Here is a 57,671-nt window from a genome sequence, read left to right on the forward strand (position 1 = left end):
TCCCTGGGCCAGCTGAATCAGCTGATCTTTAGATAGCGAGGGCATAATCTTATGTGTATTTTCTGCCCACTCTGGCAGCAATTGCGACCACGGAGGAACGGCCCCGGACGCCTCCATATAGGATTTCGCGCCATGAGCGGGATCACATAACCACTGGATAAACGTCCAGGCCTCCTTTGGATGCCTGGAATCCTTCGACATCATCCAGGGATCGGTAAACAAGACATCTTTGGTGTCATTGCTAAAGTGTGGCAAAGGAGCAACCGCCCAATGGAAGGTGGCTGGTTTGTTCGCCCAAAATCCCCACACACCAGTCATAGACATACCCACTTTACCGCTCAGAAATCCATTGAGCAGGCTGGCATCGGCAGGTAGCGGCGCGATTTGATATTTATACATCAGGTCGCGTTTCCACTGCACCGATTTCTCAACAATTGGATCAGTCGCAGTGGTGGCTGAAACAACGCCATCCTTATAAGTGGACGCCTGAAAATAGTCACCACCAAAGAGCATTGCATTAGCGTTTTCTGGCCATAGGTCATCACTCATGCCATATTGACGATCATTCAAAGATCTACCATGCACCGTCATAGCCTGGGCATCTTTCAGCATGGTATCCCACGTCCAGTTGGGATCATCCCAGTTGGTTGGCGGCATAGGTAAATTGGCCTTCTTGAACATATCTACATTGTAGTAGGTGTAGCTACCGCCCGTCGCGAATGGAATAGCATAGACATGGCCGTTGACACTATATTGATCCAGTAATTGCTGATTCATACCATTGAAGGAAAAATTGCTGGCCTTAATATAAGGGGTCAGGTCAGCGGCAAAGTTACGATAAACCTCATCGGCCCAGCTATTATTGCCCCAGGTGGAAAAAACATCGGCAGGTTCCCATCCAACCTGCATCGTCACCAGTTTCTGGTCGAAGTTAGCACCCGAAGGAACCAGAACCAGCTTGATATGAATATTGGGATGCGTAGCCTCAAACTCATCGACAGCCTTGTATTCCCAGGGGTTAATATTGACATCAGTTCGTACCAGCCACGTCACTGTGGTCCCGCCAGAGAAGGCTTTAGCATTAATACCCAGCACGCTACAGCCGGTGTTGACCAGGATAACCAGACAGAGAAATACACCCAGTATGAGCGTTCTGCTTAACCATTTAAGCATTGATCACCTCACTTAATCGGAACTTGACACGTCCGTACTTGCTTACCTTGCAAATTTGCTCATCTCCATTGCTGCTTATCCGAACCGGGTCGGGCCACGACAATCCCTTGGATGATGTAGCGCTGCGAGAAGAAAAAGACAACAATGCAGGGAATTACCGCGACCAGTGAGGCGGCCATCAATATATTCCATGCGGTGGTACCGTAAGCAGCCGTATACTGGGATAATCCCAGGCTGATTGGGTACAACTCGTTTGTATTCAGGTATATCAATGGACCCATCAAGTCGTTCCAATGGAACATAAAGGAGAAAATGGCGACAGCCGCCAGGGCAGGCTTGGACAATGGGAGGATGATCTGCCACCAGATTACCAGGTGATTGGCTCCGTCCAGTTTGGCGGCCTCCACGACGTCGCGCGAAATACCACGGAAAGCCTGGCGCAACAAAAAGATCAGGTAGGGACTACCAAAGAAGGTGGGCACAATCAATGGGAGATAGGTGTCGATCCAGCCCAGTGAGCGGAACAACAGGAATTGAGGGATGATCAATACTTCGTACGGAATCATCATGGTCGCGAGCACGCAAATAAAGACGATTTCGCGATATTTGAAACGTACGTGGGCAAAGGCGTAGGCCACCAGCGAAGAGGAGAGTATATCTCCAATAATGGTGAGCAAACAATAGGCCGCTGAGTTTCCCATGTACTGAAAAACGGGTACAGCCGTTAGTGCTGTCACAAAGTTTGACCACAGCGGTGGATTAGGAATGATAATGGGCGGAAATGCGCTGACATCCGCCAGCGATTTCAGCGCCGTTGACAACATCCAGGCAACCGGTATCAAGAAGAGAATGGCAAAGAAAATAAGCAAGGCGTAGATGATAACCTTGTTGATACGCTTGCGTAACAGTGCACTTTTCCTGGCAGATTCTACCTGTGTTACTTGCGATGACATATAGTTACTCTCTCTTTCACTAGGCTTCGTAGTACACCAGGCGCCGACTGGCCTGCAGCAGCGCAATCGTTAATGCCAGGATAATTACAAACAGAATCCATGCCTGGCTGGCAGCATAGCCAAATTTAAAGTACTGGAAGGCGTTGTTAAATAGATAGAGTACGTAAAACTCGGAGGCAAAGTTGGGTCCGCCCTGTGTGATCACATATCCCTGTACGAAAACCTGGAAGGCTCCGATGACACCTGTAACCAGGTTCAGAAGGATAGCAGGACTGATCATGGGAATGGTGATGTACCTGAACTTATACCAGCCATTGGAGCCATCGAGGGCTGCTGCCTCATATAGTTCGGGAGGAATACCCTGTAAGGACGCTAGAAATACGATCATGGGACCGCCTAATCCCCATAGGCTCATGATTACAAAAGAAGGAATAACTGTAGCCTCATCCTGGAACCAGAGCAATGATGGCAGGTGAAGGATATTCAATATGTAGTTGGCGATACCGAGATCGGGATTGAAAATCCACTGCCATAAGAGGGAGATGGCGACGCCAGCAATGACGGTTGGCATGTAATAGATGGTGCGAAATAAGCCCAGGAAACGGACGCGCTGATTAAGCAGCAGAGCCAGCAGCAGTGAGCCCACCAGCGCCAGCGGCACCGATAGCACCACATAATATACCGTCACAGCCAGCGATTTCAAGAAAATAGAATCCGCAAATAGGGATGTATAATTCTGCAGGCCAATAAAATTTGGGGCGGTAGACGTTCCTGTGTAATCGGTAAAGCTTAAAATAAACGATGCCACCACCGGGCCGCCGGTAAAAAAAAAGAAAACCAATCACCCATGGTGAGATCAACAGCCAGAAATCCCGAGCTTCCCGAGCCTCTAGCTTACTCTTGTGACTCTGCTGCCTCACCTGCTTCTGGGCGCTTGTGGCCTGCTTAGAGTTGGTGCCGACAGCCTGTACACCAGATGTACTCATGCTCAGTCAACCTCCTTTTACGCTGCAAAACAAACTTCAGCCATAAAAGCTTGAGCCATCAAGAAAGTTAATTTTCTGATGACATGCTAAAAGAGTGGATTGTATGGGCGGATGGGCAAAAAGAAGTGAGAGGTATCAATCTGATGGGCAAATGGAGATACTTTTTATGCATTATACACCTACCTTCGTTAATTAGCGCATCTTCAATGACTGGCTAGAAAGGCCACATAAGTTTGTATGAGTAGGAGAAGCTACCATAAACTTATTTCGCGTGTCCAAACCATGAACACAGCGAAGATATAGTAAAGCATATAAGTAATCATAATGATTTTTCTGTAAAAGTCAATGCTATTTTTCTGCAAAAAATCTTATAATTATGTTATAACAAGAATTTTTCAGGACAGAGAAAAATATTTTGAGTAATATAATATGTGTAGAACGTATTCTGCACCTTAAACAAGCATTCATTGACTTTTTATTTTAGCCATGGTATCAATCTCAATAAGCCAGGTTTTCTGTAATTTTCAGCAGGGAGAAAATACGTGACGCGTTCGGTAACAGTCAAAGACATCGCCCAGATTGCGGAGGTATCGGTCGCAACTGTTTCTAGAGCACTCAACAATCACCAGAGTATAAATGCAGAGGTCAGGCAGCGTGTATTACAGGTGGCGGCAGAGTTGGGATATTTTAAAACCGCTACCCGTCAATCTTCATCTAAACAAAAAGATCTACAGCTTAAGAAAATCTGTTTCCTTTTATGCTATAGCGAATTCAATCAACGCCAGGCCCTTAGCGATCCATTCTGGGCTGGAGTGCTACATGGTGCAGAGACAGAAGCACGCAAATCCAATCTCCAGCTTATTTATCAGGCCATCGATTATCAGGCCTCCTCATACAGCTTGCAGGCGCAAATTCATGAACTGGAAGTGGATGGCATTCTATTGGTTGGTCCTTCTGAGGCAAAGACAATCCAGACCATTCAAGCGGTGAATGTGCCTCTTGTGCTGGTAGATAACCATGTATCAGGATTAACACAAAAAGTTGATACAGTGTTATCTGATAACTATGAAGGTGCCAAACAGGCGACACGCTATCTCATTCAGCAGGGTCATCGACACATTGCCTATGTTAATGGGCACAGCACCACAGACTTCCCGAGCAATATTATTCACTCTTTTATCTGGCGTCAAAAAGGCTATCAGGATGCATTACTGGAAGCGGGACTACCAATCGATAATCAGATTATCTATCAATCATATCAAGATATAACAGCAGTGTGTAAAAATTTCCTTGAGCTGGTGAACCCCCCACGGGCACTGTTCTGTGCCAACGATCCAGTTGCCAGCCGGGTAATTAAAACTTTGCGTAGCCTGGACTTGCACGCGCCTGCAGATTTCTCTATAGTGGGCTTCGATGATATTGATCTGGCAGAGCATTTAGCACCATCACTGACCACCATGCGTGTACATAAAGAGGCTATGGGAGCAGTAGCTGTGCAAACATTGATTGCTCGTGTCAGCAATCCCGAAGCTATTCATATGAATCACATCTTGGATGTCCATCTGGTAATCCGAGACTCAGTACAAACGCTGAGATACTAATAGGTTGTTTCCTTCTATTATAAAGTTTACCAGCAAACTGTAGATTCACCAACTAACGAGCATTGCTCAATTTTTTAGCCAGACTCAACAAAGAATAGAGCAAAATTTGTTGAGGTTAAATATTCTGTGCAAAAAAGGCCGGAAAGTTGTAACCTCAAGCAGATTTTCTGTGTTTTCTTTTGTTAGAGGTAAAAAAATAGAGCCCATTTTTAATCAGGTTTTATTCTATCCAAGGGAGGATTTCTTATTATGATCCACGAGCAACGCGAAGCTCTTGACGAAATGATCATTAAAATGCGATCTGGCCGTCTGACACGCCGTAGCTTTATGCAGCGAGCGGCTGTGATTGGCCTGAGTAGCTCAGCCGCAATGTCGCTATTGGAGGCCTGTGGAGGTAGCTCAAATAGCCAGGGTGGCAATGGGGCGGCAACCAACGTCGTCTGGCAAAGCGATAACGATACCACGAATACCTATCAAGATATCGTCAATACATTTAACAGCACCACCGGTAAACAGAAAGGTATTCACGTTACCTGGCTGAATGGCCCCACCAATACCCAGGACATGCTGACCAAATACAATAATATGTTCCGTGCACGCAGCAGTACCAACGATGTTATCTCCCTCGATATCGTTTATCCTGCCCAGTTTGCCCAACAGCAATGGACTGTGCCGATCGATGAAAGCAAATGGCCATCCAGCGAGCGGGCGAAATATCTACAGGGCCCGATCAAAGGCTGTACCTATAATGGCAAATTGTGGGCCGCTCCTTTCCGTACAGACCTGGGTCTGCTCTATTATCGTAAAGACCTGGTACCAACCCCACCTGCAACCTGGGATGATCTGACCAATACAGCCAAAAGCGTCGCGCCTTCAAAAGTGAAAGATGGCTACGTCTGGCAGGGTTCACAGTACGAAGGATTGGTTTGTGACTTCGTTGAGGTACTCTATGGTTTCGGCGGCTCCGTGCTGGACGCCAATGATGCTACCAAAGTAACCATCAATAGCCCACAGGCCCTGCAGGCTCTGACCTTAATGGTTAGCTGGATTGGCACCATTTCACCTGCCGCTACCACCACGTATACAGAGGATCTGTCACTGGCCGCCTGGGAGCAGGGAAATGCCGCCTTCATGCGTAACTGGCCATATGCCTATGTTAAGAGTAATAATCCTCAGGAGTCGAAGATTCCGGGTAAGTTTGATATCTCTTCTCTGCCACATGGTGGTAGCGAATCCGTTGGTCACTCCGCCATCGGTGGTTGGAACATGGCTATCAACGCTTATTCACAACATCAAGATGAATCATGGCAATTCATCCATTATGCACTGAGCCCCGAGTCTCAGAAGAAGGGTGCTATTGGTGCAAGCTACACTGTCACCCTGCAGAGCATCTATGATGACAAGGATGTGCTGGCCAAGCAGCCTTTGTTTGGCAAGTTAAAACCCATCCTGCAAAATGCGTTGCCTCGCCCTGTCTCACCAAAATACGTGGATGTTTCGGACGCAATTCAGCGCAATGTTTACAAGGCACTGAAGAAGAATGTTTCTCCTGCCGATGCCTTGAAGCAGCTTGAGTCTGACCTGAAGACTGTGGTGTCATCCAAGTAGCTTTTTTGACACTGGCAATGAAGCTTGAGCCTGCTCAGGCTTCATTGTCGGTTCATAAACTGAACTGGCCTCTAATCACTGAATCAAAGATATCGGGCATATGCAACTAATGATGTTTTACGGCCTCTATTATCTTTTTTGAAGTAAAGCGAAAGAGAACATGACAACACAAACAGCTGAAGTAAGCACCAAGAAACCAGCAAAACGAGGACGTAACAAAGACGGCAGTGGAATTATGCCATATATACTGGTATTTCCAACTATTCTGCTTATCCTCGTAATTGCTGTTTATCCGATGCTAGATTCATTGCGCATCAGCATTCTGGATAATCCTTTTATTCCCTCACCCAATGTGGTTGGACTGGGAAACTATACGAGAGTTTTGTCTGATCCAGAGTTCCGGACTTCGATTCTTAATACGGTTGTCTTTACCGTCATCAGTGTGGCACTCGAAACTGTTTTTGGATTGGGTATTGCTCTGCTAATCAATAAAACCTTTCCAGGTCGTGGCCTGGTGCGTGCCGCTATTCTGGTCCCCTGGGCTTTTCCAACCGTCGTTTCCGCTCAGATGTGGTTCCTGATGTACAATGACCAGACAGGTATCATTACCTTTATCCTGCAAGGAATGCACCTACTTAAACCAGGTGATACTTTGATTGGCAGTCCTGCAGGGGTCATTATCGCGGCTCTGATTACCGACATATGGAAAACTACGCCATTTATGGCGCTGCTCATTCTGGCTGGCTTGCAGGTAATTCCAACGGAACTCTATGAGGCCTCGAGTGTGGATGGTAGTACGCGCTGGCAATCCTTCTGGCGTATCACATTGCCACTGCTGCGCGGTCCCTTGATCATCGCGTTGATGTTCCGTACCCTGGATGCTTTCCGTGTCTTCGATCTGTTCTATGTGTTTGGCAAGCGCTCGGTGCAATCAATGTCGACCTATGCCAACTACTTTATGTTTGGCGGAACAGCCAGCGATTTCACGCCTGGCGTTGCGGCCGCGTTCATTGTCTTTCTCTGCGGTATTGTGATCAGCATCATTTATGTTTCGCTGATGGGCGGTACCTTAAAACAAGTGGATTAGGAAACTCTGCTTGAGAGCAGCAAGAAATATACGAGAAGGAGAAAGATTATGGCAGTAGCCGAACAGGTAGGCTCAAAAGAACATGTACAACAGGCGCATGCCCGCATAGCTGCCAAGAAACGTATGGAGACAGTGGGCAAAGTGGTGCGCTATGTTGCGGTGGTAATTATTGTTTTTATCTCGCTGGCCCCACTTTATTGGACCTTTGCGACGTCAGTGAAAAATGGTATCGAGATTAACCAGTCCCCGCCAACCATTTTTCCGCATCAGTTTGATTTCAATAACTATGTCCAGGTGTTGACCAATTCGACCTTTTTCTTGCCAACGCTGCGGAATAGCACTATTATCGCTACAATTACGACATTGCTGGCGCTAGTGTTTGGTATTCTCTGCGCGTATGCACTGGGCCGTATGAAGTTTCGTGGCAAGCCATTCGTGCTGGCAACAGTGCTGTCTGTGCAGATGTTTCCATTCATCGCATTGATTGGACCACTGTTTGTCTTGTTTACGGGTCCACTCTACCTGTATAACACCTACTGGGCTTTGATTATCGCGGACCTGGTGCTGAATATTCCTCTGGTAGTCTGGTTCCTGACATCGTTTTTCCGTGATCTGCCACCAGACCTGGAAGAGGCGGCGCGTATCGATGGAGCTTCACGCTTAAAGGCTCTCTGGTACGTTATTATGCCTCTTACCGCGCCGGGCATTTTTTCATCGGCGATTCTCTCGTTTATTGCGGTCTGGAATGACTTTCTGTTTGGTCTAAACCTGACCAGCGATGAGAGTGCACAGCCGGTTACAGTGGGTATTACACGCTTCAATTCGGAGCACGTAGTGGCATATGGACAGTTGGCTGCCGCAGCCATTATTGTAACCATCCCTCTGGTTATTATTGTTCTCTTCCTGCAACGCCGCATCGTCTCTGGCCTCACAGCTGGTGCCGTCAAAGGTTAAAGGTTTGTTGTCAGGCGCTTGCGAGCGCCTGACAACAATTTTTTTTGCCGCCCCTGCACCCTCGTCATGTCCCCGACATGCTCGCCCGGTCCCCCAATAGGTGCGGGGCTTGCCCCCGCTTTCGCCTTCCCGCTCGACAAAGCCTCTGAATTAGTGGTCTAGACATCTTGACATTTATAAGGGAAGACTTTATAGTATCTGCATGAGCTATACGTGACTTGCCTATGGTAGGCTCGTACGTTAGTGAAACCTTTCAATTTGTTGTTTTCTCGTTATACTCCATCTCATACTATGCATGATGCTGTCATGTTATGTCAACCATAGGTTCTGACGAAATTTCGTAGTTGCATTCATGTTGCTTGTTTCGGAAAAACAAAGAGCGAAAGGTGTTTCCTCCAAAAATCTCTCCTCTTTGACTTCCGATACACTTGTTCTCGCAGCGTACAGTTAGAGTAGATTGCATTGACGCTTACCGAAATAACTGCGCACATTTTCAGAGGGCGGCTTTTAGTAGTCCTTTAGTAGAGGAGAACTTGCGATGAGTTCAGTTACCAGATCATCGACTAGCACCGGTGATCGCATCCTTGGAGCACTTCAGAGCGTCGGTCGTTCACTCATGCTTCCAATTGCGGTCCTACCAGCAGCGGCGCTGCTGCTACGCCTGGGGCAGGCTGATCTGCTAGGCAGTATCCACTGGGGCGTTATTCACCTGGATTGGATAGCGAAAGCTGGGGATGCCATTTTCTCTAACCTGCCTCTTATTTTTGCTATTGGTATCGCGATTGGCCTTTCTGGTGGAGAAGGATCAGCGGCGCTGGCGGCGGTGGTTGGCTTTCTGGTGTTTACGGCGGTGTTCAATAATATTATTCCTCAAGTTAAAGCTGCCGATGGCACCTTATCACCAGATCCCAATATCTCAATGGGGGTGCTTTCTGGTATTTTGATCGGTATAGTTTCTGCGAGCTTATACAAAAAATTCCATGATCTTCGCTTGCCCGATTACCTGGGCTTTTTCGGTGGCCGCCGCTTCGTCCCCATTGTGACTGCGTTCGTGGCCCTTCTCCTTGGCTTGATTTTCGGCATTATCTGGCCTCCCATCAATAGCGGTATTAATGCATTTGGTACTGGTATCGTTTCGCTGGGTGCGGTTGGTGCCGGCATCTACGGCTTCTTGAACCGCTTGCTGATCCCTACTGGTCTGCATCACGTATTGAACTCTTACTTCTGGTTCCAACTCGGCAGCTTTAAGGGTCCAGATGGCACCATTGTACATGGTGACCTCAACCGTTACTTCGCCGGTGATACCTCGGCAGGATACTATATGGCAGGCTTCTTCCCGATGATGATGTTTGGTCTACCTGCCGCGTGTATAGCCATGATCCGCCACGCCAAATACCCCAAAGTAGCCGCTGGTATCCTTGTCTCAGCTGCGGTTGCGTCGCTTGTGACCGGCATTACCGAGCCTATCGAGTTTGCCTTTTTGTTTGTTGCTCCCCTACTCTTCGTTGTGCATGCTATCCTGACCGGTACCGCGCTGGCCGTCTGCTACCTGCTGCAAATTAAGATTGGCTTTGGTTTCTCAGCTGGCTTGATCGACTTCTTGATAAACTTCAATAAGTCGAACACCACTAACCCATGGCTACTATTGCTGGTCGGGGTGGTTTACGGTGTCATCTACTACTTTGTCTTTAGCTTCTTTATCGTTCGCTTCAATCTGGGTACACCGGGACGTGGTGAGGAGTCGACTGGCCTGGCTCCCGACTGGATCTTGCCCGAGTCACAACGTAAACCTGTGGCCAGGAAGGATGCAACTTCTGTAGCGACCGAGGAACCTGAGGATAAAGAGACGACGCTGGCTCGTGAAGTTTTGAGCGCGCTGGGCGGTAAAGAAAACATCGAGAGCCTGGAAGGTTGTATCACACGTCTGCGCATCTTCGTGAACCAATCAGATAAGATCGATGAGCCACGCCTGAAAAGTCTGGGAGCTTCTGGTGTGATCAAAAAAGGTAAAATCGTGCAGGTAGTGATGGGCACGCAGTCTGATCGCATTGCCAGCCGCATCAATCGCTTGCGCAAAGAGGACAACATCGGCGTATAGTGCTAGTTAGGAAGTATAGATTGACTATGACAAAGATTAACGTGCTCGCGCCCATCGATGGGAACGTGGTCGAACTTGAGAAAGTCCCTGACGAGGTGTTCGCGCAGAAAATGGCAGGCGACGGCGTGGCTATTGATCCATCGGGAGCGATAGCTGTTGCTCCGATCAGTGGAGAACTGGTCAAGTTGTTTCCTGGCGGCCATGCCTTTGGCATTGCTGCTGGCGATGTCGAGCTGATTGTGCACATCGGCCTTGATACTATCGAGCTGAATGGCACCGGCTTTGAAAATATCGCTACCGAGGGACAACAGGTGGAGGCCGGCGCTCCCATTGTGCGCTTTGATCGCCCCACCATTGAGGGTAAAGGCAAAGTTGTGCTGAGTCCTGTGGTTTCCAGCGGCGAAGGCACCATTGTGAGCCGTGCCAGCGGGCCTGTGAAAGCAGGGAGCGACGTACTCTTTGTCCTGGAAGTGTAAAGTATAAACTTATACCTTTGTTGCCAGCCCAATCCAGTCAATGCAGCGATTGGGCTGGCTTTTCTTTGCTTGCTGCATTGATTAAGTTGACCTATAACCTTAAAGACTTGTATAGTAAGCAGAAAAACATATTCTTGACTAGAGGGAAGCCAGCTAGCATGCCACCAACCGCATCGCAGTCATCCGAGCCATCGTTAACAGCGCATATACTGAAAGATCCACTTAATCCTTTTCCCTGGTACAGGATGATGCGGGAACAATATCCAGTCTACTATTCGCGCGAATTTCATAGCTGGTTCATCACACGCTATAGCGATGTTCAGCGCGTTATCAATGATCCATTGCTCTTCTCTTCAGAGCAATCCATTCGTAGTCGGCCAGCTGGTAGGGTACAACAGACGACCAGAACACTTCTATGGACCGATCCACCGCGTCATCGCCAGTTGCGTTCGTTAATCAATCAAGCATTTACGCCGCGCACCATCGCCAATCTGGCCCCGCGCGTCGCAGAAATTGTACATTCTCACCTGGACCAGGTAGCGTCCCTGGGTCAGATGGACGTTGTCAAAGACCTGGCTAATCCCTTGCCGATCATTGTTATTGCTGAGCTATTAGGTATCCCGATCCAGGATCAGCAGCAGTTTAAGCATTGGTCAGATATTATTGTGAGTCCCGCGCGCCTGCAGAAAAAACAGGCTGTCATCGAGATGAATAACTATTTTCAGATGGTTGTGGATCGGCGTCGCCAGCATGCGCAGGATGATTTGATCAGCGCGTTGTTGACCGCTCACATCGAAGGTACGTATTTGACTGATGCCGAAATTTTAAGCTTCTGCCGTTTGCTGCTCGTCGCCGGTCACGAGACCTCCACCAATTTGATTGGTAACGCCTTGCTGACATTTGATGAGCATCCCTCGGTCTTCGAGGAGTTGCAGGCTCAGCCTGAGTTGTTGCCGGGCGCGATCGAGGAGGTAATTCGCTATCGCACACCGATTCAGCGTTTGCGGCGGGCAATAACTGTGGATACCTGGATCGGCGAGCACCACATCAAGGCCGGAGAGATCGTGTCGCCCGTGCTGGGTGCGGCCAATCGGGATGAGACACTATTTACAAAGCCCGAGGTCTTCGATATTCATCGCACCCCCAATCGGCATCTTGGATTTGGCCATGGCATTCATTTTTGTATTGGTTCGTCGCTGGCGCGCCTGGAGACGAAGGTTGCGCTGGAAATACTCCTGACACGCTTTGCTTCCCTTAAGCGCATCTCAGAGGTACCACTTCAGCACGTGGCCAGCTCTTTTGTCTATGGCGTAAAAAGCTTGCCCATGACCCTCCAGGAGCGCAAATAAAAAGGTGCTGGCATACCGATCTGGTTCTTGCCGCTTAGTCTTAAAAGGCACATTGCTGTGGATGAGATACCGGGCCATCTCCCGTGACATGTACGTGGATAGCCACATGGCGATAAACGCGCTCCGGCTGGTTCGTTTGATATAAAAACGCCTCCAACAGGATAGTGTTTTCTTTCATCTGCGGCAATGGAATGATATGCTGCCACGTTTGCTGCGGAGCCAGGCGTATCAATGACCAGCCGGCAACCAGGTTATTATTGGCGTTGACAACGATCCGATAGCTGGCCGGTGTGCGCTCAAAGTTCTGTATTCCCAGGGTCACGGCGCAATTTCTATTCGCCTGCCGCGCCGGTAATAGCCAGAATTGAGTAAACGCGGGCCGGGCCGGCGTGGCCATCCCATGGATGTCGTAGCGCATAATCATCACCATCATCACCAGCACCAGAACGCCACAGAAGAGGTGCGCGCAGAGTGCGCTCATGTGCAATCGAGGATAATCGGCGCTGGCTTGATCATGGCGCGCATACACGAGCGCTCCTGAACCAAGCACAGTAATCAGGCACAGCAATAGCATCCAGGACTGCGAGTTGAGGCCGCCAGGTAATATATTGAGCAGCATGCCTCCCAGTATATCCAACGCCAGGCTGCCTCCTATGCTCAGCAGCAAACGCTGAAAGATATCCAGTAGTCTTTTCTTGAATACCAGTTCAGCCAGCACGTAGCCAGGACACACAAAGACTAGAGGCAGCGCGAGCACACCACCAATAACGGCTACAGGCCGACCCAACCAGACATGAAAAACATTGGCTACCACCACCAATAGGAGCAATAATACATCCAGATTTTTAAGACGCATGGCTCACTGCTCCTATGTCATAGATGATCATATCTCCACTGTCAAAAATTGTGTTGACATATGTGCTAGCTTGAAACAATTCCTTTGATGATCGTGCTCGCTCCAGGCGCAGATCGACCACCAGATAACGCAGGCGGCCCTGGCGCATGATCCTTAATTCATCTGATGAGCGCGTCCTGCCTGAAAGCGCGTGCGGCGCGATATGCGAATGAGCAGCAATCATAGTTACGCTATGCTGCTCTCCATATGTGGCCTGCAGCACCTGGTTGACGCGATCGGTCGCGGCAAGTTGGTTGCCCGATGGCAAATATGTTCGCGTCCACAAGGCGGCCTGCATCCTTTCAAACTCAATCGAGCGCCCGGCGGCACTTGAAAAATAAGCATCCGGCCATAACTTCATGCCAGGTCCCGCTCCGATCACCACGCTACCCACCAGGATGATCGTTATTAAGCCAGCCACAATAGTCACCTGGAGCTTGCACATCGTACGCACCGGGAATAGCTGTACACATGCCAGTGCCAGCAAGGGAGCCAGCGGAATAAACAGAAAGGCAGCAGCCTGATCGGCCAGGGCCGCACCGAAACCACCCAGGCGTAAAATCAGGCTTAATGGATAGCACAGAGCAAGCAGGGCAAACGTGCGCGCCAGGGACTGCAGACGATGTAGTCTGAGCAAACAGAGCAGGCCGAATGGGAAACAGATCAGTATCAAAGATACCGAGGCAATTGCGCATAAACGCAGCCAGACTGGTGTCCCCAGACCTGTATAACTGGCAAACAGAGAGCGCAGCTTCCCTGGTCCTTGCACTACAGAGATAAGATTGTGCCCAATCCTATTGCTCAACGTAGATAGGTGGTCTGGTAGCGGATTAATCGGACGCAATGTGTTGATCAGTGCCAGCAGCACGGCTAACAGCAACATATGTAGCACTAGCGAGCGCCAGAGGGCCGCCGGCTGTTGCCGGCTATACACCAGCGTCCATACCAACAGAAACACCAGCAGGTAAAAATCACTGCCATAATGGGTAACAGTCAGGCCGGCAAGCACGAGCGTGGTCAACAGAGCTATACCCACTAAGCGCTGGCGCAGATTCTTACGATAGGTATCCAATAGCGCTACATTATAGCGGTTGATTTTGATCGACCCTATGCCCGCACTCAGAATCTGGCAGGGCTCCAGCAGCCAGAGGACCAGGATAAGCAGCGGCAATGCCAGCGACTCATAGCGATACTGTGCATCAAAGAAAAAGAAATGGGGATTGGCCATATAGAATAGCGTTGCCAGACTGGCGATGCGGCTGGACTTAAACAGTTGTTCATTGAGCAAAAAAAACGACAGGATCAGCAGCAGTCTGGCACAACCAGTTACGATCAGACCAGAGGTAAAAGGACTTAAACCGCTGATCGAGCAGAACGCATCAGTAACGATTTCGAGTCCGGGATAATAGGAACTGACCAGCAAGAGGCTGTTGCGCGTAAACAGAAGATGATCGGTCTTGAGCAACGTATTCACAGTATTCCAATGTAACAACTCAACAACTGCGGAAAAATGCAGAGGGCTGGCCATAACTTTTAAGGCATAACAGCTGCTGCCGAGCAGGCAAAGCAGAAAGAGACGCTCATAACGACTGGTAGCGGGCCAGATCAGGCGCCAGGCTGAACAGCCAAACATGATGCTCACGGCAGGAATAAAGTATCTCTCCAGGCCCGGCCCTCCATGCGCGGAGAGCACAAAACCATACGCGCTTATCCCCAACAGGCTAGCATATAACAAAAAGAAAGCGCACTCATTGCGCAGGAGAGTCGGCCAGGCAACCACAGTATCCAGGTGACGCCTGAAATATTTTTCCGCGTCGGGATCACAGGTCCGCCGATCAAGATTGTACATCAGTCGCTGAAACGCTTGCGGACAAATAGTCAGGCAGCGAGCATAAACCAGTGCCAGATAGGTAATCAACCCCTTCATTGCCCCTCCAACACATGTCCTATCTAGATCAAAAATGATTCAATATAACTAGAGAGTGTCTGATTCCCAACATACTGGAATCAGAGCGCCCCTGGGCCAGGGGAACGCAGGCGTCCCCACTCCCTTTTTATGTTTTGCACCAACATAAAAACCTCTTTATCAGCACTATAAAACAAGCAAATCGACCTGTAAATTATGCTTTTTGCGTACGCTTTTTTAGCGCAAACAATATAATGGTACACAAAGATATAATATGATGCAAATCTTATGAAATCGGAGAAAAAAACGCCTTCAAGACAGAAGCAAATATGAAAATCTGGGCTCTGATTAGCTGCCAGATCGAAACATTTGAGCTCTTCAGGTAACTAGATACAGCTAGCCAGAGCCGGCCTTAAAAAAGGGAAGAGCTTTTATGCAGTGGTACAAAAATGCGCATTATGCACTTTTTATACCACTGCATAAAAAGGGTGTGGGCACGCATGCACCTGTTCGCAGAGGGCGACGCACCTCCCAGTGCACTAAGAAACACATCCTCTCTTATTGGCGATAAGTAGAAGAGGGGCACACCGCTGCCAGCGTACATTGGACACAATGCGGTGAGCGCGCTACACATACGGCTCGCCCATGATAAATAATGCGATGAGCCAGGCTGAGCCATTCTTGCCGGGGAATAAGACGCATCAGCTCAAGCTCAGCTTTAACGGGATCATCTTGCTGCGTCCAGCCGAAGCGCTTGACCAGGCGCCCCACGTGCGTATCGACAATGAAACCTTCTGTGATGCCAAAAGCGTTGCTCAGAACAATATTGGCTGTTTTCCGTCCAACACCAGGAATTTTGACCAGCTCGGCGATCGTTCGCGGTACTTCACCATTATAATTCGTCACGAGATACTGGCAGGCAGCACGGATCTGTCTGGCTTTCTGGCGATAAAAGCCAGTCTTCCGGACATCCTGTTCTAGTTCTTCCTGGCTGGCAGCGACATAGTCTTCGGCGCTCCGATACTTCTGGAACAGATCTTTAGTAACAGCATTGACGCGCTCATCTGTACATTGAGCCGCCAGCAATGTAGCCACTAACAAATCCAGGGGAGTCGAAAAATTCAGATCATATCGAGCCTGTGGATAAAGTGACTGCAGCTCATCTATCGCGGTCTGGACAGGCAGGGCTCCTTCGGGCAGCGCCGAAGCAGCGATCTCCTGAGATGTATCTTCCATCATAGCCCCTTACTCTAAGTCATTTAGCAAAGCTTATTCTAACTTATTCTCTTCTTTCCAGGAAATTATGGCAAAGTAGTAGGACCAACGGCCGGCATACACGGGACACAAAAAAGAGAAGGATAGAAAATCGCAAAAGCGAGCGATAGGATGGCACATCCATCAATCAGCCGATGTGCCATTCTTCTGACTATCTATTCGATGCCAGCATCGTCAGAGATCCCACGGGTCAACTCTGACCAGTCGCGCTCACCACGGCCACGCGCGATACCAGCGAGTAGCCGATTCGATAGCTGGCTGGCAAACGGCATGGGAGACTGTGCGGCTTTAGCTGAATCAAGTACCAGGTTGATATCTTTTAGCCCTAGCTGCATGTTAAATCCAACTGGCTCAAAGTTCTTTTCTGCGATCCTCTTACCATAGGTCTGGTAAGCCGGGCATGCAAAAAGTGTCTGGGTAAACATCTCATACATCTTAGTGCGATCAATGCCATTCTTTTCACCCAGGGTAAATGCTTCGCCCATCGTTTCCATCGCCGAGGCCAGCATGAAATTGGCGCTGATCTTGACCACATTGGCATTGGCCGCCTCTTCCCCGAAATCAAACACGCCCTGTCCCAGTACATTCAGAATACGATGCACCCTTTGTTTGGCCTCAGCCTTGCCTGCTACCGCGATCCAGAGTTGGCGGGCAGCCGCGGCTTCAGGGCGACCAAAGACGGGAGCCGCCACATAAAAACAATCTTGCTGCTCATGCAACTGCTGCATCTTGCGGGCCGTAGCTGGCGATACAGTACTCATAGAGAGATGCACACCACCAGGACCCAAGTGAGCCAGCAGACCGTCATTTCCGGATGTCACCGCCTCTAATGCCTCGTCGTTCGCAACCACCGTAATCACAATACCACCATGCTCCACCGCATCGCGTGGACGCACACCGCGTTTGGCGCCAGCCACTACCAGATCCTGCGTCTTACTTATATCACGATTATACACACGTAAGTTATAGCCAGCCTTCAGCAGGTTAATGGCCATGGGATGGCCCATATTGCCCAGACCAATAAAACCAATTGTCTCGCTCATATTTTTGTACTCTCCTTCCTACTCTTTATCTTTATCACGTTGTACCAGCGACCATAGAGATACGAAAGTTACAGTGCTGGCAAAAATAAATAACATGCTGTCAAAACCATCGATATAAACTTTTCTAATTACCTGATCGACTCTTGAAGAGATATACGGAGTAATCATAAGATAAATATGAGGCTCAAAGAATTTCATCTTTTGAGCAAATTATGTTAGGAGCACTTATGCGTATACTCGTCACTGGAGGCGCCGGATTTATTGGTAGTAACTTTGTCAGACATATGTTGGCGACTTACCCGACAGATGAAATTGTCGTATTAGATAAATTAACGTATGCAGGCAACATAACCAATCTTCCACCACTTTCTACAACTCCCCGTCTATCATTTGTACAGGGCGATATCTGTGATGAAAGAACTGTGGTGCAGGTATTGGAGGACTGTGACGCTATAGTGCACTTTGCCGCTGAAACCCATGTCGATCGTTCGCTTTTGCAGGCCCAGGACTTTATGCGCACAAATGTTCAGGGCACTTACGTGCTCCTGGAGGCTGCACGCCAGCAACACATACAGCGTTTCCTGCATATCTCAACCGACGAGGTCTATGGTAATGCCTGCTCACCAGAAGGCGTCAGCCGACCATCGCTGGAGACCGATACGTTGCTACCATTGTCGCCGTACGCCGCCAGCAAAGTAGGGGCAGACACGCTAGCCTTTTCATATTGGGCCAGTTACAGGCTCCCCGTCACCATTACTCGCTGTAGCAACAACTATGGACCCTATCAGTATCCCGAAAAACAATTGCCACTCTTTATCCTGAACGCGCTTGAGGATCGGCCTCTCCCTATTTATGGTGATGGGCAACATTCGCGTGATTGGATTCATGTGGATGATCATGTGGAGGTGCTGGCTTTGATCCTGCATCAACCTGCCGCACATGTGGTTGGTGAGATTTTCAATATTGGTGCTCATGAAGAACGCACGACGCTACAAAATGCCCGCACAATATTGAAGATACTGGAAAAGCCGGGCGAGTTACTAAGCTTTGTCCAGGATCGTCCGGGAAACGTGCAGCGTCATGCGGTCGATACCAGTAAGATCAGACAGCAGTTGGGCTGGCAGGCCCGTATCTCTTTCGCTGCAGGCATGCGCCAAACCATCGATTGGTATCGAGATAATCCAGCCTGGATCGAAACCATCAAAGAGAAGCACAACGAATTTCTGATGGCAGCTCTGCAGCGCGGCATGCCGCGCTAGCCAGCACCAGGCTCAGATTATTGCTCGTGCGCATAAGCAGGGATCTGGAACTTCCAACCATCGGCGATATTGAGAAGGACCGTTGCTCCCTGACAGTCAAAGTGAAAATTCATCCTCTTCAGACCACGCTCTTCTAAAATGCGGGTTACGGCGTTTTGCGCCGCTTCGCGGCAGTAGAGCAAGAGAAAGCCACCACCGCCGGCACCGGTAATTTTGCCACCCTGGGCACCATACTGACGCGCCAGCGAATAGCATTCATCGATAAAAGCCGAAGACAGATTGGGAGCCAGGCGCCGCTTCTCTTGCCAGGAATAATCAAGGATCTGCGCGAAACCATCCAGGTCTCCGTCCCTCAAACAGCGCTCTACCTCGCCCACGCTCTGCTTGATATTATGCAAGGCCTGCAACACCTTTTCATCCTGCTCTTGGGTAGATTTACGCTGGTGCTTCAGAATAGAGGTAGACTCACGCGAACTGCCCGTAAAAAAAAGCATTAGATGCTGCTCCAGGAGGCTTTGTGTCTGTGGCGCTATGTGCATAGGCTCAACAGTTACACCCGCACTGGTAAAAGTAATTTTATTCAATCCACCAAAGGCCGAGGCATATTGATCTTGCTTACCAATGGGCATGCCCATTTTATCGATTTCAATCGCAGATGCCGTCTCAGCTATCTGTTGCTTGGTCATTGGTTGGTCGATCAACGTGGACAATGCCCGCACCAGCGCCACCGCCGCTGCACTTGATGAACCCAATCCTGTACCCGGTGGCACCTCGCTGGCAATAAACAGATTGAGGCCGCTACGAATACCAAAGTGATGCAACACCGCCCTGGGTAAGGCCAGATCTCCGTCCCATACCAGATCAGTATAGAGCGTATGCCGAAAGAGCGAACGGTAATCGGCTGAAATCAATTGGAGCTCTTCCTGCTCCTCAGGCGTCAAGATAGCATAAAAGTATTTATTGATGGCAGTATTGATAACCACACCACCATATTTTGCATAATAAGCCTCAAGATCAGTTCCACCACCCCCCAGGCTGATACGCATCGGTGCTCTGACAATTAACATACATCCCCTTTCGCTTTCCCATTCCCGATGACACTCACAGCCATAGGGAGATCTTTGACTACCAGAAAAGGCTCGTTGATAATGCTGGCAGCCTGGCGCAACTGTTCTTTTCCACGTCCGGTCAGCACCAGCATAGGTGTGACGCCCGCTGCCAGGGCGGCCTGAATATCGGTCAGGCCGTCTCCCACAAAGACTGCCCCGGTTAAATCTAATTGCAATTCTTGAGCAGCCCGCAATAGTAATCCAGGACGCGGCTTACGACAATCACATCCCGCCTGTTTACCATGGGGACAATAGTAGATGCCGGCCACATGTCCACCGGCCTGCTCGATAACGTAGAGCATACGTCGATGAATGGATTCTATCAACTCGCCTGTCAAACAACCGGTCGCGATACCAGCTTGATTTGTGCAGATCACTACTTGATGACCCGCTGATGAGAGCCGGGCAATCGCTTCACAGGCTCCTGGCAAAAACTGAAACTCCTGCCAGCTTTTGACATAATCCATTCTATTCTCATTGATTACACCATCTCGATCTAGAAAAATCACAGTCATATGATTTCGTTCTCCAGCGCCCTGCTGATAGGCTTAGCGAGAATAGAAGTGTGTACTGGAAGTTACCGGCAAGGATGTCGCTCTGCTTGAAGCGCCGGTCAGAATGAAAGAGCGCATATGGCGCGTCATCATATGCGTCAGGATCATGTGCGCATCTTCTTCTTGCTCAATATTCTGACCTGGGGCCAGGACATAAGCGTCCACTATTTCCTTCAACTTGCCACCATTGGCTCCTAATAGCGCTACTGTTGTGGCACCAGCGTGACGGGCATAGCGGATGGCATTAATGACGTTCTTAGAATTGCCGCTGGCACTGATGCCTAGTACCACATCACCATCCTCCAACAGACTAACCAGCTGCTCGGTAAAGATATGTTCATAGGCAGTGTCGTTGCTCCAGGCCGTAATCAGCGGTACATGGTCAGTTAAAGAGATAGCTTTGAGCCTGGGAAGGCCCGGAAAAATGGTGTTTTTGGTGAGGTCAAGCGCGAAATGCGAGGCCGTGGCCGCGCTCCCGCCATTTCCCATAATAAAGATGCGCTTGTTGTGGTGATAAGCTTGCTCTAGAATGATGAGTATGTGTTCTAGCTGTTCATGCGAGATGGCACGTAGCATACTGGAAACTTCTGTGAAGTAATTATGTATAATTGTCACGTTTATGTGTCTTTCTATTCTTTACTGCTGTAAAACCTTTTTTACAGGCATACACATCTAGTAGCGACCAGGCAATCTTCTCCAATATCTATAGGAAGATCCACTTGATCTACCAACGCCCATGTTTGCGCCGTTATACAATGGAACGCCAGTAGTCGAGCGTGCGCTTGAGTGCCTGGTTAAGATCAAGATCTGGTTGCCAGCTGGTATGACGTTGAAGCTGTGAAGTATCGGCAATAGTAACTGGTTGGTCGATGGGTCGCAGGAGATTGGAGTCCTCCTGGACGCGAATAGAGCGATCAGTATACTGCAGCAGCATGTTCAGGATATCCCCAATTGAGTAAGCCACACCCGAGCCAATGTTATAAGCTTCTCCTACCTGGCCATATTCGGCCACGGCCAGGTAGGCTTTTACAACCGCTTCGACAGGCAGAAAATCCCGCCTGACCTGCAGGTTGCCCACAGCCAGCACTGGTTCGGCCTTGCCTGCTTCAATCAAGGCGATCTGACGCGCCAGGCTGGCAACGACAAAGGTGGGCAACTGGCGTGGTCCAAAGTGATTAAAAGGGCGGACGCGTAGAGTTGGTAAACGATACGCGGCAAAATACTGGTACGCGTAGAGATCCTGAGTCGCCTTAGCTACAGCATAAGGATTCGTTGGGCGAAATGGCTGACTTTCTTTGATTGGATTCGCCTCCGGCGGCACGGCACCATACTGTTCACTCGAACCAACGACCACAATGCGCGCCATCAGTCCTGCCAGGCGTAAAGCTTCAAAGATATGGACGGCCCCTTCGGCATTCACTTGTAGCGTTCTGATGGGATCAGACCAGGAAGAGGCCACCGAAGATTGCGCGGCAAGGTGAAAAATCAGGTCTGGCCGTGTATGATCGATTACATATTGCATGCTTTTTAATGATAAGATGTCTCCGATTACAGGTTGAATCTCGGCCAGTGCGGGCGCCTGCGCCAGGCTGTAGCGATACAGACCAAAAGTTGTGGCCGTTGGATAACTACTCAAGCATGCCTGAGCGAGATAGCTTCCCACAAAACCAGAAATACCGGTAATCAGGATGCGGGCAGGCATTGTCATCGTTCAAATACTCTCTTTCTGTGGTTGAAAGAATGTCCGGGGTATCTTGAACAGATTTAGCAGGGTTGCGTGGTGAACGCATAACTCACTTTTTTGATAGATTCCTCTGCCTGGGCCACCTGGCGAATATCGTGCTCTATCATGCTATGCACGATATCTTCAAAGGTTGCCGTCGGTACCCAACTAAACTTTTGCCGGGCTTTGCTGGCATCCCCCAGTAATTGATCCACTTCGGCAGGCCGCAATAATTGCGGTACAGTCTCAACATAGGGCGACCAGTCATCGATACCGATATAATCAAAAGCAGCATCGACAAAGTCCCGCACGCTATGCGCTACACCAGTCGAAATCACATAATCATCGGGCTTTTCTTGTTGCAGCATCAGCCACATCGCCTGCACGTAATCTCCGGCAAATCCCCAATCGCGCCTGGCATCCAGGTTTCCCAGCGTCAATTTGTCCTGCAAACCCAGGTGAATCCGTGCCACAGCATGCGAGATCTTGCGCGTCACAAATTCTAAGCCACGGCGCGGCGACTCGTGGTTAAACAAAATACCTGAACAGGCAAACAGGTCATAGCTCTCGCGAAAATTGACCGTCATCCAATGGCCATAGAGCTTGGCCACACCATAAGGACTACGTGGATGAAACGGTGTTTGCTCATTCTGAGGGGTGGTCTGAACCTTGCCGAACATTTCAGAGGTTGAAGCTTGATAGAAGCGTATTGGCCAATCCACAAAACGTATGGCCTCTAACATACGGGTAACGCTGAGGGCAGTATATTCTCCCGTTGCTACCGGTTGTGCAAAAGAGGTGCCCACAAAAGACATGGCCGCCAGATTGTAGACCTCATCGGCGCGAGAAAGGCGTAAAGCACGCAGTAACGATAGCTGGTCCAGCAAATCGGCATCGATAAACTCAATCTCATCTAGCAAATGGTGGATACGCTCGCTATTAAAAGTACTGGCCCGGCGAACAACGCCGTAGACTCGGTAGCCTTTTTGTAATAAAAACTCAGCCAGATAGCTGCCATCCTGGCCAGTAATGCCGGTGATTAATGCGTTGGGCATAAAAATTCCTTTCAGTGCTGACCCTGATTCATATGCATTATTGCTTATTGCAACTATTTTCTTCAGGACCCGGTATAAACTATCAAGACCTTACATGTTTTGAGCAGGATGCATAAATCAAGCCACAGCGAGCGCTGATCGATGTATTGCATGTCCAGGACGATCCTCTCATCGTAAGAGGCATGCTGTCGACCACACACCTGCCATAAGCCTGTAATGCCGGGCTTGACAGAGAGGCGCTTGTGCGCGTACACCCCGTAACGCGACAATTCGCTCGGATGAATAATGCGTGGCCCAACCAGCGACATTTGCCCAAGCAGAACATTGACTAACTGGGGTAATTCATCCAGGCTAGACTTACGTAGAAAATGCCCGACAGCAGTCACCCTGGGATCATGGGCTAATTTCATGTTTTTCTGATAGAGTTCCAGCAAGTCCGGGTGCCGCTGCAAATAGTCATCGGCATCACAAATCATGGTACGAAACTTAAGGGCAAAAAAATGCTTGCCGTCGCGGCCAACAATTTCACGATAATGAAGAACAGGTCCACCATCATGCAGTTTGATGCGTAGCGCTATCACCAAAAAGAGCGGCGCCAGCAACAAAAGGCCCAGCAATGCACAGATACAGTCCATGCATTGTTTCGTTATAGCAAAAAACGGAGAAGGAACGAATATGATGTCAGCGCTGGCCCCTTCCAGATATATAGTTGATGGCGGAGCCTTCGCCTCAATGATACTTTGTTTGCCTGTCTGGTTCATCGTTTCCTCGATTTCCGATAGCTTCCAGGAGCACACCATACATGAGTGTAATAACTCCTGTCAGGTCAGGAACTTTTATGTGAAAGCGTTCGAGGCTCAAGTGATTGAGCCTCTTCTTTGAGCTGTAGCATCTGTAACAGCGCATCCCTGGTGGCCAGCCCCCAGCAATTCCAGTTCAAGCGCTCTTCAAATGCGGCACGGCTCTGCCGTATCATATGCAGGTACAGTTCTTCATCTTGATAAATACGTGCAATTGTCTTTGCATAGTCTTTGCCTCTAGCCGTGTAGGGCAGAGTAAAACCGTTTTCACCATTGCGCACTACTTCTGGTACCCCGCCAGTATGAGTCGTTACTACAGGTAAACCAAAGGCGTTTGCCTCGCATAGAGCGACTCCAAAACATTCATTTCTGGTCGGCAGCAGTAAAAATGTTGAGCTCAAATATAGCGCCTCCAGACGTTTATACTGCTCAGGATCATTCTTGTCTAAAAATGGGATAACTGTCAGCCGTGGATGTCGAATGCGACGAGGAGGAGTGCAACCGCAAACAGTCAATGAAGCCTCGATACCTGAGGCTTCCAGCGCACATAACGTCTCAAATGCAATATCTCCACCCTTGCGCTCCCAGTTGACTCCCACAAATAGTAGGTCGCAGCGGGCTCCTCTTTGGCGAGCTAATACGGCTTCCCTGGCCGGAGCATGCTCTAGATTGGCACCAAAGGGTATGACCCGCACCTTGCGCGGATCGGCTTCGTAATATTCAATCGCGGCTTTAGCCGCCCAGGATGTCGCGTAGAGCAATAAATTCGCGTTATGAATACCACGCGCCTGAATATCATTGACCTGGCGAGCAGAGCATTCGAGCAAGGCTGAAAAGTGTTGATGATAGCCTCGAAGCAGTGGAAAATTTGCATCTTCCACCAGGACAATCGGAAGAGTTGTCTTTAAAAATGCAATTTCCGTAGCTCCACTTAAGGCCACTACTACATCAAATGGTTGCGCGGCCAGGCGCTCGGCGGCCACGCGCGCGTAGCGCATAGAAACCGCATGTGAGTGACGAAACAAAAATCTTTTACCAAGTAGAAAATGAGAGGCGACATGAGCTATCCGTCCAAAAAACATCTCATGGGCTGCATCCAACGGACCAATATAAGTCACATCGCCACAGTATTTTTGTAGAGCTTGCGCAATCGAATAAAATGTGCCGGACCAGGAACGGCGATCCTGGGCATCTAGCGCAGTTAATAGCGCAATCTTAAGTCGCTGCGTGTCATTGTCCAATGTTCAAAGCTCCTTGGTTACGTGTGGCATGTGGAGAGTAGATCTGCTCAATTTATTATCCTTCAGGGGCTTTACAAGATAGTACGTGTGGCAGCCGTCGTTTTCTGTGTCTCGCCGGTGATAGCGTTTCGATAGCTATCCAGCAGACGTTGCGTCATATCAAACCAGCGGTGCTGCTGCTCAACATACCGACGCCCGTGCTGGCTGATATTCTCACGCAGGGCCGCATCGCCCATCAGGCGCAACGCCATAGTGGCAAACTCTTGCGCGGAGGTCGCCACCAGCATATCCTGCCCCTCACAAGCCTTCAAAGCCTGTGCAGATTGTGTTGAAATGACGGCCGGTGTTCCCAGCGCCATAGTCTCCAGCACTTTATTCTGAATACCAACGCTATAAACCATCGGGCTTAACATGATATGCGCACGCCTGATATAGGGGCGAATATCCTCCACATAACCGGTTACCTCTATGCGTTGATCCAGGCGCAAACGCTGAATAGATTGCGGAGGGCGGCTTCCGACAATCGTTAGCGTGGCAGCCGGCTCGACACGCCAGATCAACGGCATGATTTCCTGGTAGAGATAGTGAGCCGCCACTACGTTGGCGTGGTAACTCATTTTCCCCGAAAAAACGATATTATAGGGTCGATAGCGCTGCTCGGTGGGCACAAAATAATCCAGATCCACACCACATGGGACAACGGCAATGTGCTCCAGATTAGCTCTCTCGGGCCCGTTCTTCCTCTGCGACAGTGCCAGCAGTCCCTGGCGATCGTTCTCTGAGGTCGTTATGATATGTGCGATCTTCTGCTGAATTTGACTCTCGTAACGCTTTGTGCGCTTATACTCCAAAAGCGCCACTGTGCGTAAGGCCAGACTGGGACCAGAGCGCGCCGTCTGCCGCCATAATTCACTAATACAATCCACCGCATCCCATACCAACGGATAATCCTGGGCCAGCGCATCAACCGAGGCGATTCCGCGCAGATGCTCCACATGGATGACATCAAAATGTTTGCGTGCACATAAGCGTTGCGCCTGGTGAAAAAAACACGCCGAGCGCGCATATGCCACCTGCAAAGGAAGCTGGCTGAAAACCGCCCGCCCGCTACGCAGTAACGCATAACTACGCGGCTCGGATACCACTACAACCTCATAACCTTGCTGCTGCAAAGCCAGGCTATCACTCCATTCCTGGGGATTAGAGATCTGGGTTAAGATCGTTACTTCATGCTCACGGCAGAGTTGCTGTATAAAACCGTAGGCACGAACACGAATTCGGGATGGGGGATAAGGAGTAATAAAAAGGATTTTCATGTGGTCGCACTCTTTCCCCTTCCAACAACATCAATCTAACGTTTACAGCATCACATTATAGTAAGGGGGTTGTAACTAATAAGTTGTTGATTTGTTGTATTACAGTTAATTATTGCATTTTGTGGTTGAATTTTGCAGAAGTCATTAATACATATAATATTATCGAAATAAAAAACGGCTATGGCAACGATTAGGATTGATGGGTGACGAGTTACTATATTTTTGCGGAAACGTTGTATGCTTTGTTCGTGGATACTTTTTGTGAGTCTCTAAAAGCAATGCATGCTTACAAGGGAAAAATGGAGGTGGAAAGGTGGAAGTAGCATGTCTATTGGGACAAGTATAGGACATTATGGAGCATTGCTACGTCGATGGCTCTGGTTGTTGCTGGTAGCTGTTGTACTGTGCACATTGGTGACATATGCTATTAATAGCATAATGCAGCCGGTTTATGAAGCCTCGGCTTTACTACAGGTTCATGATATAAGTACCAACAATGGCAGTATTTTTGTTGACCAGGCTCTCGCGCAAAGCGATGCTCTTTTGATTAACCGCCCCGATGTGTTGCAAGGTGTGGCCCGCAAAATCCATAACGTGAGCACCCGCCAGCTGGCAACACAGATAAGCGATTCCCCTCTGGATAATACGCCAATTATCCAGGTACGTGTCAAAGATAATAATCCTGTTCGCGCGGCCACAATTGCCAATACGGTGGTCGCTGTCTTTATCCAGTTACAAAATGATTCACTACAACAGCAATTAAAAAATATTTCCGCTCGCCTGGCGAAGAATGTGAAAAATGCTAAAAATGCTGTTGAAAGTGACCAGGAACAACTCGCGCTCCTGCAAGCAGCACATGCAGCTCCAGAAATTATTGTCCATCAAAACGATACCATTAACAGTGATCAGATCACCTATAATTCATCGTTGACCAGCTATAACCAGATTCAACAGCAATTATTGCAGGTGCCCAACAGCTTAAAAATCGTCCAGCCTGCCATCGCTTCTACCGCTCCAGTTAGTCCAAACATATTGCTCAATACGGTGGCCGCCAGCTCTCTGAGCTTTGTGCTCACCCTGGTGTTTATCCTGTTACTGGATTGGACCAATACCACAATTAAAACGGTTGAGGATGTGGAACGACTGGCCAGACTGCTGGCTCTAGGCAGTGTACCTGAGGTAAAAATAGCGAAACAGAGGATGCGTGATGAGTTGCCGCTGGTAAACAATGAAGCGATCGAACAAGCATTTAGCACAATCAGCACTAATTTGATTATGAAGTGTACCGAGAAACGCACCATCCTGGTGACGGGCGTACACGCGAAAACAGGCACTTCAACCACAGCGGTCAATCTAGCCATTACCCTGGCTCGCACAGGATTACGCGTCATGCTGGTCGATGGTAATCTGCAACAGGGCGCCTTGCATCGAGTCTTTAAGCATCCTAATATTTACGGGCTCACTACGGTAATGGCAGAGAGTGCTCTTTTCCAGGAAGGACCAGGCAGTAAAATATACACCTGGTTACATCCACATAAAACATCTATTCCCAACCTCTGGTTCTTACCGACCGGTCCACTACCAAACTCCCGAGGAAATATCTTGCGCGCACCTATGCTATCTCTGTTCATCAAATGTCTTCTCCAACCGGCACACGAACCAGAAGAGCAGGGACATAGTTTAATGGATATTATCATTATTGATTCAGCTCCCCTGATAGAGAGCGCTCATACGACGATCCTGGCAGCATGCGCGGATGCCTCTTTGCTGGTTGTTGAGGCGGGCCAGGAGCAGGCTGCACAGATACAGAATCTGGCTCGCAGGCTGCAGCGACTGCAGGCTCCATTGCAAGGTATTATTGTTAATCGCAAAAAAACACATCACCAGCCTTACTTTTATGTTTCAGCACCAAAGTATGAGAAAGACTGGCTTGATGATGATGAATATCAGGGCAAAAAACAGTGGCGCGCTACCGCTCCCTGGGCCAGGATGGCTATAAGCAATCAGAAGCAGTCTTCCCTGGCGCGGCCAGTGACATCTATCCACTACAATCCTCCGTTGCCTCAGCCTTCAACTACGCTGGATGAGGCGCCGGGAACGGGTCAGCTATTACCCGCCATCTACAATAAGCAGCCAGCGAACCAGCATAAAGGGGCTGTGGATGAAAAAAAGTAGCGATCAGGTTTCTGTAGTGAGAGCACAGTCAATCTATGCTGTGAAAACTTACAAACTCGCGGCGCCAGCGTCTATGCCCATACAACAGATACTGCTAAGTATGTCCTTCGCGGGACTGCTGATCTTTATCGTGATAAGTTGCTCTCTGCTTGCCGCGCCATGGCTGGCGGGTGTAGGGCTGGCGATCGTTGCCGTCGCCACGCTGGCGGTTAAGCGGCCAGCGGTGGCCATTGTCCTGGTTTTCCTCTGCACAGATCTGCCGTCGCTGCTGTTGCACACACCCGGTCATACCATTCGACTGACCGAACTCATGCTCTTGCTCTGCCTGAGCGTGATCTTGCTACTGAGGCCAGCCATCAGACTCCAATTTCCACATGTGCTGGCCCTGTTGTTTTTTGCCATCGCTTTTATCTCATTTGTACATGTACCCGAATTTATTACCAACATAGCCGTCTTTGGCGCTAATAAAAGACTCTACAATCTGGCTATTATTCTGTTAGCCTTCTTTTGCGGTACATTTCTGTTCCCTTTTATACGCGACCTATCGTCGTTCTTTACGCTGGTCCTGCTGAGCAATCTGCCGATCTATCTCATCTGTATAGCGCAGGCGATGGGTGTGCCGTTACCGGCAGTTATCGTGCCCAACCAGAATCCAGCAGCAACCGGAGATAAAGGACGCCTGGTTGGTCCTTTTGATGGTGCAGCAACGCTGGGACTCTATATGACAGGACTCTTTGCGCTCTCGCTGACCTGCTGGCTCCATGGCAAACGTCTTCACGAACGCCTGCTGGGTGCGCTGATGACTTTTCTTTCTCTGGGCGTTGTTGTTGGCTCAGGAACCCGCAGTGCGCTGGCGGCTCTGGGTGCGATGCTCTGCATCGCTTTGATTCTGACGCGCCGCTATCGGCTCTGCTGGATCTTTGCGCTTGCGTCGATTGGTGGCCTGCTGGCATTTCCCGGGATCATCATTGCGCATTTTACGCATGCTTCCACCTCGACCACCAACCGGATTTTTCTATGGCATGAGGCCAGCAAACTTATTCTATCTCATCCTATTCTGGGCATTGGTCTGGAGCAATTCCACTACTATTATCAACGCCTGACCATCAGCCAGGCTACGCAGCTCAATGCTCATGGTATAAGTGTGCACAATCAATATCTGGAATGGGCCCTGGAAGGAGGTATTCCCTGGTTGATCGTAGGCCTGCTCTTCATATTGAGTCTACTGGTATTGTGTGGTCGAGCCTACCGGAAAGCGTCACCAGCCTACCGTATTCCGCTCCTGGCAACAATATTGTTGATCTGCGCTACTCTCATTACCGGCTGTCTGGATGTGCCATTTGACATCGTTGAAAACGCCACCTTTTTCTGCCTGGTCTCTGGCATAGCTATGGGCAGTGTAGGCCAGATGAGTCACCAGCATTCCGCGTTACGGAATACTGGTGAGAAGGAGAATAGTAAATTATGCGTATAGCAATTGATTTGATTACAGCCGAATATGTGCCTGGAGGGATGCTGCTGGCGACCCGGGCGTTACTGCATGGCCTGGCCCGGGTCGATCGAAACAACGAGTATGTCGTTGTGACGGTGCGACCGGAAGCCTATCAGGAACTGGCAAAGTTCCCTAATATCCAGGTACATGCTGCCTCTCTCCCTTTAAACCGTGGTATCTTGATCCAGCATCAGCTATTAGGTGCCCGCATCATTCGTAGCGTAAAACCGGATCTCCTGCATACGCCAGCCTTCGCGACACCTCGCGGCTGGTATGGCCCGCTGGTCACAACCGTTAATGACCTGGCCTTCTTAAAAGTGCCCGAACAATCCTCCTGGTATCCCCGCTTTTATCATGAACACCTGTTACGTGCTAGCGTGGATAAATCCCAGCGTGTTATAGCCATCTCAGAACAAACACGCGAAGAACTGACGACCTACTGGTCCGTTCCGACCAAAAAAATTCACCTGATTCACCATGCGCTCCGTCCGGAAATCAGTGAATGCCATATCAGCGAGGAAGATATTGTCCGCATGCGGCAACGCTATGGACCACGCTATCTGCTACATGTGGGTCGTATCATGCCGCGCAAAAATGTTGAGCGTTTGCTAGAAGCATTCGACTTGCTGGCCGGTGACTCTGAAGATCTGCACCTCGTCTTGACTGGAGGACTTGGCTATGGCAGTGAAGAGGCTGTACAGTTGATGGAAAAATCGCCATACCGGGAACGCATTCACCAGGTCGGCTGGGTCCCTGAAGCAGAGATGGGGGCGATCTATGCCGGAGCCAGTGCACTGGTTTTTCCCTCCAAACATGAGGGCCAGGGGCTTCCAACGCTGGAGGCAATGGTTTGCGGGACGCCGGTGGTAGCCAGTTATGAAGCGGCTAGTGCCGAAATTGCAGGCGATGCTGTGCTGAGGGCGAATTGTACCAGCGCCCGACCTCTGGCCGATGCCATCCGACATGTACTCACCAATGAAGAGCTACGCCGTCGCTTAATTCAAAATGGACATCAGCAAGTTAAGGCGTTCCATTATGAAAACTGCGCTCGCCAGACTATGGAAGTGTATCAAGAAGCCAAAGATAGCTACCAACAATCAGGCGCAGAGGCCAATACATGAATACAACGTTGCGATCTGTTCACCAACAGCAGATAAGGCTTTTGAAAGGCCCGCTTTTTGTGGCATTAATTATCTTACTGGCTAGTATTGCCTTGTTTTACTACTATACCTTCCAGCCACATACGATACTTGTCTCTAACTACAATCAGCCCTATGGGATGACGGTCTATAATAATTTGCACCAGCAGACTATCAAAGACTTGCAACAGCTCGATATCCATTGGGTACGCTATCAACAAAATTGGAGTGAGATTGAGCCACAGCCTGGACATTATAATTGGCAACAGTTAGATGCCGCGGTGGCGCTAGCGAATGCCAATCATATCCATATAAGCTTTCCACTCCAGACGGCGCCTGCCTGGGCGTTACGCCAAACCTGTGCCAATCGGCTTGTCTTTCCCGGGCCAGATGAAATGGCAGCCTATGGAAGCGCGGTCGCCCAACGCTATAATGGAAAAGATGGCCATGGCTATATTGAGAGCTATGAAATCGGGAACGAGGAATTCGACAGTCTATGGACTGGTAAATGGGATGAATCGATCAGTTGCCGCCAACCTCACTTCTATGGCCCGATCCTGCAGCCAACCTATAAGGCCATCAAGGCTGCTTCCCCACAGGCACTGGTAGGTATGGCCTCTATCTGGTGGGTTAATGCACTACATATCCAGCAGTATATGCAATGGCTCTATCAACATCACCTGGAATCATTCTTTGACTTTGCCAATTTTCACTATTACGTCTGTAATCATGATCCTGCCAGTGCGGTGGGCGAACAGCCATCTTTTGAGCAAGAATGGCAGATCATCCATAATGTTATGAAGCAGTATGGGGATGGGCAGAAACCCATCTGGGTCACCGAAGTCGGCTGGAACATCAATGGAGTAGACCAGGATGCGCATTGTATCGTCTCGCCACAAACCCAGGCCAATTACCTGGTGAAAACAGCGCAGGTAGCGATGGATTCCCATGTGGTCCGTCGTATCTTCTGGTACACGATCGACCGTGGCAACGACGGCATGAGCATAACGCAGACAAACGGTCCATTACCCGCCTTTAATGCGCTTCAGAGCTTCATCCACAATTATCCCACCTGGTCTCCATAGCCGAAAGCACACCGCGCCAACTTGCGCGGTGAACAGAGGAGGGGATCGACCCTCGTTTGAGAGGTTCTCTCACAAATTCCTACGTCTGATGTGCACAAACTTACGGCGAAAAGCATCTAATACAATAGCATCTTCAGGGCCAAGCTTGAATAGATAGAGGCAACCTGCATAGCAGAGCAGAAAAAGTGGCATCAATAGCAGGCGAATAAGCAAGGCGGCATCGGAAAAGAGGAAGAGCAATCCACCCACCCATAGGGTACTAAACAGGCCAGCACCCAAAGGCCTCAAGATATGCCAGTTATAGGGATAAAACTTGAGCAATGTACGAATCTGCACATAGCGGAGAATATTGACGATCGCCAGCGTCACAGTGGTCCCGATAGCAGCTCCCATGGCTCCAAAATGGGGAATCAGTAGCACTCCCAGCAAGATATTCAAACCCACAGAGAGCAATGAATTGAGGAACGAAATCTTCTGGTGTCCTGTCATCAGCAACATATAACCAACACTGCCCGTGGCGGCATTAATCATGCTGCCGAAAGCGGACACGACCAGCAAAGGCCAGGCGGCCTGAAAGCTTCTGCCTGACAGTTGTAATAAAGATGGAGAGAAGAGGGATGCGATACAAAAGATGGGCAGGCTAAGCATCACAATCCATTTGTTGACTACCTGATACATAGTTTCTAATTTTTGCGCTTCCCCTCGGCTATGTAGTTCAGCAATCGTGGGGGCAAACATAGTATTCAAAGAGAACAATGGCATGGCGATAAAATCGCTGATCTTTACAGCTGCATTATATTGCCCGATCTGTGTAGCATTTACCAGCAAAATTACTAACAAAAGTGTATCTATTGATTCAAGCACAACTTCAGTGATTGACGTCAAGAAATTAAAAACAGCAAAGCTTAGCCATTCTTGAATTTCATATCGCCGTTCGCGTTTCGGCCGCATTGCCGTTCGATAGAGAAAATAGGCGCTGGCCAGCGTACCAGATACTATGCTCAAAATAGTGGCCAGAGCGATCGTGTACAGACTAGGAGCCAGCCAGAAGAAAAGCAACACCAGCAATAATAGGACGCTGGGAACCAGCAGGCGTTCGGCAATGACGCGCCACTTAAATAGCTTCAGACCCTGCAAAGATCCCAGCCAGACCGCCTGAAGGCATAGCAGGGGGACCAGCGGTGCCATTAAACGCATCAGTGGGGCGAGCGCTGGTTCGTGGTTGGAAATCGCGAACACAGTTGAAAAAAGCAATACGCTGCATGCGCCAACGATTCCCATGATGCCAGCAATCATAGTACAAAAGCTGATCAGTCCCTGTAATGAGCATGCTTGCTGCTTACTCTGATAGATCGCGGTATAGCGGATCATGGTATCGCTCAAACCCAGGTTGCATAGAGAAGCGACCAGTTGTACCATCGCGAGGCAGATCGAATAGAGGCCATACAGTGTGGCGCCAAATCCCACCTGTAATAAATAGTTACTCCCAAACTTAAGGATGCTACCGACAATGTTACCAATCCCGACAATAGCGGCCCCACTGGCCGCCCCCGAAATCTCTGAATGCATTACCGGTATCTCTTCGCCCTGCTGGCTGGCGATGCTCTTCAGAACGATCATGGGAACGGTTGGGCGCTCTTCCAGCGGTACGGCAGTGTTTTGCGCATCTCCATTGGAGATACCACAGGAGGAGGGCCGTGACGCCGGTATGGCAGGAATCTTAAGTGTCCGCATATTTGACAGGGCCAGCGCATAATCTGGTGCCTCGTCATCTGGAACCACTGGAAGGATTAGTGTATCCATATCAAAGATGGAAAAAGATTTATGGTGAATTTCCTCGCTGGCTGCGGCCTTTTTTTCCAGGGGAATGGAAACATCTTCAGAAAAGATCTGCTCTCTTATATCGATATCTTCTTGCCCTTGCTGCCCTGAATGAGATGGCGCCGAAAATATCTCTTTCATGCAGCACATTCCTCCCACCACAACAACTAACACTACCACGACAAGCCCAGCCATACATTCCACGCAGCAATACAACATCTGCATAGCATTGAATAAAAGTATACCATTACGGCCGAAACAATATTATACATATAGAACTTTATTACTAGTTTCAACAACATTACTATCTTAATTTCCTTTCATATTTTTAAAACACCATATCAATGAATGGCATGAGATTCGGTCAGATTTATACAATATATGAGAAATGAAAGGGGAAAATTCTGATGGATACGGCTTCTGTGAGTGTTATTATCCCTTATAGTCGGGCGGATCTCATTGAAACGGTGCTAGAAAAACTCAAACGACAGACATATCCGGCTGAGCTAACTGAAATTATCATTGTTGGACAACCAGGTGGAACCATCGAACAGCAATGGTCTACACATACAGTCAATGCAGCGGCCAATATGTATCCGGGTCAAAAACGTAATCAAGGCGCGCGCATCGCACGTGGAGACTATCTGCTCTTTCTGGATGATGATTGTGAACCAGGACCCGATTGGATTGCGCAGAATGTGCGCGAGTTGCAAGATCTACAGATTGGTGCGGTTGGAGGACAGATCAGGGGTAAGTCCAATGCTTTTTTTGCTCGCTGCCTCGATTTTAGTAGCTTTGCATTTTGTCAGAATAATAAAAGAAGCGAGATGCAGCTTTGCTCAGCCAGTCTCGGGGTCAGGCGCCAGGTCTATATAGAGGTTGGCGGCTTCAATGAAACATTGCGTGTCTGCGAGGACATAGATTTTTGCTATCGCCTGGTGAAGCTTGGCTATCACACCGTATATCAGCCTGCTATCAAGGTGAAGCACAATCATCGCCGCAACAGCTTCAAGGTATTGATGGGGTATAGCTATTTTTTTGGGCGTGAGTCCGGCTTATACGTCAAGCTATTATACCCTGACATGAACAGGCGCAACCGGCTGCTCACGCTGGTGCGCCACCCTTTCGTCTACGCCCTGCTACTCCTGCCTATTTCCCTGAGCATTACCCTCCTGATTATCCGAGTCAATATTGCAGAGCATCCACGTGTCCTGCTCTATGCTCCTTTTATTTTTCTGGCCAAGCTGGCATTCCACGTTGGCATCCTGCAATGGCTGCTGGCTAGGAATAACACTTCTGAAGATAGGCCAGGAGCGGATCGATGAAAGGAGAAATCCCTTTATAGGCAAGCATCTCTGCGGGTGTAGTGGCCAGAACCCTGCTCATCTTTTGAGCTGCTACTGGATCAGCAGCGATTTTGGCGACAGGCGTTTGATAGGTATGCACGGTAAAGAGGATTGCACCCGTCTTTGGCAGGCGCGTCAGGGTCTGACGCTCGACACGCAGCAGGCATTGCTCACCAATCGTGTCTGCTGATAGGGTCGCATACGACTGCCGCACCTCATCGGCGGCCCGAGGCGTGATATCAAGCCGGGCGGTGCTGCGAAAGGCCCAGTTCAGCCGCCAGACGGGACGGTCAGCCTTCAGGCGCTGCAATAATAGCTGCGAAGAGCGCCCCATCTGCTCGGCAAATAAAGGTACAGGACCATGGATAGCCATGAATGATTGTCCAAGCTTCTCTTCCAGGCACCAGGAGTTGGGGAAGCATAATAGCCCGGCCACCAAAGGGAAGTCCGCTTCCATGCTTCCAGCCAGCAGCAATAGATCTTCTTGAATCTGGCGTCCTAACCAATGTAGCGGCAACAGAGGCAAGCTCGCGAGAGAACCTGGCTGAAATTCATAGTATTCGTTCAACAAATAATTATGCCAGTGCCAGCAGCCCTGCTCCATTTTTAACGTAAACCAATCAGGATAGCGCGCAGCCAGTTGTGGCAACAGTAATTCCAGCACCTCCCATTGCAACGCTTCAGTTTGCGGCAATGCTTGAAAATAATAGGAAGTATCTTCAGCTAAAAGCCGGTGCTTTAGCGCTATCTCTGCATCGTAATGATCGCTATCGACCTCAATCAAACTGCCAGAACCGAGCGCCTGCACACCCATGGACATCGTAAACCGCTCATACTCAAAAGGAAAGTACGGAAACAATCTGTAAACTCCTCGCATTCGTTCTGCAAACATCATTATAACCCCATAAGTATACCCACAATCAACACACATTTGGAGGCTTCAATACAATATACATAAAGAGCTTGGAAAGGCAATAAATTTAAAATATGCGACATATTTGCCACATGCAATATATTCCTACAACAAATTTTGGAGGCCTCGTACGTGTTTGATGTAATTATTATTGGTGCTGGTCCTGCTGGCATGAGCGCTGCATTGATGCTGGGACGTTGTTGTCGATCTGTACTTATCTGTGATAATGGGCAGCCACGTAATGTTGTCTCCCATGCGATGCATGGCTTTCTAACCCGTGATGGCATTGCGCCGGCAGAATTTCGACGCATTGGCAAAGAACAACTACAGCAGTATACAAACGTAGAAGTACGCTCTACCACGGTGATCGATGCAAAGCGCGAAAGCAACTTTTTTACGGTCACCCTCTCAGATGAGTCGATACATACGGCCCGCATACTGCTGCTGGCCACTGGTCTGAAAGACGTCGTCCCACCCATTGAGGGATTTCGGCGCTACTATGGCGCCGGCGTCTTCTCCTGTCCTTACTGCGATGCCTGGGAAGTACGCGACCAGCCGCTGGCCGTCTTTGGTCAGGGACCAGCCGGCGAAGCACTGGCCCTGCAATTACTGCAATGGAGCCGGGACATTATACTGTGTACCAATGGTCCCAGCCAGTTGGACGCCAGGAAGCAGGCGTTCCTACACCAGCACAACATCCGAATTCATGAGGAGCCTATCGCCAGGCTGGAAGGCACTGAACAGCGTTTTGAAAGCATTGTCTTTGTCGATGGCACTGTTCTACCGCGACGGGCGATCTTCATACAAACCCAGCATGTACGGCGCCTGGAATTGCTTGACGCACTCGGTTGCACTCTACCAGAAAAATATCAAGAACCAATCGCTCCAGGTATCTATCTAGCTGGCGATGTCTACCAGACACGCTGGGTGAGTGGCGCGGTCGCTGACGGTGTCGAGCTTGCTGTAATGATCAACATGGAACTACAAAAAGAAGAGCTGACACGCAGCTATCAGGCTCTGAAAGAAGCATAGCTTCTTTCGTTTTTATTTGCTGGCGCAAATCTAGCGCTTTGCGCCCCTTTTGCGCCAGCAAATAAAAATGTGTCTGAAGTCCATCACCATGGGAAGCCAGGCCCCCTTACAGGTGTAGGTTTTTCAGGGGCGTAGCCCCTGAGACCCCTGATGCCGCCCTGCGGGCGGCACGGAGAGGGAGGAGGAGTTGGGGGCACAGCCCCCAATCCCCCAGTCAAGGGGCTCGCCGCCCCTTGCATCCCCGCTTTTCCAGCGCGAATCCAAAAAACCTATGCCTGTAAGAGCCAGGCCCCCGTACGGACAGGTGAATGCGCACCCGAGCCTGTTTTACATGTTGGTGCAACCTGTATGCAAAGCGCACAGGTTGCACCAACACATAAAAGATCTATTGAGCGCCGCAGGCGCGTGCCGTCATAGGTGCTGACGAGCATGCCGGGGGCATGACGAGCATGCCGGGGGCATGACGAGCATGCCGGGGGCATGACGAGCATGCCGGGGGCATGACGAGCATGCCGGGGGCATGACGAGCATGCCGGGGGCATGACGAGCATGCCGGGGGCATGATCTCCTCCTCCTTGCCTCAGCTTGAAGGCACGAAAAGCATGGTATTCAGACGCTTTCAGAAAAGAAGAGTAAGCATTTTAACGTCATAGCTTGACAGATAGCAACCTATATTTTATAGTTGTAATGGTTGTGATAACATTTCTATAGACGATAGACAGAAAGGAGGGTATGCAATGAAATTATGTACACATACACTGCTGCAAATTTCTAGCTGGAGCCTCCTGAAAGTGATCGTGTCCACACACAACTCTTCACATATCTGTGCACACACTGATCTCCGGACCATAGGGGCAGCCTGCCCATTTTCGGATCGTGTGTCACACATTCTGACTTCTACCCAATAGCATAGGTAGCAAACACACCTTCTGACCGTGGGCACCAGCCAATGAGAACCCACGGTTTTTTTTATTGCCTTGCGCGGCATATATCCACGGGTTACATTGCCGGGTTCCCTTTGCAGTCGTATGTTTTTGCTCGCCAATGACTTCTGTTAGTTCCATAGAAATGAGGAGGATAAGCATGTCAATTACCCTGGATATCGCGGCAGCTGACTATACACGTGATCTGGGCGATGGCTTGATAGCACACTGGTCAACAGCAGCCGATACCGAAAAGATCGCCCAGGCCGCTGGACAGGTCTTTCGTGGTAAGGAATCAGATCCCTTTAATGATAGGCTAGCGAATGCCGTCAGGGTGTATATGAGTGGTCGGATACCTATCATGGGACCAGATGACTACGCGATTGTTGAGGACCGCAATAAAGAGGGTAACCCCGTCGTCGCAGGTATCTGCCTGCAACGCATGGAATGGTATTACGATGATATTCCCTTTAAGATGAGCCGACCAGAAATTGTCTTCAGCCATCCCGATTACCGTAATCGCGGCCTGGTGCGTACCCTGTTCGAATTTGTCCATGCCCGCAGCGCGGCCGAGGGGCGACTGCTGGATGGGATCACGGGCATCTACTATTTCTATCGCCAGTTTGGCTATGAATATGCCTTAGATCTGGACAGCGGTAAAGGGGTTTATCTGACATCCATTCCCAAAGCTAAAGAGGGAGAGGTCGAACTCTATACACTGCGCGAGGCAACTGAAACAGATCTCCCGCAGATGCAGGCGATCTACGCGCAGCGTGACCGGTCTTCACACGCCGTATCGACGCTGGTTGACCAAGACTATATGCAATGGCTGGTGGAAGATTGGCACGATCATCCAGCGCGCGCCGAGTTTCCATCAACCCAGATTATAGTCGACGCCCAGGGACAGGTACAGGGATGGCTATCGGTACCAATGCAGCGCAGAGGCCGCTCCCTCAATGTCTGGAGCATGTATACCAGACCCCATCTCAATCTACAGGCGATGCTATCATCGCTTTTGCGGGCCCTGCAATCCTATGGACAGCAGATACCGGCATACAAACCCGACACAGAGGCGTTCAGCGAGATCAAATTTTACCTGGGACAGCAACATCCTGTTTATGAAGCATTGGGTAGCGTAGCCACCATTACAGAGCCGGGTTATGCCTGGTACATTCGTATCGCGGATTTACCTCGCTTCATACGCCATATTGCGCCCGCGCTGGAAAAACGGTTGCTTAACTCTCCAGTAGAGGGGTTCACAGGCGAGTTGAAACTGGATTTCTATCGTGGGGGCCTGCGCCTGGCATTCAAAGAAGGACGCTTAGAGACGGTTGAAGACTGGCGTTCGACTGTCATGAATTACAGTGCTGATGGTGGCTTTCCGCCACTGGCTTTCTTCAAGGCGCTACTTGGCTACCGCAGTTTAGCTGAACTGCGCCAGTCCTATCCCGACGCCTGGGTAAATAATGAAGTGCTCTTCAACACCTTATTCCCGGCTAAACCATCCTGGGCGATAGTGCTGTAAATATGCTCAACATGTAGTTAGCGAACGGGCGCATCCGCGCCCGTCCGCAATGGGGCACTGGAGCCGCGCACATGTAACTGGCCACGCAAAATAACCTGGCGTGGAGGTCGCGATGGATCAGCAATACGCTGGATCAGCAACTCAGCAGCAATCTTGCCAATCTCATAGGTAGGCTGAGCAATGATCGTAATCGAGGGTTGCACCAGCATGGTCCAGGGAGTCTCGTCAAAACCTACTAGCGCCATATCTTCAGGCAGCGAAAGGTTGGCCGCGCGAATCGCTTGCAACGCTCCTTCCATGGTCAGACTATTGCTGGTCAATATAGCTTCTGGCGGATGTGGTAATTTCATTAATGCGGTTGCAGCTGCATAACCAGCCTCAACGCGTGGCTGCGTGTGCTTGATATATTCAGCCAGCACAGGCAGACCATGCTGCCGCAGAGCCTGCTCATACCCTTGCTGTCGCTCCAGACCCGTGGAACTAGTCTCTCCAAAAATGGCCCCGATGCGTTTAAAGCCATTATTGATCAAGTGGGTCGCCAAACGATACGCCGCCTCCACATTATCCAATAGAACTGTGTCGGCCTCAAAGTCAGCTACTACACGATCTACCATCACAATGGGAAAATCGAAGCGCTGTTGAGAAAGGCTGGCTGCGGTCTGGCGCGTCGGGGAAAAAATGACGCCCGCCACATTGGTATCACGCATCAACTGTAAATAAATAGACTCTTTATTGGCGTCTTCATCGGTATTGCAGAGTAGGACAGTAAAACCCTGAGCATAAGCGATATCTTCAACGACTCGACTAATCGAAGTAAAAAAAGGATTGCGGATATCTGACACAATCAGGCCAATTGTGTTCGATTGCTGAGAACGCAGGCTGCGCGCCACTAGATTGGGGCGATAGTGTAATTTTTCGACCGCTTCCATTACCCGCTGCCGTACCTCGGGGCGTACATGCTGTCCATGCGACAGTACCCTCGAGACTGTAGCGGTAGAAACACCAGCCGTCTCGGCAACTTCTTTAATGCTCGCCATACCCACTCCCTCAATTGACCAGAGTAGTCAGAACTAGATTTTCAAAAGCTATTAGCTCTCAATCAGAGATACCTTTTGCAATCCCGGCGACGAGAAACTTCTATGTATATAGGCAATGTTGTAATCGATTGCAAATATTATACCACATATTCGGGCAAATTAAAACAAAACTACCCCAAAATTCCTTGACAATATATCTTGTAATCGATTACAATCAATACATATATTGTAATCGATTACAAGAGTCGAAGGTCATTGTTGACCTTTTTATTGAAGGCTATTCAGTTGTAGGACTCTGGGAGAGCTCGCATGATTGAGATCAATGAACAACAGATCAGCTTGCATGCCAGTCCGCGTGACAAGCAAGAGGCAATCAATCTTGTAGGACAGCTTCTTATCAATAGCAATAACATTGCCCCTGACTATGTAGCCAGTATGCAGCAACGCGAAAAAGTTGCCAATACATATCTGGGAAATGGCATCGCTATCCCCCATGGCTTAAATGAGCATCGTGATCTCATCAAGCGTACCGGCATATCTGTACTTCAGGTTCCAGCAGGCGTTACCTGGAATCCAGGTGAAACTGCGCGCTTGATTGTGGGTATCGCCGCCAAATCGGACGAACATATCGAGGTCTTGCGCCGACTGACCCGTGTGCTGAGCGATGAAAAGCAGGTCGCCCTGCTGGCTCAAACCACCAATCCTCAAGATATCATCCAGGCTTTAACTGGCGAGCGCGCCGCTGAAGCTCCAATCGCGACCAATCAACCAGCCGACTATGAGCATTTTTTTGAGGCCATAGTAAGTAATAAGACCGGCTTACATGCCCGTCCAGCGGCCATGTTTGTCAATCTGGCCAAGCGTTTTAAAGCCGATATTCTGGTTCGCCACGGGGAACGCGTTGGGAACGGCAAACGCTTGCTTTCGTTGTTGCAGCTGGGCGTTGAACGAGGCGCCCAGATCCGTGTTTCCGCGCAAGGTGAGGATGCTCGCACTGCGCTCAAGGCCCTGCAAGAGGCTCTTGCGCAAAATTTAGGCGAAGAAGAGGTTGAGGCCACGCAGCGTTCGGAGGCGGTCTCCTGGACCCCACAGCAGGCCAGCGCTACTATTAGCGGCATTTCAGCAGCGCCAGGCATTGTGTTCGGACCGCTAAAAACGTATGTTCATCGCGTTGCCACGATCGAAGATGCTGCTGGCGATCCTATTGAAGAGGGCGAAAAATTGCAGCAGGCACTGGATGTATCTCAGCAGGAGCTTGAGCAACTTCATGCCGATGTGAGTGCGCGCTCAGGAGCCAGCCAGGCAGCGATTTTTGAGGCCCACAGCGAATTTCTCACCGATAGCAGCATTATTCAGCAGACTATCTCTCTTATCTATCAGGGTCACAGCGCAGCCTGGTCATGGAACCATGCTATCCAGGAACGTGTAGATGCATTACAGCAACTGAGTGATCCTGTCCTGGCTGGCCGTGCCGCCGACCTCAGAGATGTCGGCCTGCGTGTACAAAACCATTTAACAGGAATCCGGCAGCAGGAAATCCAGCTGGATAACCATCCTGTCATTCTGGTAGCGGACGACCTGGCCCCATCTGATACAGCGACCCTCGATCCACAGGCGGTGCTGGGCTTCTGTACGGTTGGAGGCGGCCCGACATCGCACACAGCCATTATTGCTCGCTCACTAGGCATCCCGGCTATTGTCGGGGCAGACAAAGAGATCTTGAATATCGCTGATGGGAGCGCCTGCATTCTGGATGGTTCATCAGGAAAACTCTATCTAGAACCCGCTGATGCCGATATCGAGCATGTGCGCCAGCTGCAGCAGCAAGCCCAACAGCAAGAAGATGCAGCCCGGGCCGAGCGCTTTGCGCCCGCGATCACCAGCGATCAACATCGTGTAGAGGTAGCTGCCAACATCGGTAATATCCGCGACGCCCAGAAAGCGGCTGAAGCCGGAGCGGAGGGCGTCGGACTTCTGCGCACCGAGTTTCTTTATCTGGAGCGCAGGAGTGCCCCATCTGAAGACGAACAATTTGCCGTCTACCGCGACATCATCCAAACGCAGAAAGGCCAGAATGTCATTATCCGCACACTGGATATTGGCGGCGATAAAGAGGTCAGCTACCTGAATTTACCCAAAGAAGCTAATCCATTCCTGGGTATTCGTGGCATACGACTCTGCTTTGAGTATCCTGACCTGTTCATCCCACAGCTGCGCGCCATCTATCGGGCGGCCACCTATGGTCCGGTCAGCATTATGTTCCCTATGATCGCAACGCTTGAGGATTGGCAGAAAGCTGCGGCCATCGCTGAACAGGTACGCCAGGAGCTTGATGCTCCCACCGTACCGATCGGCATCATGGTTGAAGTGCCTTCAGCAGTCATGCTGGCCCATCACCTGGCCAAAGAGATTGCCTTCTTCTCCATCGGCACCAATGATTTGACACAATATGTGATGGCAATGGATCGTGGCCATCCTCAACTGGCCAAACAGGCTGATAGCTTACATCCAGCCATATTGCATATGATCTCTCAGACCGTACAGGCGGCCAGCCAGGAAGGCAAATGGGTCGGCGTGTGCGGCGGCCTGGCCTCCGATGTACTGGGAGCAAGCATTTTAACGGGGCTGGGGGTAAAAGAATTGAGTGTCAGCATTCCAAGTATTGCCACCATTAAAGCCCATATCCGTAACTCATCCTTGCAAACTATGCAGGAAATCGCCCGCAAAGCGCTACAATGTCGCACCAGCGCCGAGGTACGCAGTCTATGAGTAAAATTGCAACGATTACGCTTAATCCTGCCATCGATCTAACTGTACGCGTGGATCACTTTCAACCTGCTACGGTTAATCGTGGCCAGGAAATGCAGTTGGATGCGGGGGGAAAAGGGGTCAATGTGGCCTCTTTTCTAGCCGACTATGGTCATGCCACGGCGGTAACCGGCTTTCTGGGTCGCGATAACGCCACGATCTTTGAGCAACTATTCAGGCAAAAACAGATCGAAGATGCCTTCATCCGTTTGCCGGGCCAAACACGTACTGGCATTAAAGTGATTGATGAAGCCAGGCGACAGACGACTGATATCAACATGCCAGGGCTTCAACCGTCAGCAGCTGATGTTGAGCAGCTCACTGCACGCATAGAACAACTCGCCGCGACCTGCGATTGGTTTGTGCTGGCGGGACATCTACCCCCCGGATTGCCAACCAACTTTTATGCAACCACCATTGAGCGTTTAAAAACACTGGGCAAAAATATTGTGCTGGACTCCAGTCAGGCTGCCTTGCGCGCTGGTGCGCAGGCAGGACCAACTATCCTCAAACCAAATATTGATGAACTCCAACAGCTAGTAGAGCGCCCACTGGAGGATGAGCTAAGTATTGAACAGGGTGCCAGACAATTGTTACAGGACACCGTGCGTCTGGTTGTGGTCTCGATGGGAGAACATGGCGCTCTGTTTGTTGATCAACATACCACCCTGGTAGCTCAACCGCTTGCGGTGAGCGTAAAAAGCACGGTTGGTGCTGGCGATGCCATGGTCGCTGGCTTAATTGCTGGACTCAATGAGGGGCTACCACTAGCTGAATGCGCGCGACTGGCAACCGCTTTTTCAGCGGGTACCATCACGCGTATTGGTCCTCACTTACCGGATCGCCATACACTCCAACAGTATGCCAGCCAGGTTCAGATACGCACGCTCCAACCAGCCTCCAAGGCCCAGGAAGAATAATTAGCAGAGTTGGTAACAAATATAAACTCAGGCAAGGATCTGGATAAAGATTGTATTTAGTATATGCAGAGAAGCATGGTCTTATCCCATTCAAAGGAGTTTTACAATGGCAAAGATTGTGGCAATCACATCCTGTCCAACTGGCATTGCCCATACCTTTATGGCCGCTGAAGCACTTCAGCGTGGCGCTGAAGCCTTAGGGCACACCCTTAAAGTGGAGACGCAAGGCTCGGTCGGGGCACAAAATCAGTTGACTGCAGCCGATATACAGGCCGCCGATGTGGTGATTATCGCCGCCAATGCAAAAGTCGATCAGAGCCGCTTTCCCGAAAAGCTAATTTATGAAACTACGACCAGTAAGGCAATTCGTCAGAGCCAGCAAATCATTGAAGAGGCTCTGGCCAAACAGCCAGCGAGTGCGGTCGCTCCTCCTGCTCCCCCGCAAGAAATTGAGCATGCGCGCATCGTTGCTATTACGTCGTGCCCAACTGGTATCGCGCATACCTTTATGGCCGCCGAGGCATTGGAACGGGCCGCCGAAACATTGGGACACCAGATTAAAGTGGAAACTCAGGGTTCGGTCGGTGCGCAAAATACGCTGACTGCAGACGAGATTCAAAAAGCCAATGTGGTGGTGATTGCGGCCGATGCAAAAGTCGATCAAGGACGCTTTGCAGGCAAGACAGTCTATGAAACCTCTACTCACGACGCGCTACAAAATGGCCCGGGTGTCCTGAACAAAGCCCTGACACTGGCCGCCCGTGGTCCCCAAACCGCGACCGGTGCCGCCGCCACAGCCAGCGCTCCTTCACAGGATTATCTTTCTCAGATTCAGGATGCTAAAAGTAAAAGGTCCGCCGCCAGTGCAGGTATCTACAAACATTTGATGACTGGTGTCTCATATATGCTTCCCTTTGTGGTTGCTGGTGGACTCTTGATCGCGCTTTCCTTTGCCGTTGGTGGCATCGACGCCGCCAAACATCCAGGAACAATCGGCTGGGCATTAAACCAGATCGGTGGTGGCACAGGTGCCTTCAGCCTGATCGTTCCCATTCTGGCGGGCTATATCGCCTACTCGATCGCGGATCGGCCTGGTCTGGCGCCTGGTATGATTGGTGGCGTGCTCTCTACTTCGATTGGCGCAGGCTTCTTAGGTGGTCTGATTGCAGGCTTTCTGGCAGGCTATATCACCTCTTATCTCAACAAATGGATCGACCTGCCGAAAAATCTGGCTGGCTTAAAACCGGTCCTGGTCCTTCCTTTGCTCAGTACCGCCATCGTTGGTTTACTGATGGTCTATGTAATTGGTGCTCCGGTTAGCTTTATGCTAGTAGCCCTCACCAACTGGCTAAGGACCATGCAGGGTACGAACGCCTTACTGCTTGGATTACTGCTCGGCGGTATGATGGCCATCGATATGGGGGGTCCAATCAACAAATCGGCCTATACATTCTCGGTAGGACTCTTGAGCAGCAATGTAGACGCGCCGATGGCTGCTGTGATGGCTGCGGGCATGACTCCGCCGCTTGGTCTGGCCCTGGCAACCTACCTGTTCAAAAATCGCTTTACGGTTGAAGAACAGGATGCAGGCAAGGCAGCGGCAGTATTGGGCATCTCCTTCATCACCGAAGGAGCCATCCCCTTTGCTGCTCGCGATCCATTCCGTGTCATTCCGGCCACTATGATTGGATCAGCCGTGGCTGGCGCACTCTCAATGCTGTTCGCCTGCCGGCTGCAGGTTCCTCATGGAGGCGTCTTTGTCCTGCTTATCCCTGGAGCAGTTACCAATCTGCTGCCCTATCTCATCGCTATCGTGGCAGGTACATTAGTCACCACGGGCGTCCTCTTCTTTACCAAGCGCCCACTCGCCAGCAACGCAGCAGTTATCAAGGCTGAAGCCGAGTTAGCCCAGGCTTCATAGCAGATTTTTTACTCAATCGCTAAATATACATAGCCTATTGCCTCCACCGATAAATGTGTGGAGGCAACGGGCTGTTTTAATTATTCAGGTCTACTTTTGCAGCGCCGGTAGAGTCGTCAGGAACATCACGCATATGATTGAGCCAATAAATCACTGGTATATATGTCTATAAACAATTGCAAAAGGATAAAATAGCCAACAACAGACGTCTAACTAGTAGAAGGGTTTTTGTGTTTTAACTGGCATATATCCATCTAGCTACATAAAAAACATCAGCAATATTTCTTTAGAGTGTGTCTGAAAGACATATGTTTCGCGCCTTCGGCTCCTGACGCTACGCGCTTACAGCGCTCAAATGGTCTTTTATTCGTTGGTGCATTCGCGCAAAGCGCGAATGCACCAACGAATAAAAGGGCTCGGGCGCGCATGCGCCCGCCCGTACGGGGGCGCTTTACTTCCCATGGGAATGGACTTCAGATACACTCTTAAACATATCCAACGATAACAGCAGCAAAGTAAAAATAGAGAGCGAGGATATATTAGTTGAAATCTATAAATATTCTCTACTGCGCGACCTGTGGAGCTGCCAATCAAGAAAACGATACTACCTGCTTTGCCTGTGGAAATAAATTATTGCATAGTCAGGATTTTGATGAGCAGACACAGATGCAAACCATTACCATTCTTGAAGGTCGTTATCGCCTGATTGAGTGTGTTGGTAAAGGTGGGTTTGCCACTGTCTATAAAGCCGAAGATCTGCAAATCAAACAAATCGTGGCGGTCAAAGAAATTACGTTGAAGGACTTGAAGCCCCAGGAAATCATTGATGCCACCGATACCTATCATCGTGAAATACGTTTTGGTAGTTCGCTCAAACATCCGGCACTACCAAAAGTCTATGCTCATTTTATGGATCAGGAGCACTGGTATATCGTTGCCCAGTTCATCGATGGCCAAACCCTGGAAGAGTATCGACAACGATTGCCAGACGGGCAACTTCCTTTGTCCGAGACGCTCACCATCGCTTTTCAGGTCTGCGATGTACTCTCCTATCTCCATTCACGTCAACCACCCATTATTTTCCGCGACATTAAGCCTGATAATATTATGCGCACACGCACAGGCCGTATTTACCTCATTGATTTTGGGATCGCGCGCCAGTACAGGCCTGGCCAGAGGCGTGATACGCAGGCGCTTGGCTCCCCAGGCTATGCCGCCCCCGAACAATATGGTTCGGATCAAACCACAGAGCGTTCAGATATCTATAGTCTGGGTGCCACGCTGCAAGCCTTGCTAACCGGGCACAATCCATTGGATGAAGATATCTCGGCTACCAGGAAACCGGTAGTCTTGCCAGAAGAACTTTCAGAACTACTGGCGGAAATGCTTGCTAGAGATCCTGCTCAGCGCCCGACCTCCATCATCAGTGTTCAGCGACGCCTGGAACAGATCAGTGCCACAACAATTCTGGTGGGATCCACCCCCCAGGCATCTGCGATACCTATTCCGCCCCCTATCCCATCTTCAACCCCATACTATACCCCCTCAACGAGGGTAAGGGCTGGCAACGCGCCCGCTAAACCGAAAAAACGCCCTGGCTGGTTAAAAGTTGTAGCGATTGCCATTATACTGCTCGTAGTTCTCGGCTTCGGCAGTGATAACCTTCTGAGCTATATCTCTAGCTGGACACATCAGGGCCCGATAGTACAAGAGCTCTCCATAGCACCTGCCAGCCAGCAGGTGCTCAATATCGCCGCCACCAACAGTTTAGATGAGCCCTTGGATCCTGCTACAGTTCAAAACGCCCAATCAATGCAAATAGTCAGCATGACTTCAGCAGGACTGCTCTCTCTCAATGACGACATGGAAATTGTGCCCCAGCTTGCTGATTCATGGGAAGCTAGTGATAATGGCTACACGTGGACCTTTCATTTACGTTATGGCCTCAAGTTTAGTGATGGCACACCATTAACATCAGCTGATGTCGCCTATAGCCTGGATCGCGCGCTTGACCCGGCGCTAAAATATGGGGCAGGCCCATACAACCTGCAATATATTAAAGGGGCAGATCAACGTTCGGCGGGGAAAATCAAGTCTTTGATCGGACAGAGTATTTTGATACCCGATCCTGACACAATTATCTTCAAGCTATCAAAAAATATTGGCTACTTTCTAGATACGCTGACAACTCCTTGTGCCTCGGTTGTTGAAAAAGCTCTGATCGAAAAATATGCTTCGGGATTCACTAATCACCTCAGCGAAGGTGGTAGCTCTGGACCATTCAAATTTGCTCAGAACAGGCCTTCACAAATGGTGCTCGTGCCTAACCCTGATTACTATGGCAGCAAACCGGCGCTCTCAAAAATCACGTTCACGTCATACGGCAGTACTGAAACCGCCTACAATGCTTATCAGGCAAATCAAGTCGGCTTTGTCGACAATATTCCATCATCGCTGATAGATAGAGTAAGCCAGGATTCAGGCTTTCATCATTCATTACAGCTAACCACTAATTATTTAGCCATGAATTATTTGAGCAAGCCGTTTAACAACATTAAAATTCGACAGGCATTCGCGCTGGCAATCAATAAAGATCTCATCAGAAAAAATACAGCTTTGCCCACCAACCATATCATCCCGGCTGGAGATCCCAGTGCGAACGTAAACCTGACGGGGCCCGCTGGCATCCAAACAACGGCAGGCGATCCTACCCTGGCAAGAAAACTGCTACAGGAAGGCATGTACGAGGAAGGCATTTCTTCCATACAGACGTTTCCTACAGTTACGTTGACCTATCCGCAAAGCGGAGATACGCTACGACAAAATGAAATGGCAACCATGCAAGAGATGTGGCAAAAAAATCTGGGCATTACGGTCAAATTACAGATAATGTCAGGCAGCAATTTTTACAAAGCAATTAGTAGCCAGCAAGGTGTCAAAAATATGCAGATGTGGCGCGTAGGCTGGGTCGCAAGTTATCCAGATGCCAGCGAGTGGACAACAGTCCAATTTGCGCAGAACGCCTCACAAAATGTTTATGCCTATGGACAGAATCAAAGTAAAAACGCGGCCCGCCAGCAGGAGATACAAAAATTGTTGGCTCAGGCCGACATTACGCAGAATGAACCACAAAGAACAATGATGTACAGAAGTGCAGAACAGAACCTCGTCAATGATGTGGCCTGGTTACCACTTTATCAGTACCTTGATAGCTATGTGGTTCAATCCAATCTACATGGTCTGAAGGTGAATGCTATGGACATGATTGCGCCTGATGATTGGAGTAATATCTATATCACCCAATAAGCAGCGATGTTGAGATTTAAATCTCAACATCCGCGATCGAATTCAGGATCCAGGTGGGGCGATAAGGGAAGCGTTCCACCTGTTCTCGTCTAGTCACACCAGAAAGCACCAGTATTGTACGCAGGCCGCTCTCGGTGCCAGCTACAATATCGGTATCCATGCGGTCCCCGATCATAGCGGACTCTTCTGAATGGGCATTGAGCTTGCGCAGAGCCATGCGCATCATTAATGGGTTTGGCTTACCGATAAAATACGGTTTGACTCCTGTAGCGGCGCTGATCAAAGCAGCGATGGCGCCAGTCGCTGGCACAAAACCGCCTTCGCCAGGTCCCATCACATCTGGATTGGTCGCGATAAAGCGCGCGCCACCGTTGATGAAACGACAGGCCTGGGCGATGCGTTGAAAACTATATATCGTCGTCTCGCCCACTACCACATATTCAGGCTCCTGCGAAGTCAAAATATAGCCGATATCATGCAGTGCAGTCGTTAAACCAGATTCGCCAATGGTAAAAGCGCTACCACCTGGACGCTGGGAATCCAGAAACTGCGCAGTCGCTAAAGCGGACGAAAAAATAGCGTCTGCCGGCACATTTAATCCCATATAAGATAGCCGCACTTGCAGATCGCGAGGAGTGTACATGGAATTATTCGTAAAGATCAAAAAAGGGATGCCTTTGTCTTGTAGCTTATGAATAAAATCAGCTGCACCCGGAAGAAGCGATGAACCCCACACCAACACACCATCCATGTCGATCAGATAATTCTTGACTCCGTCCATTACTTGCCCCCTTCACTAAATCGCTAATCAATTGTATATGAGTAGCAAACACAAGATAGTGTAGCCCACCGCTCAACCGAATGTCAATTAACATCGACAGCCATTCACAAAAATACACGCAAACCATATGGAGTACTATCGGCTTGACGAGGAGACACAGTTATAGCTACAGTATAAAAGTATCTGCGCGGTTTAAATTATCTTGCAGGCTCAGAAACAATAAAGGAAATAACAAGATTCACTATGGATATTGCTACGTATACACAAGAGGTGCATCGCACCTGTGATATAGAAGATCGCCGTGAACTACTTATCCTGACCGCATTAGGCATTGCCGGGGAATCGGGCGAGGTCGTTGACCTCCTCAAAAAAACTCTTTATCATTCTCATACCCTGGACGTATCCAACTTGAATAAAGAAATCGGCGACCTCCTCTGGTATATGACACTGCTCTGCGACACCGTAGGTCTGACCCTTGAAGATGTTATGCAGGCTAACGTCGACAAGTTGCGCCAGCGCTACCCTGACGGCTTCGATGTCAAACGCAGTCAGTCGCGCCAGGAGTAAGCAGAAAATCACCTTTTTCCTATCAAGTAAATTTTGTAACACATGAATAATATAATTAATCTCCATGATAAATATTTTCCTGGAATGCAAAATATTTACCGCTTAATTTTTTATGCTCTTTTGCCTTGCCAGCAGATACTCGATTTGTTACTATTAAACTTATTAACTGCATTTATATTATCTTTACTGAATCTATAAGTATATCAAATTTTGATTGAAGGAGGATTTAAGAGCATGGCGCGGAAAAAGAGTAGAATTAGCATGATGGCGAGCCTCCAGAAGGAGGCGAATCGCAGACAGAAAGAGCTAGAAAAAGAACAGACCCAGGCAGCCAAAGCGGCAGAAAGGGCGAGGAAAGCTTATGAGAATGCGCAAAAAGCGGATCAAAAAGAAAGAGCTCGCCTTTATACCGAATCTAGAATAGCTCAGGTTAATTTACAAAATGAACAGCTTGAACAAGTGATTACGAGTTTCAATACGCTTCTAACAGATTCGCTTAACACTGATAGTTTCATTCCATTTGAGACCCTAAAGCAACCTGGAAACTTACCAAACTTTAATCCAGGTCCATTGGCAACTCCTGAACCACCTCCGGTAGAACAAAATTATCGTCCGCCCGAACCATCAGGGCTAAAAAAACTATTGCCAGGGTCTAAAGAAAAATATGCCCAGGAAGTCACAAAAGCTCAGGAGTTATATGCTAAGCATATGGCGGAACATAGTGCCCGAGAACAACAGCGGCAAACGAAATTAGCTGAACTGAGAGCCGCTTTTGATTGCCACTATAATAATGAGCTACAAAAAATAAACAATCAGCATGCAGAGATAGATAAATTCCAATACGACTTTGATGCCCGTATACCATCTGCGGTCGTCAACTATTTTACTATGGTACTGGCTGCTAGCAACTATCCAGATAACTTTCCTCAGCATGCAAAGGTAGCTTATGTTCCTGAATCAGCACAATTAGTAGTCGAGTATGATTTTCCAAATTTTGAGGTAATTCCAGAGGTTGGAACTTTTAAGTACGTAAAATCCAAGGATGAAATCGCAAAAACAACACGTCCTTTAATTCAAAGGAAAAGTCTATATAACTCGATTATTGCTCAGATTACACTTCGCACCCTTTACGAACTATTTAAAGCTGATCGCAAGCACTACATCGATGTTGTCGTCTTTAACGGCTACACGGAAAGCATCAATAAAGGAACAGGATTACCTGTAAGAACATGTCTGGCAACAGTACGCACAAGCCATGACATATTTGACAAGTTAGATTTAACTAGAGTAGAACCCCAGGCGTGCCTCCAGGGATTAAATGCATCTGTATCAAAGAGTCCCACAGAATTAGCCCCAGTACGACCAGTATTAGAATTTGACATGGTAGATCCGCGTTTCATTGAAGAAATTGATGTGCTCTCGGATCTCGATCAACGACCTAATCTTATGGAATTGACACCAGGTGAGTTCGAATCATTGATTACAAATCTTTTTCAAAAGATGGGGTTAGAAACGCGCCAAACACAGGCTTCACGTGATGGAGGCGTTGATTGCGTAGCTTATGATCCTCGTCCTATTTTTGGTGGTAAAGTCGTCATCCAGGCTAAACGCTACAAACATACGGTAGGTGTAAGTGCAGTTAGAGATCTGTATGGGACACTTCAAAATGAAGGGGCCTCTAAAGGAATTCTTGTCACTACGAGTGGTTATGGAAAAGCTTCTTTTGAATTTGCTGAGGGGAAACCTATCGAATTGTTAAGTGGCAGTAATTTACTTTTCCTACTGGCTGAACATGCTGGTATCGAAGCAAAAATAGATATTCCAGAAAATTGGAAGGATCCTCAACAAGATTAGGGAACATACTATAACTATCCAGGCTTTTCCATACGTATGGAAAAGCCTTTTTTGATTAAATTAGATGCTATCTATCATTAATATACTGCAATCTAAACAAAATATTCTTGGTACTTTGCAACACCCATCTTAGGTTGGTTATAATGTTGAAAATACCAGTCTATATGTAATAAAACATATGTGTAAAGACTGACCAGCATCACAGGTATATTTCCCTCACAAGTAAAACAAACGAGGTGTCGCGTAAGGCACGAGGGGAGCTGCATTATGCTTTCGCAGGTAGAAGAATTGCTCAGCCAAATGACGTTGCCAGAAAAAGTGTCGCTGCTAGCTGGTGCCTCTATGTGGAATACGGTTCCGATAGAGCGGTTGGGCATTCCATCGCTCAAAGTATCTGATGGACCCAATGGTGCTCGCGGTGCGGGCGATATATCGATGTCTGCAGATGTTGATGATGCCAGTAGGGGTGTTACCTCGGCCTGTTTTCCAGTTGGCATCTCATTGGCGTCCACCTGGAATCCTGCATTGATTGAACGCGTTGGACAGGCACTGGGACAGGAAGCAAAATCCAAAGGAGCACGGGTTCTACTGGCCCCCACGGTAAATATCCATCGTTCTCCTCTCAATGGTCGTAACTTTGAATGCTATTCAGAAGATCCCTATTTATCAGCCAGAATAGCGGTGGCCTATATTAAAGGTGTACAGAGTGAGGGTGTGGGCGCGACAGTCAAGCATTTTGTGTGTAACGATTCAGAATTTCAGCGCAATAGTATTAGCTCTGAGGTGGGTGAGCGAGCGTTGCGCGAGATTTACCTGGCTCCCTTTAAAGCCGCCATTCAGGAAGCCGGTAGCTGGTTGCTCATGGCCTCTTACAACAAAATTAATGGTACCTATGCCAGCGAGAACCACTATACTCTGACTGATATTTTGAGAAAAGAATGGGGCTTCGACGGTGTAGTGATGTCCGATTGGTTCGGTACTCAGAGTACAGCGCCATCAATCAATGCCGGTCTCGACCTGGAGATGCCCGGTCCCGCTACGTGGCGTGGCGAAAAGCTACTTCAGGCGGTCAAAAATGGCGAAGTGGCCGAGAGCACTATCGATGAGAGCGTCTCACGGCTGCTGCACCTGTTTATCAAGGTGGGCCTGTTTAAGCCGCACGAAGACAGTCCTGAGCAAGCGATCGACCGTCCAGAGCATCGCGCACTGATCCGCGAGGTTGGCGCCGAGGGCTGTGTGCTACTCAAAAATGAGAATGCAATCCTGCCACTACAACCCGAAAAGCTGCAGTCAATCGCTATTATTGGACCTAATGCCAGGAAGGCGCGCATAATGGGCGGTGGCAGCGCCTTTGTCAACGCTCACTACTCGATTGCTCCGTATGACGCAATTGTAAAACGTGTAGGAGATCAACTCGCTATTGACGATGAAACGAACTTCTCCACCCATAACTTGCTGCCGCTACTCAATCGTGAGCTATTTAGTCCTGCAGATGACAACAGTACACCAGGATTCGACATTGAATATTTCCAGAGCCGCAACTTCACCCACAAAGTTGATGAGACCGCCCACATCACCCGTTCAGAGATGACCTGGTTTGGATCGGTCGCCGATAAAATTGATCTACATCACTTTTCGGCACGCTTTACCGGCCGTATTCGGCCTCAGAAGACAGGATCATATACCTTTAGCCTGGCCAGTGCTGGCTTGAGCAAACTATATATCGATGGAAAAGAGTTAATCGACAATTGGGATCAACAGGTTCCCGGGCAAACCTACTTTGGCATGGGTAGCACAGAGGCCACAACTTCAATTGAGCTCACAGCCGGACAGGACTATACGCTGACAATCGAGTATGCCAAAGATGAGGAAGCGGCCCCCATCGCGGCTGTACGCGTGGGTATGCTGGCTCCAACATCGACTGATGCGCGGAGCCACGCTGTCGAGCTGGCCGCCAGGTCAGATGTAGCATTAGTCTTTACTGGCCTGAATGGCGAATGGGAGAGCGAAGGCTTTGATCGGCCCGATATGGATTTAATGGCCGAGCAGGTCGAGTTGATCGAGAAGGTTGCTGAGGTCAATAAAAATACGGTTGTCGTTCTTAACACTGGTTCGCCGATCACCATGCCCTGGCTCGACAAAGTTGCTGGCGTCCTGCAATGCTGGTATCCAGGCCAGGAATGTGGTAATGCTATCGCGGATGTGCTGTTTGGGGAGGTCAATCCATCGGGCAAGCTACCACAGACTTTTCCGCAGCGGCTTGAGGATAATCCAGCCTACATCAACTATCCGGGCGAAAATGGCCGTGTCCATTATGGCGAAGGCTTGTTTGTCGGGTATCGCTATTATGACAAGAAGAAGATCGCGCCACTCTTCCCCTTTGGCTTTGGTCTTTCCTATACGACCTTCGATTATGCTCCTAATATTGAGCTCAGTACACAAAGTTTAAAGCCTGATGGGACCTTGCGAGCAACTATTCAAGTCACAAATACTGGACTGCGGGCAGGCAAAGAGGTCGTGCAACTTTATGTACGGGACGTCAAATCAACCCTGCACCGGCCAGAAAAAGAGCTTAAAGCCTTTGCTAAAGTGCAGCTAGAGCCAGGCGAGAGCCAAACACTCACGTTTGAGCTGGATCGTACAGCGCTAGCCTATTACGATGACCTGGCCCATCAATGGGTTGCCGAGGCCGGGGAGTTTGAAGTCCTTGTGGGCTCATCTTCTCATGACATCCATGCCCACGCTACCTTTCACCTGACAGAAACCAGTCGCATTGCAGAGCGTCCGGAAATGCGCTGACGCGCCTGCGACTTTCTTTTAGAATGAGCTGGAAGTGCGCTGGGCGCACTTCCAGCTCATTCTAACCTACTGCAACTTTATAAAATTGGTTATCACCGACAGTTGATCGGCGTGCAATACCTTTGCCGCATCCACATGACCATCGGCCTGCACTATCGCTCCCTGATGAATATCCTGATTGCGCCCAACGCTGACTTGCTGTTTAGCTCCCCAGACAACATGCACAATATTGTTGGTACGCTGATATGAACCATTATTAGCTCGCTCCAGCACATACCCTTCCAGCGAGTTATTAGATGAAGAGGAAATGACCTCACAGACCACACTGGTCTGGCTACCAGCTGTCACCGACGCTAATTGTGGCCCGGTCGCTATCTGTACCGATCCTGGTACAGTGATCAGACGATTGGCATATAAGTAGAGCAAGATAATTGCCACTATACCAATAATCAGAGCTATTATCCCTCTGCGGTTAGGAGCTCTGCGTGGGCCGCCCTGTTTAGAATCTCTCATAGATCCCGACTCCTCTTAATGGAAAACAACCCGATCTATTGCATATACCTGTATCAACGCAAAACAAAAATGCATCAACGCATCCTCTACCATCCCCCAATAACCTGAATCACTCATTCGCAATTGCAGTGTCACAAAAAACCATATCGGAAATATAGCATATATCTATAGCAGAAGTAATGCCAGTATTATGCATAATTTCCCCTGCTCTCTATCCGGAAGTACCAGAACAAAAAAGCAGTTTCCGTACGGAAACTGCTTTTTTGTTCTGGTACTCCTCAAGCAACCCAATAATGGTTAACAAAAAGAAAAACATTTAGAGCAAAGATGGGAAGTGTAAGCGCCAGATATGCATGATCGAAACGGGGCCATTTAATGCTGGCAAAAATGATAGTTACGGGAAACACTACCGTCATGAAGCGTGGGACCGATGTCAGAGCATTATCAGTTCCCAGTGGATACAGGGTTGCGAATATAATAAGAACAAGCGCAAAAAGATTGTAGTGCAGCGGAATACGCCTCCACCCAATGAGAAGCGTTCCCAATGGAATGAGAACACTAATCAGATTGAGTATATTCAGGATCTGGAGGGGCGATGGAATGAAGCAGGCCTTGATAACATAACGGAACGTGGTCAATGGTGATGTAAGTGGTAATCGTCCCCAATACAGGTGTTGCGCAGAGCTAAAAAGAAATGGATCGTGGAAAGCTTTCCATAAATAGAACATGTAGATTCCCAACCCTAGAGGGATCAGAGCCAGAGGACAAAACGCCAGGATCTTTTGCCGCCAGCTTGTTTCAGCAAAGCGGTACGTAAAGAAAAAATGCTGGACATAAACAACAAAAAAAGGGAGCATTAAGAGTAATCCCTGAGACCGCGACAGGGCTGTAAGAAGTCCAGAAAGGCCAGCAAGCCACCAGGAAAGCACGCTATTGTCTTTCTGGGCCCGTGATAAAAAGAAGAACGTCATCAAACAGAGAAACAGAAATAAGGATTCGGTATAACCGGCAAAATAGAATAGCGCATACGGTGCAAAAGCGACGTAGAATAGGGATTTGCGCGCCGTCGATTCGTCAAACAGGTCAGAAATAAGCAGTTGCAATACAATAAGCGCGAAAAAGAAACAGAGATTTGAAATCAGCAGACCAGCAATATAATAATCTCCTATCGACCCACCTAGCAAGTGGCCTGGAAGCCGTAAAAGCGTGGGATAAAGTGGGAAAAAGGCGGTTTGCCTGGCGGTACTGGCAAC

44 protein-coding genes (2 of these 44 cut by a window edge) are annotated in these 57,671 nt (G+C 49.3%); 22 read left to right on the forward strand and 22 right to left on the reverse strand.

The window, feature by feature from the left end; all coding sequences use genetic code 11:
- The 4 genes in view from JMI88_RS00510 to JMI88_RS00525 are tightly spaced (at most 59 nt apart) and all read right to left on the reverse strand, a layout consistent with a single transcriptional unit that may run on beyond the window.
- On the reverse strand, nt 1–1,173 hold the 5' portion of the coding sequence (locus JMI88_RS00510) for an extracellular solute-binding protein (RefSeq protein ID WP_201359803.1). It extends 201 nt beyond the left edge of the window; 1,173 of the gene's 1,374 nt are visible here — the first part of the coding sequence; its start codon is at nt 1,171–1,173; its stop codon lies off the left edge, out of view.
- 59 nt (nt 1,174–1,232) lie between these two features.
- Nucleotides 1,233–2,126 carry a carbohydrate ABC transporter permease gene (locus tag JMI88_RS00515; RefSeq protein WP_201359804.1) on the reverse strand — a complete coding sequence of 298 codons (894 nt, stop codon included), beginning with the start codon at nt 2,124–2,126 and terminating at the stop codon, nt 1,233–1,235.
- 19 nt (nt 2,127–2,145) lie between these two features.
- The gene (locus JMI88_RS00520) at nt 2,146–2,814 is read right to left on the reverse strand and encodes a carbohydrate ABC transporter permease (protein ID WP_201359805.1); all 669 of its coding nucleotides are present in this window, start codon (nt 2,812–2,814) and stop codon (nt 2,146–2,148) included.
- Complete coding sequence (locus JMI88_RS00525; protein WP_201359806.1) at nt 2,741–3,112, reverse strand: hypothetical protein; 372 nt, start codon at nt 3,110–3,112, stop codon at nt 2,741–2,743. Before JMI88_RS00525 ends, JMI88_RS00520 begins: the two co-directional genes overlap by 74 nt.
- Before the next feature lie 542 nt (nt 3,113–3,654).
- Here JMI88_RS00525 and JMI88_RS00530 point away from each other — a divergent pair.
- From JMI88_RS00530 to JMI88_RS00560, 7 genes are all read left to right on the forward strand, one after another.
- On the forward strand, nt 3,655–4,713 hold the full coding sequence (locus tag JMI88_RS00530; protein ID WP_201359807.1) for a LacI family DNA-binding transcriptional regulator: 1,059 nt from the start codon (nt 3,655–3,657) through the stop codon (nt 4,711–4,713).
- Nucleotides 4,714–4,962: 249 nt separating this feature from the next.
- Nucleotides 4,963–6,321 carry an ABC transporter substrate-binding protein gene (locus JMI88_RS00535; protein ID WP_201359808.1) on the forward strand — a complete coding sequence of 453 codons (1,359 nt, stop codon included), beginning with the start codon at nt 4,963–4,965 and terminating at the stop codon, nt 6,319–6,321.
- A gap of 160 nt (nt 6,322–6,481) precedes the next feature.
- Nucleotides 6,482–7,408, forward strand: a complete 927-nt coding sequence (locus tag JMI88_RS00540; RefSeq protein WP_201359809.1) for a carbohydrate ABC transporter permease — start codon at nt 6,482–6,484, stop codon at nt 7,406–7,408.
- A gap of 48 nt (nt 7,409–7,456) precedes the next feature.
- Nucleotides 7,457–8,362: a carbohydrate ABC transporter permease gene (locus tag JMI88_RS00545; protein ID WP_201359810.1), complete on the forward strand. Its 906-nt coding sequence runs from the start codon at nt 7,457–7,459 to the stop codon at nt 8,360–8,362.
- 538 nt (nt 8,363–8,900) lie between these two features.
- Nucleotides 8,901–10,460 (forward strand): PTS transporter subunit EIIC, encoded by a 1,560-nt coding sequence (locus tag JMI88_RS00550; protein WP_236022754.1) that lies wholly within the window; start codon nt 8,901–8,903, stop codon nt 10,458–10,460.
- Nucleotides 10,461–10,486: 26 nt separating this feature from the next.
- Complete coding sequence (locus JMI88_RS00555; RefSeq protein WP_201359811.1) at nt 10,487–10,936, forward strand: PTS sugar transporter subunit IIA; 450 nt, start codon at nt 10,487–10,489, stop codon at nt 10,934–10,936.
- A 158-nt stretch (nt 10,937–11,094) separates the two neighbouring features.
- Entirely contained in the window at nt 11,095–12,285 is a 1,191-nt protein-coding gene (locus tag JMI88_RS00560) for a cytochrome P450 (protein WP_201359812.1), read from the forward strand.
- A gap of 40 nt (nt 12,286–12,325) precedes the next feature.
- Here the strand turns inward: JMI88_RS00560 and JMI88_RS00565 are convergent, their stop codons facing one another.
- The 4 genes from JMI88_RS00565 to JMI88_RS00580 form a co-directional block, all read right to left on the reverse strand.
- Entirely contained in the window at nt 12,326–13,141 is an 816-nt protein-coding gene (locus JMI88_RS00565; protein ID WP_201359813.1) for a DUF8471 domain-containing protein, read from the reverse strand.
- Nucleotides 13,131–15,107, reverse strand: coding sequence for a hypothetical protein (locus JMI88_RS00570; RefSeq protein ID WP_201359814.1), 1,977 nt, complete (start codon nt 15,105–15,107; stop codon nt 13,131–13,133). Before JMI88_RS00570 ends, JMI88_RS00565 begins: the two co-directional genes overlap by 11 nt.
- 537 nt (nt 15,108–15,644) lie before the next feature.
- Nucleotides 15,645–16,325, reverse strand: coding sequence for an endonuclease III (nth, locus tag JMI88_RS00575; RefSeq protein ID WP_236022755.1), 681 nt, complete (start codon nt 16,323–16,325; stop codon nt 15,645–15,647).
- Between the two features lie 191 nt (nt 16,326–16,516).
- Nucleotides 16,517–17,404: an NAD(P)-dependent oxidoreductase gene (locus JMI88_RS00580; RefSeq protein ID WP_201359815.1), complete on the reverse strand. Its 888-nt coding sequence runs from the start codon at nt 17,402–17,404 to the stop codon at nt 16,517–16,519.
- 227 nt (nt 17,405–17,631) lie between these two features.
- Between JMI88_RS00580 and rfbB the strand changes: the two genes are divergently transcribed.
- Nucleotides 17,632–18,663 (forward strand): dTDP-glucose 4,6-dehydratase, encoded by a 1,032-nt coding sequence (gene rfbB / locus JMI88_RS00585; RefSeq protein ID WP_201359816.1) that lies wholly within the window; start codon nt 17,632–17,634, stop codon nt 18,661–18,663.
- Nucleotides 18,664–18,680: 17 nt separating this feature from the next.
- Here rfbB and JMI88_RS00590 read toward each other — a convergent pair whose 3' ends face one another.
- The 8 genes from JMI88_RS00590 to JMI88_RS00625 form a co-directional block, all read right to left on the reverse strand.
- On the reverse strand, nt 18,681–19,730 hold the full coding sequence (locus JMI88_RS00590; protein ID WP_201359817.1) for a GHMP family kinase ATP-binding protein: 1,050 nt from the start codon (nt 19,728–19,730) through the stop codon (nt 18,681–18,683).
- Entirely contained in the window at nt 19,724–20,287 is a 564-nt protein-coding gene (gene gmhB / locus JMI88_RS00595) for a D-glycero-beta-D-manno-heptose 1,7-bisphosphate 7-phosphatase (RefSeq protein WP_201359818.1), read from the reverse strand. The genes JMI88_RS00590 and gmhB overlap by 7 nt, the downstream gene beginning before the upstream one ends.
- Nucleotides 20,288–20,320: 33 nt before the next feature.
- A complete protein-coding gene (locus JMI88_RS00600) occupies nt 20,321–20,941 on the reverse strand; it encodes a D-sedoheptulose-7-phosphate isomerase (protein ID WP_201359819.1) in 621 nt (206 codons plus the stop codon).
- 133 nt (nt 20,942–21,074) lie between these two features.
- Complete coding sequence (locus JMI88_RS00605) at nt 21,075–22,034, reverse strand: GDP-mannose 4,6-dehydratase (RefSeq protein ID WP_201359820.1); 960 nt, start codon at nt 22,032–22,034, stop codon at nt 21,075–21,077.
- A 56-nt stretch (nt 22,035–22,090) separates the two neighbouring features.
- Nucleotides 22,091–23,104, reverse strand: a complete 1,014-nt coding sequence (gene gmd, locus JMI88_RS00610) for a GDP-mannose 4,6-dehydratase (RefSeq protein WP_201359821.1) — start codon at nt 23,102–23,104, stop codon at nt 22,091–22,093.
- Nucleotides 23,105–23,166: 62 nt separating this feature from the next.
- Entirely contained in the window at nt 23,167–23,904 is a 738-nt protein-coding gene (locus tag JMI88_RS00615; RefSeq protein WP_505712006.1) for a sugar transferase, read from the reverse strand.
- 26 nt (nt 23,905–23,930) lie between these two features.
- Nucleotides 23,931–25,145 carry a glycosyltransferase family 4 protein gene (locus tag JMI88_RS00620; RefSeq protein ID WP_201359823.1) on the reverse strand — a complete coding sequence of 405 codons (1,215 nt, stop codon included), beginning with the start codon at nt 25,143–25,145 and terminating at the stop codon, nt 23,931–23,933.
- Nucleotides 25,146–25,216: 71 nt separating this feature from the next.
- Complete coding sequence (locus JMI88_RS00625; protein ID WP_201359824.1) at nt 25,217–26,461, reverse strand: glycosyltransferase; 1,245 nt, start codon at nt 26,459–26,461, stop codon at nt 25,217–25,219.
- 324 nt (nt 26,462–26,785) lie between these two features.
- Between JMI88_RS00625 and JMI88_RS00630 the strand changes: the two genes are divergently transcribed.
- The 4 genes from JMI88_RS00630 to JMI88_RS00645 are packed head-to-tail and all read left to right on the forward strand — an operon-like array spanning nt 26,786 to nt 32,352.
- Nucleotides 26,786–28,636 (forward strand): polysaccharide biosynthesis tyrosine autokinase, encoded by a 1,851-nt coding sequence (locus JMI88_RS00630; RefSeq protein ID WP_201359825.1) that lies wholly within the window; start codon nt 26,786–26,788, stop codon nt 28,634–28,636.
- Complete coding sequence (locus tag JMI88_RS00635; protein ID WP_201359826.1) at nt 28,623–30,110, forward strand: O-antigen ligase family protein; 1,488 nt, start codon at nt 28,623–28,625, stop codon at nt 30,108–30,110. The genes JMI88_RS00630 and JMI88_RS00635 overlap by 14 nt, the downstream gene beginning before the upstream one ends.
- Nucleotides 30,101–31,249: a glycosyltransferase family 4 protein gene (locus JMI88_RS00640; protein ID WP_201359827.1), complete on the forward strand. Its 1,149-nt coding sequence runs from the start codon at nt 30,101–30,103 to the stop codon at nt 31,247–31,249. Before JMI88_RS00635 ends, JMI88_RS00640 begins: the two co-directional genes overlap by 10 nt.
- Nucleotides 31,250–31,308: 59 nt before the next feature.
- Nucleotides 31,309–32,352, forward strand: a complete 1,044-nt coding sequence (locus JMI88_RS00645; protein ID WP_201359828.1) for a beta-galactosidase — start codon at nt 31,309–31,311, stop codon at nt 32,350–32,352.
- Between the two features lie 69 nt (nt 32,353–32,421).
- Here JMI88_RS00645 and JMI88_RS00650 read toward each other — a convergent pair whose 3' ends face one another.
- Entirely contained in the window at nt 32,422–34,314 is a 1,893-nt protein-coding gene (locus tag JMI88_RS00650; protein WP_201359829.1) for a flippase, read from the reverse strand.
- Between the two features lie 266 nt (nt 34,315–34,580).
- Here JMI88_RS00650 and JMI88_RS00655 point away from each other — a divergent pair, with 266 nt between their 5' ends.
- On the forward strand, nt 34,581–35,498 hold the full coding sequence (locus tag JMI88_RS00655) for a glycosyltransferase family 2 protein (protein ID WP_201359830.1): 918 nt from the start codon (nt 34,581–34,583) through the stop codon (nt 35,496–35,498).
- Here the strand turns inward: JMI88_RS00655 and JMI88_RS00660 are convergent.
- Complete coding sequence (locus tag JMI88_RS00660) at nt 35,455–36,378, reverse strand: heme-dependent oxidative N-demethylase family protein (protein WP_201359831.1); 924 nt, start codon at nt 36,376–36,378, stop codon at nt 35,455–35,457. The genes JMI88_RS00655 and JMI88_RS00660 overlap by 44 nt on opposite strands.
- Before the next feature lie 186 nt (nt 36,379–36,564).
- On the opposite strand from JMI88_RS00660, the gene JMI88_RS00665 reads away from it, so the two are divergent.
- Both JMI88_RS00665 and JMI88_RS00670 read left to right on the forward strand, forming a co-directional pair.
- Nucleotides 36,565–37,464, forward strand: a complete 900-nt coding sequence (locus JMI88_RS00665; RefSeq protein WP_201359832.1) for an NAD(P)/FAD-dependent oxidoreductase — start codon at nt 36,565–36,567, stop codon at nt 37,462–37,464.
- Nucleotides 37,465–38,547: 1,083 nt separating this feature from the next.
- Nucleotides 38,548–39,912, forward strand: coding sequence for a GNAT family N-acetyltransferase (locus JMI88_RS00670; protein WP_236022756.1), 1,365 nt, complete (start codon nt 38,548–38,550; stop codon nt 39,910–39,912).
- A 17-nt stretch (nt 39,913–39,929) separates the two neighbouring features.
- Here the strand turns inward: JMI88_RS00670 and JMI88_RS00675 are convergent, their stop codons facing one another.
- Nucleotides 39,930–40,949: a LacI family DNA-binding transcriptional regulator gene (locus tag JMI88_RS00675; protein ID WP_201359833.1), complete on the reverse strand. Its 1,020-nt coding sequence runs from the start codon at nt 40,947–40,949 to the stop codon at nt 39,930–39,932.
- Nucleotides 40,950–41,258: 309 nt separating this feature from the next.
- Here JMI88_RS00675 and ptsP point away from each other — a divergent pair, with 309 nt between their 5' ends.
- The 4 genes from ptsP (at nt 41,259) to JMI88_RS00695 (ending at nt 49,904) form a co-directional block, all read left to right on the forward strand.
- On the forward strand, nt 41,259–43,718 hold the full coding sequence (ptsP, locus tag JMI88_RS00680; protein ID WP_201359834.1) for a phosphoenolpyruvate--protein phosphotransferase: 2,460 nt from the start codon (nt 41,259–41,261) through the stop codon (nt 43,716–43,718).
- Nucleotides 43,715–44,677, forward strand: coding sequence for a 1-phosphofructokinase (pfkB, locus tag JMI88_RS00685; protein WP_201359835.1), 963 nt, complete (start codon nt 43,715–43,717; stop codon nt 44,675–44,677). Before ptsP ends, pfkB begins: the two co-directional genes overlap by 4 nt.
- 106 nt (nt 44,678–44,783) lie before the next feature.
- Complete coding sequence (locus JMI88_RS00690) at nt 44,784–46,598, forward strand: PTS fructose-like transporter subunit IIB (RefSeq protein WP_201359836.1); 1,815 nt, start codon at nt 44,784–44,786, stop codon at nt 46,596–46,598.
- 543 nt (nt 46,599–47,141) lie between these two features.
- Nucleotides 47,142–49,904, forward strand: a complete 2,763-nt coding sequence (locus JMI88_RS00695) for an ABC transporter substrate-binding protein (RefSeq protein WP_201359837.1) — start codon at nt 47,142–47,144, stop codon at nt 49,902–49,904.
- Nucleotides 49,905–49,920: 16 nt separating this feature from the next.
- Here the strand turns inward: JMI88_RS00695 and JMI88_RS00700 are convergent, their stop codons facing one another.
- Nucleotides 49,921–50,685 carry an HAD-IIA family hydrolase gene (locus JMI88_RS00700; RefSeq protein ID WP_201359838.1) on the reverse strand — a complete coding sequence of 255 codons (765 nt, stop codon included), beginning with the start codon at nt 50,683–50,685 and terminating at the stop codon, nt 49,921–49,923.
- A gap of 243 nt (nt 50,686–50,928) precedes the next feature.
- Between JMI88_RS00700 and JMI88_RS00705 the strand changes: the two genes are divergently transcribed.
- The 3 genes from JMI88_RS00705 (at nt 50,929) to JMI88_RS00715 (ending at nt 55,905) form a co-directional block, all read left to right on the forward strand.
- Nucleotides 50,929–51,252 (forward strand): nucleoside triphosphate pyrophosphohydrolase family protein, encoded by a 324-nt coding sequence (locus JMI88_RS00705; RefSeq protein ID WP_201359839.1) that lies wholly within the window; start codon nt 50,929–50,931, stop codon nt 51,250–51,252.
- Between the two features lie 261 nt (nt 51,253–51,513).
- Nucleotides 51,514–53,106 carry a restriction endonuclease gene (locus JMI88_RS00710; RefSeq protein WP_201359840.1) on the forward strand — a complete coding sequence of 531 codons (1,593 nt, stop codon included), beginning with the start codon at nt 51,514–51,516 and terminating at the stop codon, nt 53,104–53,106.
- A 267-nt stretch (nt 53,107–53,373) separates the two neighbouring features.
- Nucleotides 53,374–55,905, forward strand: a complete 2,532-nt coding sequence (locus JMI88_RS00715) for a glycoside hydrolase family 3 C-terminal domain-containing protein (protein WP_201359841.1) — start codon at nt 53,374–53,376, stop codon at nt 55,903–55,905.
- Nucleotides 55,906–55,971: 66 nt separating this feature from the next.
- Here JMI88_RS00715 and JMI88_RS00720 read toward each other — a convergent pair whose 3' ends face one another.
- Nucleotides 55,972–56,418 (reverse strand): hypothetical protein, encoded by a 447-nt coding sequence (locus tag JMI88_RS00720; RefSeq protein ID WP_201359842.1) that lies wholly within the window; start codon nt 56,416–56,418, stop codon nt 55,972–55,974.
- Between the two features lie 278 nt (nt 56,419–56,696).
- A protein-coding gene (locus JMI88_RS00725; protein WP_201359843.1) for a mannosyltransferase family protein crosses the window boundary here: on the reverse strand, nt 56,697–57,671 show its 3' portion. 174 nt of this gene lie beyond the right edge of the window; 975 of the gene's 1,149 nt are visible here — the last part of the coding sequence; its start codon lies beyond the right edge, outside the window; the stop codon is at nt 56,697–56,699.

This window comes from Dictyobacter formicarum (assembly GCF_016587435.1).

Coding starts and splice junctions, on each gene's coding strand:
- JMI88_RS00515 (WP_201359804.1), bottom strand. CDS start 2,126: ATGTCATCGCAAGTAACACAGGTAGAATCTGCCAGGAAAAGTGCACTG.
- JMI88_RS00525 (WP_201359806.1), bottom strand. CDS start 3,112: ATGAGTACATCTGGTGTACAGGCTGTCGGCACCAACTCTAAGCAGGCC.
- JMI88_RS00535 (WP_201359808.1), top strand. CDS start 4,963: ATGATCCACGAGCAACGCGAAGCTCTTGACGAAATGATCATTAAAATG.
- JMI88_RS00540 (WP_201359809.1), top strand. CDS start 6,482: ATGACAACACAAACAGCTGAAGTAAGCACCAAGAAACCAGCAAAACGA.
- JMI88_RS00545 (WP_201359810.1), top strand. CDS start 7,457: ATGGCAGTAGCCGAACAGGTAGGCTCAAAAGAACATGTACAACAGGCG.
- JMI88_RS00550 (WP_236022754.1), top strand. CDS start 8,901: ATGAGTTCAGTTACCAGATCATCGACTAGCACCGGTGATCGCATCCTT.
- JMI88_RS00555 (WP_201359811.1), top strand. CDS start 10,487: ATGACAAAGATTAACGTGCTCGCGCCCATCGATGGGAACGTGGTCGAA.
- JMI88_RS00560 (WP_201359812.1), top strand. CDS start 11,095: ATGCCACCAACCGCATCGCAGTCATCCGAGCCATCGTTAACAGCGCAT.
- JMI88_RS00565 (WP_201359813.1), bottom strand. CDS start 13,141: ATGCGTCTTAAAAATCTGGATGTATTATTGCTCCTATTGGTGGTGGTA.
- JMI88_RS00570 (WP_201359814.1), bottom strand. CDS start 15,107: ATGAAGGGGTTGATTACCTATCTGGCACTGGTTTATGCTCGCTGCCTG.
- nth (WP_236022755.1), bottom strand. CDS start 16,325: ATGATGGAAGATACATCTCAGGAGATCGCTGCTTCGGCGCTGCCCGAA.
- JMI88_RS00580 (WP_201359815.1), bottom strand. CDS start 17,404: ATGAGCGAGACAATTGGTTTTATTGGTCTGGGCAATATGGGCCATCCC.
- rfbB (WP_201359816.1), top strand. CDS start 17,632: ATGCGTATACTCGTCACTGGAGGCGCCGGATTTATTGGTAGTAACTTT.
- JMI88_RS00590 (WP_201359817.1), bottom strand. CDS start 19,730: ATGTTAATTGTCAGAGCACCGATGCGTATCAGCCTGGGGGGTGGTGGA.
- gmhB (WP_201359818.1), bottom strand. CDS start 20,287: ATGACTGTGATTTTTCTAGATCGAGATGGTGTAATCAATGAGAATAGA.
- JMI88_RS00605 (WP_201359820.1), bottom strand. CDS start 22,034: ATGACAATGCCTGCCCGCATCCTGATTACCGGTATTTCTGGTTTTGTG.
- gmd (WP_201359821.1), bottom strand. CDS start 23,104: ATGCCCAACGCATTAATCACCGGCATTACTGGCCAGGATGGCAGCTAT.
- JMI88_RS00615 (WP_505712006.1), bottom strand. CDS start 23,904: ATGGTGTGCTCCTGGAAGCTATCGGAAATCGAGGAAACGATGAACCAG.
- JMI88_RS00625 (WP_201359824.1), bottom strand. CDS start 26,461: ATGAAAATCCTTTTTATTACTCCTTATCCCCCATCCCGAATTCGTGTT.
- JMI88_RS00630 (WP_201359825.1), top strand. CDS start 26,786: ATGTCTATTGGGACAAGTATAGGACATTATGGAGCATTGCTACGTCGA.
- JMI88_RS00635 (WP_201359826.1), top strand. CDS start 28,623: ATGAAAAAAAGTAGCGATCAGGTTTCTGTAGTGAGAGCACAGTCAATC.
- JMI88_RS00640 (WP_201359827.1), top strand. CDS start 30,101: ATGCGTATAGCAATTGATTTGATTACAGCCGAATATGTGCCTGGAGGG.
- JMI88_RS00650 (WP_201359829.1), bottom strand. CDS start 34,314: ATGAAAGAGATATTTTCGGCGCCATCTCATTCAGGGCAGCAAGGGCAA.
- JMI88_RS00655 (WP_201359830.1), top strand. CDS start 34,581: ATGGATACGGCTTCTGTGAGTGTTATTATCCCTTATAGTCGGGCGGAT.
- JMI88_RS00670 (WP_236022756.1), top strand. CDS start 38,548: ATGTCAATTACCCTGGATATCGCGGCAGCTGACTATACACGTGATCTG.
- JMI88_RS00675 (WP_201359833.1), bottom strand. CDS start 40,949: ATGGCGAGCATTAAAGAAGTTGCCGAGACGGCTGGTGTTTCTACCGCT.
- ptsP (WP_201359834.1), top strand. CDS start 41,259: ATGATTGAGATCAATGAACAACAGATCAGCTTGCATGCCAGTCCGCGT.
- pfkB (WP_201359835.1), top strand. CDS start 43,715: ATGAGTAAAATTGCAACGATTACGCTTAATCCTGCCATCGATCTAACT.
- JMI88_RS00690 (WP_201359836.1), top strand. CDS start 44,784: ATGGCAAAGATTGTGGCAATCACATCCTGTCCAACTGGCATTGCCCAT.
- JMI88_RS00700 (WP_201359838.1), bottom strand. CDS start 50,685: ATGGACGGAGTCAAGAATTATCTGATCGACATGGATGGTGTGTTGGTG.
- JMI88_RS00705 (WP_201359839.1), top strand. CDS start 50,929: ATGGATATTGCTACGTATACACAAGAGGTGCATCGCACCTGTGATATA.
- JMI88_RS00710 (WP_201359840.1), top strand. CDS start 51,514: ATGATGGCGAGCCTCCAGAAGGAGGCGAATCGCAGACAGAAAGAGCTA.
- JMI88_RS00715 (WP_201359841.1), top strand. CDS start 53,374: ATGCTTTCGCAGGTAGAAGAATTGCTCAGCCAAATGACGTTGCCAGAA.
- JMI88_RS00720 (WP_201359842.1), bottom strand. CDS start 56,418: ATGAGAGATTCTAAACAGGGCGGCCCACGCAGAGCTCCTAACCGCAGA.